The organism is Parachlamydia acanthamoebae (assembly GCF_000875975.1).
In the GTDB taxonomy this organism is placed as follows: Bacteria; Chlamydiota; Chlamydiia; order Chlamydiales; family Parachlamydiaceae; genus Parachlamydia; species Parachlamydia acanthamoebae.
In genome coordinates this window covers 230685-288355 of record NZ_BAWW01000066.1, presented here as the reverse complement: position 1 = coordinate 288355, position 57671 = coordinate 230685, and the positions used below count along the sequence as shown (strand labels likewise).

Below are 57671 nucleotides of genomic sequence, written 5' to 3'. Positions count from 1 at the left end.
CAAAAAGCTCTTCCATTACGAATCAACTCTCCAACGCAGGCATTATTGACTTTCTATCGTCAGGCAATGATTTTAAAACTTTAACGGTCAGAGGAAATTACAACGGTCAAAATGGATTACTCAGTCTTAACACCTTTTTGGAAGGAGATGGATCTCCTTCCGATTTAATCGTGATTGATGGGGGGACTGCAACCGGACATACCTATCTGTGCATCAAAAATACGACAGGAGAAGGTACCTTGACTATTGGGAACGGTATTCTAGTCATCGATGCCATTAATGGGGGAACAACAGGAGCACAATCCTTTTCTTTAGCAGATAGTGTTATGGCAGGTCCGTATGAGTATTCCTTGTATAGAGGGAGCGTGGATGGAGCTGAAACAGAAAATTGGTACCTTCGCTCTACTTCTAATCCTATTTCTCCTCAAACACCCGACTTTCGTCGCGAAGTGTCTTTATATACAGCCCTCCCAACCACTGCGATGTTATATGGGCGTACTTTAATGGATACACGACATCAACGCGTTGGGGAAGACCAGGTATGTGGCAATACGATTGAAGAAAAGGCTTCTTTCTTTAAACGCTCTTGGATGCGGGTCATTAACCGCAATGGAAGGCAGCGCAATGGAGGCATTTTCCACCATGGTCCCGATTTCAAATTTCATCTGTTGGCTTTTCAGGCGGGAGCAGATTTGTATCAAAATAGATGTTTAGATAATAGTCGCGATTATGTGGGCGTTTTAGGCGCGATTGGAAATGGAAGAAGCCATGTGAGACACATTGCTCACGTTCATGCTGGTCGGGATTGCTTTGATGCCTATAGTGCAGGAGCTTATTGGACCCATTTTGGAGCATCCAATTGGTACATTGACTCCGTTTTCTTGACTAATTGGTATCGCAATGTAAAGGCGCATTCTTCTCGCATGTCTTTGAAAACACACGGGGTTGAAATGGCTGGATCGGTAGAAGGGGGGTATCCGCTTGAATTAAAATATCTCACTTTAGAACCGCAGGCACAGTTAATTTATCAAACTTTGTCTCTCCATGATAAAAAAGAAATTACTACAAAAATTCATTTCCGAAGAACTCATTCAGTATTGGGAAGGCTTGGTTTGCGTTTAGCTAAATCCTGGACATTAGGTCGTGCGGATTCTGATCAATTCCGGCAATGCTCACTGTGGCTATGTGCAAATGCATGGCATGATTTTGATGGACAATCCAAAACATTTTTTTCGACTTCTCTAGGTCGTGTCGGCTTTTCATCAGAATTAGAAGGCAGCTGGATTCAGGGAACGCTTGGCATCACCGTGCAATTAACACGTATTCTTTCTTTGTATGGAACTTTGACAGGAGATACGTATTTGAACGGACGTGAGCATTCTTATAGCGGCATTGTTGGGTTGCGCATGGGTTTCTAATCCGACAATGTTAAAGATTTAGTCGGAAGCATTCTCAGGGAACATCTTCCTTTCAAAATCCTTGTAAGAGGTGATGATGCTATCTCCCATTTTAATGGGGGCTTTTTCATGCATGGCAAAAAGCTGGGCATATTTGCCGATTAGGTCGAGCACGAGTGCGGGATTTTTTGCATTTTCTGCGAGTTTTAACGTCGATTTTAAAGTCTCTATTAAAATTTGATAGTCTTCTTTAATCAGGCTTTTGTCCAAGACGCTATTGTAAACGTTGGTTCCTATTTCTTTCCTTTTTTGGATAAACTGATTGGCATTTTTACTTTCGGGAGCCATGTAATTGAGGATCTGGTCGTTGGAAACGTAGCTTACGACAAATTTAGCGATCCATTCATAGAGAAGTTGCTGATCCTCTTCACTTAAAGATCTTTCTTTAAGATAATCTGCCGTCATCACTGGTGCTAGAACCCTTAGAGCTTTTTCGTGAGATTGAGGTGGGACATTTTCTTTTTGCATGCTTTTAAAAAATTGTGATCCAAGAATTTGTGCGACATTCAAAGGAGTCGCTTGTTCTTTGCTATGCAGGACTTCGGCACAAAACTCTATTCTTCCTGAGGGTGAAAACCCGGCAAGCCGTTTAAAATTTTCTTCAAGAATTAGGGTGTATTTCGCTAAATTTTTTGTTTTAAGGGTTCTAGCAGTGTCAAAAACAGCCATGGCGGGTCCAAAAGCGCCATGTGGATCTCTTTGAATCATAAATGTCATTTCAAACTCCTTGATAAAATTACTCTAAATGTTTTGGTGACAGTTTTTCATTCCACTGTTCTAGATAGAGATAAATAACGGGTGTTAAAAAAAGGGTTACAAGCTGAGAAAAAACCATTCCTCCGATAATCACAATGCCCAATGGTCGACGAGCATCTGCCCCTCCACCGAAAGCTAAAGCAATAGGGACAGCGCCTGCAAGGTGGCCAACGTGGTCATCATAATGGGACGAAAACGCACGACGCAGGCATCAAAGATCGATTGTTCGGGTGCCACATCAAAAACTGAGAGGGGAGGATTAAAAAAATGGCATCCGAAACAAATCAAGGCAAGAAAGAGGCTAATTAAGCTCTGTTGTATCCAAAAAAATAATTGTCGTTTCATGGGCGTGATTACCAGGAGTCGTTCGCGGAAAAGTCAATATAAAGGATTGATTCGATAAGAGGCTATATCAAACTTTTTTGAAAGAAGAACTTTCTAAAAATTAAGAACTTATCTTAAAAAAGACATTTTTCTGTTTCTAATCTCACTAGTATTGCATGATAGTTTCGTTTGTATTGAGCACTTATTTGAGGATTCAAATGTTTTATCCAAAATTACTGACAACTTTAAAAGGTTATTCGACCGAGCAATTGACACGAGATCTCATCGCAGGAATCATCGTCGGAATCGTTGCTCTTCCGCTGGCCATTGCTTTTGGCATTGCAAGTGGAGTCACACCAGAGCAAGGAATTATCACGGCCATTATTGCAGGATTTTTAATCTCATCTTTAGGGGGGAGTCGAGTCCAAATTGGGGGGCCGACAGGTGCTTTTGTGATCATTATCTATGAGGTTGTGGAAAAATTTGGTTTTGAAGGGTTGGCCGTTGCGACTATCATTGCAGGTCTATTCATGATTGGCATGGGAGTTGTCAAATTAGGGACCTGGATACGGTTTATCCCTTTGCCCGTTGTAATTGGTTTTACAAGCGGTATTGCTGTGGTGATTTTTTCATCCCAGATGCGTGATTTTTTTGGTTTACAAATGAACCATATTCCGAGTGAATTTATTGACAAATGGATGGCGTATGCACACTCCAGTGGATCTTTCAATGTGTACGCGTGTTTAGTGGGTGTTTTAACATTAGCCATTTCGATCTTCACACCTCGTTTTTTTCCGAAGTTGCCAGGTGCTTTTTTAGCTTTAGTTATCGTGACAGGCTTAACCTATTTTTTGAATATCCCTGTCGAAAGTATCCAAGATCGGTTTGGGGATTTAAAGATTACCATACCGGCTCCCCAATTACCCAACTACGATTGGACGAACATTGCGGACATTATGCCTTCCGCGATCACTATTGCTGTTTTGGGCTCCATAGAAGCGTTGTTAAGTGCTGTCATTGCAGATGGAATGATAGGAGGAAAGCATCGCCCGAATACAGAATTAATTGCACAGGGCCTAGCTAATGTGATTACCCCATTTTTTAGAGGGATCCCAGCCACGGGCGCTATTGCACGGACAGCCACAAATATTCGTAATGGGGGACGTACACCCGTAGCAGGCATTATCCATGCTTTTACTCTCCTCGCCATTGTGTTGTTTGCCGGACCTCTCGTTGGGCTTATTCCCATGGCAGCTTTAGCAGGAATTTTAGTCTTAGTGGCTTATAACATGAGTGAATGGAGAGAGTTTAAGTCTCTGTTATCTGCTCCTAAGGCAGATCGACTTGTGCTTTTGACCACATTTTTGGGGACCGTCTTTTTTGATCTTGTCATTGCCATTCAAGCAGGTATTGTTTTATCCACCTTTTTATTTATGAAAAAAATGAGTGATGTTTCCGACATTAAGAAATTTCAACGCCAAATGGATGATCATTCTGACCCAGATACCTTCTATACTCTTGATGAAATGCGTCGCGTCCAAATTCCTGAGAATGTGCAAATATTCGAACTAAATGGAGCCTTTTTCTTTGGCGCTGCAGGCAAGTTCGAAGATATTTTTATGACAAGTCTTGACGACAAAAAATTTATCATTTTTAGAATGAACCAAATGTTATTACTGGATGCGACAGGCTTGCATACCATTGGACGCTTAGCCAATGCCGCACATAAAAATGGCAACCGTTTATTTATTTCGGAAGTGATGCCCAACTGTAAAAAGGAAATGCAGGTTTCGGGCATTTTAAATAAAATTGGAGAAGCCAATCTTTTTGATTCTCTTCCAGAAGCCATCCAGGCAACCAAACAATCAGTTTAAATTTAGTGGAGGCTGTTTTGCGACTCAAAGAAATAGAAATTACAGGATTTAAATCATTTGCCGATCGGACCACTTTAAAGTTCCATGAAGGGATCACTGCCATTGTAGGACCTAATGGTTGCGGTAAATCCAATACAGCCGATGCATTTCGTTGGGTATTAGGAGAGCAATCCGCCAAATCCCTGCGCGGTGGAAAAATGCATGACGTGATTTTTGCGGGGGCTTCCCAGCGGAAACCCTTAAATATGGCTGAGGTTACCCTTACGCTTACAGGTAACCAAGGTGAGCTTCCCATCGATTACAATGAAGTTTCAGTGACGCGTCGTCTTTTTCGCAATGGAGAATCTGTCTATCTCATCAACGGCAATCCTGTGCGCTTAAAAGATGTTCAAAATCTTTTTCTTGGATCAGGCGTTGGCAAAAACTCATTTTCTATGTTTGAACAAGGCAAGCTTGATCAGGTGATTAACTATAGTCCCCAAGAAAGACGCTTTATTTTCGATAGCGCGGCCGATATTGGGCCCTTTCTTCTGCGAAAAGCGGAAGCTTTGCGAAAATTGCAGCAATCAGATGGCAATATCACACGGATTAAAGACATCCATCTAGAAGTGGAAAAGCAGATCACCGTTTTGCAAGAACAAGCCGAAAAAGCGCGCGTTTACAAAGAGAATAAATCGAAGTTAGAAGCTTTTGAAAAGATTGTGCTAATTATGCGATGGGATACCTTAGAAGCGAAATCAGAATCCCATAAAAAGAAAGAGCAAGGGCATAAAGAGCAGTGGGATGCTCAAGTCAAAGACGCTTCTATTTTGCACGAAAAATTCAAAGAAGCTAAGGTGGACCTCGAGCAGGAAGAGAAAATTTTTCAAAGTAGAAAGGAAGAGGTTTATAAAACTCAAAGTGAAAAAGAGATCAAATCGCAAGAAATGCGTTCTAATGAAGAACGTTTAAGAGATCTACTTGAAAAAGAAAAGAAATGGAAGCGAGAACTCGAAGCCATTATTGAAAAAAGACAATTTCATCAGACCGAATCAGACGGGCTGCGTAAGCAGCAAGCGAAGCTAGATGCTGAACAAAAAAGTTGGGAGAAAAAAAGAGAAGCCCAGCAGCAGAAAGTGCAGTCAATGGACGAAATTCTGAAGAAGAAGCGGGAAGAATACCAGGAAAAGCAAAAAGATCTTCTCAATTTAATCCAGAAAGAAAATCAGTATGAGAGCGATTTAAAGCAGAATCGGTTGCGCTTAGAGACAAATATAGAGCGTACAGAGCAGTTGCAAGAGCGTAAAAGAAAACTTTCACAGACAATTGATCAATACGCTGAGCAAGCAGCTATTCGGAAAAAAGAAGTGGAGGAATATTCCAGTGGAATCGACCGGCAGCGAGAACTTTTCAATGCATTAGAAAAGCAGCTCCAGGATTTGGCTCAAGAGATTGAGCTAGGACAGCAGCACCTCAGCCAATTGCAAAGGGAGATCGCAGAAGGAAATGCCCGCCAAAAAGTTCTGCAAAGGATGAAAGAAGATCTGGAAGGATTTTCTGCCGGAAGTAAAAAGCTATTACAAGAATCTGCTAATGCCAAAAGTCCGCTGCATAAAAAATTAAAAGCTCTCTATGAGTGTGTTGAATCTAATTCCGAAACAGCCAAAGCTTTTGCCGCTGTAATGCGATCCTACGCACAAACACTCGTGGTTGAAAAGCGTGCAGATTTATCCGAGGTAATCGCGTTTATTCTCAAACATCAACTCAAAGACGTTTCACTTTTGTGCTTAGAAAGTCTTTCAACCTCTCTTTCTCACCACTTTTTTGCTGATTTGAAAATGTGTGATACCACCGAATCTGCGATGCAACTGCTGCTAGAAAAGCAAGGCATTGAGATTTTAACAGAAGAAGAAAGCTTCGTGGATCATCGGAAAGTGGTCTTTTTTGGTTTCCAGAAAGAAAACAACCCCTTTGCCCGGGAAGCCGAGCTTAAAACATTGGAAAAGAAGCTTAAAGAGCTTGATAAAGTCTTACGCCTTCAGGAAGAGCGGTTAACGGAGCTTGCCACCAAAAAATCAAAGCTGCAAGTGGAACGGATGGAACTGGACAAAGTCATTCGAAAAGATGAAATGAAGTTAATGGAAAGTAACTTCTCTCTGCAGCGATTATTAGGGGATTTAGAAAAAACAAAGAGTGAAAGAGCTCAAGTTGAAGCGGATTTACGTCATTTAAAGCTGGGGCATGAGGAACTAATCGTTTTGGTCGAAGATTTAGAAACAAAATTAAAAATAGCTAAAACACAGGTCCAAAACGTCAAAGGAGCCATTTCTACCCTTTCTGAGCAAGTGGAAAAAGAATCTCAGCAGCTCAAGCAAGAGCAAAGTGATTTTCAATACACAGAAGCGCAATTTCACCAAGTGCTTGACGAATCTAGAAAAGTTAGCCATGCCTTGCATGTATTAGAAGTGAAAAATAAGGAAGGGCATGAGCAACAAGCGCGTCTAGAAGAAGAGCTTGAGATGAGTCAAGAGCAACAAGCTCAGTTTAAACAGAAAGGATCAGAATACGGATCCTTATTAAAAACTGTAGAAGGTAATCTTGGAAAGGTCGTAGAGGCTTGTTCTGAGCTTGAGAAAAAGGTGGCAACTAAAAAAGCACGCATTGAACAAATGGAAAGCCAGATAGCCCAGTTTAATCAGCAGCTCAAAGAGCAAGAAAAGGTTTTTTATCAATTGGAGACCCAAGCTGCACAAACCCAAACGCAACGAGACAATATTCTGGCAGAATTGCAAGAACGATATGCCTTGACAATCGAAGAAGCACGTAAGCAAGTGCCCCAAACGGAAAAATCTTTGGAACAAGCCGAAAAAATTTTAAGGGCATTGCGGCATGAAATCGAATCTGCGGGTGATATCAATCTGACATCCATTGAAGAGTATTCCAAATACCAAACGCGTTATCAATTCTTGAATGAGCAAATTGATGATCTTGAGGTTTCCAAGAGTGAACTTTTGGGGATTATTGAGCAGCTAGATGCTGAAAGTCGCAAAATTTTTAAGGAAGTTTTCGAAAAAATCCGCGCCAACTTTCAGAAGAACTTTCAGATCCTTTTCGTTGGAGGAGAGGCCGATTTGCAATTCACCGATACAGAGGATATTTTGGAAGCCGGCATTGAAATCATTGCAAAACCTCCAGGAAAACAGATGCGTTCCATTAATTTGCTATCGGGTGGAGAAAAATGTTTAACCGCTGTCGCATTACTTTTTGCGATTTTTGAGGTGAAGTCAGCCCCTTTCTGCATTTTGGATGAGATTGATGCTCCGCTTGATGATTCTAATGTTGAGCGTTTCGTGAATGTTGTAAAAGAATTTGTGGATCGTTGCCAATTTATTATCATTACGCATAACAAGCGCACCATGGCGATTGCGGATCGTTTATTTGGTGTGTCAATGGAAGAAAAAGGGGTTTCTAAGCTTCTCTCAATTGAATTTAACCAGGCTGAGAATCCAGAGCCTGAGATCGTATCTGTATAGAGTGATAGGGGGGTTAAGCCCCCTAAATCTTAAGAATGATTAAGAAGTTTTTAAAAGGCTCTCTATTCTTGTTGCCAAAAAGGTCGGATCACTTAATTCCGCAAAGTGATCATCAGGAATCCCAATAAAGATTTTGTTTCTCTTTGCGCATTTTTCATCATCCAATAACTTCTTAGCCAATGATGCTTTTGCTGTTATAATCCCATCGTCAATAATCTTAGAGCTGTTTTTTATTTCTTCGTAGCTTGCCACTTTTGCAGTTTGCAGAATAATTTCGGGAGCTTGGAGCTTTTCAGAAACTTTGGAGGAATTCATATTCCATCCTAAGATTTTTACCAAAAAAGCGAGAGGTCTATAAGTCACATGAATTGCTGTTCGATACAAAGTGGAAAAAGATCTGCTCTTCACAAATACGTATTTGATATCTTTTTTTAACGGATGTTTTTTCAATGCATCACTTTGAGAACCACCACCAATGGAATGTCCATATCCGATAATTTCTTTGGCTCCTATCCCGATCTTTTGATCTTCTAAGAAATTAAGCATTGCGCGATAGGCTTTAGCCATGGCTTTTCTACTGGGCAGACCTGTGCTTGAACCCACTCCAGGATAGTTAAAAACGAGACCATTACCATGAAGAGATGTTAATATTTTTTTAAAAGTCGATTCTTCCATTAACTCTTCCTCACAAAATTGCCCATTGCCAAGAGATTCTAATACCCATCTGCCATTACTCAATGTAGATGTTTTTCCCACAATGGTTGCATCGATTTTATAGCCATCTACTTGGATCGCGATGCGCTTATATCTCCATTCACTATGTAGTGAAATATTCGATCTTACTTGGTCGGCATAATTTTCAGGATAGCCTATAATAACTGGAGTGGAGGAGGGTAATAAGAAGATTTTTCCTGCAAGGCTATGTAGGAGTTTATGAATGCCTATAGGAAAAATAATTATCGCAAATATTTTTTTTGCAATCCTTATGACTCTACTTTCAGAATTCCAGGTATAGGACACTTGTAGAGAGGGATTTTGGGAAAAATCCTGCTTTGTCGTTTCGACGTAGTCAGGTCGCTTATAAAACGCTTTTTTCCCCTTTAACAAATCTTTAAAAGATGCAGGAAGGGGAAATTCTTGTGAAGAGACTCTTGAAAAAGACATTGACTCCATGATTAAACTCCTTGAAAAAGGAATTGTTTTAGCATGATACGGGAAAATTTTCTATCTTATTTTTAAAACAGTTTCTTTTTAAATAAATTTTATGAAAATCGAATTATTAAGATAACTTCACATGATAGCCTTTGTTGAGAAATTTGATGGCCAAGCCTACGATCCCCTTTAGGCAATGAGGAGGATTTGCCCAAGAAATTTCGTCTGTCCTATCGTTGAAATTTCGAACTTTAATCAGAACACAAATATGTGCAGAGGCAGGGTATTCCCCTATTTGGGAAACAATAGAAGAATCTGGTGTAGAGGAAATTTGGATACTTTGCAGTGTTTTTAAAACATCAGGAATATCTGCAGTGCAAGTGGGGATAACCTCAGTCGGAAGTCTTAGTTGAAGGATTTTATCTATCTGCGCTTGCAATTCGTTTTGTAAAAATCGAATAAAGTGATTTAAATTTCCTTTCGAGGCGCTATAAGGTTCGGAAAGTTTTTGCAAAGATTGCCAATTTTGAATAATTTGGATGATTTTATCGACCAGAATAGGGTGGACTTCTGCGGGTGGCACAGATTGAGATAAGATCGACTGAAGTGACATATCCGCAAAAGGGTTAAAAATAAGGGCTTCCAAATCTATCTCCACATTTATTTTAGACATGCTTTGGCAACAATCACACGGTTGAGGATCTTCCCTTGTTTTAGAATAGATGTGGGCCCCTATGAAATCTTGAAGTTTATCAACCATGGGTTTTAATAGCCTTGTTTCAAAAGAGGGATCAATATCTTTCCAAACGGTGCCAAATACATTTTTTGAAGGTCGCTTTAAAGAGACTAATGGATACCAAAGATGGCTCTGCCATTTATCATTCAGCATGTCGTGGCTAATCGTTTCAGCAATTAATTTTCGAATTTTTAGACGTTGCTCAATTTCAAATAATAAGGGAAATTTTTGTGCAAATGCGGCCCAAATCATTTCCATTTGGGGTATTTGTCTATAGAGCAACGTGATGGCTTGATACTTTTTTAACCGTTTCCATATGCATGTAACAGTTTTAGAAATTGCTTCATGATCTAATTGGCTTTGATCAGATTCTTTAATGAGATGATAGGCTTTTTGTATTTCATGCTCTAAATTTAGAGGATGACCTGGATGTAAAAAACTCAAAGTATGCTCTAATAGCTCTGTTGGTAGATCGGTGAGATGTTGGAGCAAGTCTTCATCTTTCCAAGGAAATCTAGGTAAGGGGGGATCAAGGTTTGTTTCCATTGCTGAATCCTTTAAACGATAAATGCAAAAAAATTCTATACATCTCTTCCTAAAAAAACAAGACTCCTTTTTTAAAAATAATGAAAGTCAGAGAAATCAGCAGTTTTGCAAAAACTATTCAGAAGTGGTGCTCAAAAATCTTTGAGCGCCACGAATTATTAGGATTGGCTTGGACTTGGATATTGGCTTTGGTTGTGGTAGCTATGCGCACTTTGTGCATGAGCATATGCATGTTGAGAACTGTTGTATCGCTCTCGATTGTATGGAGCAAATTCATTATGATACTTAGGTTTTTTATAATCGAAGTAATAAGCTCTTCTTGGATCTTTCATTATTATAATTGTCTGGTAAAAGATTTTAGCAGGCGCCAGAAAGACTTTAATCGGAAAATTGGCGGCCTCTACCATCGATCTTTCGAAGTATTTGATGGAATTTTTAAAAGTATATTTTGGAGAAAATGGGGCTCTAGCTAAATTTATAGCCGCAACAGCAAGAAATTGAATCGATCTTAGTGGCGATGCTCCCGTTTCAACTGAGATATCAAGAATGGCTACAGAAAATGCAAGTAGGCGGCCTAGATGTTTGTGTGAATTAGAAAAGGCATTATATTTTTTGAAAAGATTTTTTCGAAATTCATTTGTGATTTTTGAAGCAGCATCAAAATTATCCATGAGGGTCTCCCTATTTAGGAAAGTTTAAATGTTTTGAAGCGAAATCGATGACAAATTTTTATATGAACAAGTTAAATCTTTGTCAAATAAAAAAATATTTCTTTAAAAAAGAGAATCATCTAAAATATTATTCACTTTAATCAAAGTTGTGAGGTCAACATGTTTACTCTTTTACTTAGGCGACTGCGTTCGCAATCCAATGGTCAAAAATTCCTCTCTTCCTCAACGTTTTTGAAACGTAAATCTTCTTTCGTTGCTTCTAAACGAAAATAAATTCCCCTTTTTTGTGTTTGTTTGAACCAGATGGCTTTCTGGGCATTTTTTTGATTTTTCGCATGCCACTTGCATGTGCATATTCATTTTTATTTTTTTAGTTTTACGGAATAGGTATGTTTTCCCATTTATTTCAATTTTTTTTGGATGTTGATGCCTTCTTTTGGGGGTATATTGGTTTTTTTATTATTTCTGCTTTTGGATGTTATTTGACGATCAAAACTGGGCTTTTCCAAATTCGTGCGTTCCCTTTGGTGGTGCAAACATTTGCACAAGAAATTCTCCAAAAAAATGATCAAGATAGAGGCTTAAAACCGATTAAAGCATTTTTTGCTTCGATTGGAGGAATGCTTGGAGTGGGCAACATTGTCAGCATTGTCACGGCGATTCAATTAGGCGGCCCTGGTGCATTATTTTGGGTTTGGTTAGCGGGATTCATTGGAACTTTAATCAAATATGCTGAGATTTATTTAGGACTTAAATATCGCGTTCAAAACACTTATGGCGGTTACGATGGAGGGCCGATGTACTTTCTTAAAAAAGCATTTGCTGTTCGATGGGTTCCCATGCTTATTTGTGTGCTTTTATGTATTTATGGAGCGGAGATTTATCAATTTAATGTGGTTGTAGATACGTTGACATATTCTTGGGGATTCAATCGCATGTTCATCGCCTTGGGTCTTCTTGGATTGGTTTTATACACAAGTATCGGGGGAGCTTCGCGTGCAGCTGAAGTGTGCTGCTGGGTCATGCCTTTTTTTATGATTGTTTACATGAGCTTATGTTTGTGGGTTATTTTTTCCCATTTTTCAGAGCTTCCCTCTATTTTTTCGATGGTCATGCATGCGGCTTTTGATGGGCATGCGGCAATCGGAGGTTTTGCGGGTAGCTCAATGTTAATGGCCATCCAAAATGGGATGGCAGGGGCTTGTTATGCATCAGATATTGGGATCGGATATGACTCGATCATCCAAAGTGAATCACATACCATTTATCCAGAGCGACAGGCAAGAATGGCATTTTTTGGAGTTGTTCTAAACAACTTGATTTGCACGCTGAGTATATTAGTAGTTTTGGTAACAGGTTTATGGTCACTCCCTCTAACGGGCGAAGGAGCTCCTTTGGTGCAATTGGCATTAGCTCAATATTTTCCGTGGATTTCAATGATTATGCCTGTTTTTATCTGTATTTTGGGTTATACCACTTTAGTGTCATTTTTAATCGTGGGCATTAAATGTGCACGTTATCTTCATCCAGAAAAAGGGGCACGGCTGTATTTAATCTACAGCGTTTGCGTATTCACATTTTTTGCATTCTTTGACCAAACAGTGGCCCTTTTAGTGATGCGCGCAGCCGGTGCATTCCTGTTAACCATTAACTTAGCGGGGATTTTTCGTTTAATCGGAGAAGTCGAATTTTCTTTCGAAGATCTCTTGTTAAAAGATCACTACGAGCATAGTTGAGAATATCGAAAGCAATCGATCGTGTGGTCATTAACAAGACCGGTTGCTTGCATGTGGGCATACATCACCGTAGGGCCCACAAATTTAAAGCCTCTTTTGCGCAAATCACGACTTAGAGCTTGGGATTCCGGTGTTTCAGCGGGGACATCGCGGATGGACGTTCTGCGATTTTGAAGAGGGGAGCCTCCAACGAATTGCCACACATAGGCATCGAATGAACCGAATTCTTTTTGGATATCCAAAAACAGCTTGGCATTAGTTACAGCTGATTGGATTTTGAGTTTATTTCGAATAATACCCTCATCCAGCATTAAAGCGGCGATTTTGTCTTCTCCAAAAGCAGCAACCTTTTTAGGATCAAAGTTTGCAAAAGCTTTACGATAGCCCTCACGTCTTTTGAGAATAGTTATCCAGCTCAGTCCAGCTTGAGCCCCTTCTAAGATGAGAAATTCAAAGTGTTTATAATCATCATGGACAGGAACACCCCATTCTGTGTCATGATAATTTTCATACAAGGCTTGGCCTTCTGTGACCCATTGGCACCGAATTTTGTTTTTTGCGCACATAATGTCATCCCATGATAAAGAGATGGCCATTTTGGCCACCTAGAAGAACAGATTACAGGAGTGGGCCATTTAAAGAAAAGTTCCGTAAAATCTGGTAGACATCCTTCCCTACTGCATTAAAATTTTTGCTGTGTGTCCATGCTCCCACAAGATAATTCTTATTATTTCCTGTAAATGCGGCTGTCCAACAAACGAGGTCATCGTCGCCTCGGATGATGAGAAAATTGCCCTTGAGACCGCTATATGTCTTAATCGGTCCTTCGGCAACCACATTAATGCCATCATTTTTTAGGGATGCTAGAACCTCTTCCCAAATATCTTGAATCTTTTCCCCAGACTCATTGGAGATTGGGATAGCAGAGACGCTGCCAAAAACTAGGCTGTCCAATCTGGAGAAAAAAGCACAGCTTTGGTTTTTTAAACCAAATATATTTGAGGTGTGAGGAACGTCACTTTTCTTTTCGGCAATTCTCCACGATTTTGGTAGCTGCAGAGAAAAGTCCATTAAAGCATTATTGTAAAGCTGTGTATTGAGGCAAATATTAACTTTTTCTTCATTCAACATGACGTTAGAAGGCTTAACAACTAACCAATCGGGATCCGCTATCATAGGAGCCTCTTTTAATTTTTCAAAACGCTCAATCCAAAGACGTCGATCTGCATCTGAAATATGCTCTGCAGGACAGGTGTACATGACTTCGTACAAATATTTTCTTCCCTGGAGATAGCAGACCATAGAAAAACGATCGTCAAGGCTATTGTGGACAGCAATGAGGATTTTATTTTTTGAACGTTGATTCGTATATTCTTCAGACCCTTCCGAAAATTTTGTTTTAACAGTTAGGTCTCGCATGTGAGATTGCTGAGAATAGAACTTGACTGTAATGAACTCGTCATGATTTTTTGCATTCTCTTCGGGCATTAACCAAATTTCTTCTTGTCCATAGGGAAGGATAGAATCGTTGAGGACCCATGTGCGATTATCAATAGGGAAAGTGACCCCTGGAGGAGGGCGACGGGTAAAAGCATGACTTTGTGAACAGATGAATAGGGAAGTGAGAAGGGCAAGAGAGAATAAACTTCTGAAATAAAACATCATTTCCTCATTGTTTAAGAGGTTTTTGAGATTTATGGGTTGTAGCGTATTACATATTTTTAAATCAACTTTTTAACTTGATAAGAAAGATCCAATTTGTTGACTGAAAAATTTTTTAAATAACGGAAAATATCTTCTCGAACGGTTTTGAAATTTTTGGAGTGAGTAAAAATTTCTACCCTGTACTGTTGGTCATCGACCATGTAAAAAGACTTACTGACGATATCATCTCCAATTGTTGAAACGATAAACTTCCCTTTTAGGCCATCAATAGACGTAATAGAACCTTCGGCCAACACATTTAAACCCTCTTTCTTTAAAACATGAAGGGTATATTTCCAGTTTTTTTCCATTTGTTCATATGAGATTTTTTGGGGAAGTTTTGTAATGGCAATATTGCCGTGGATCAGCAAATCTTTACGGCCAAAAACGGCATATGAGATTTGCTGCAATTCTCCGGGGAATCTTTCGGTCTCCTCAACTTGCTCAAAAAATATCCAGGATTTTGGCAAAGCAATGGACAAGTTCTGGACAGGGTGATGGAAGGTTTCCTGTTTGGGCAGATCTAAAGGCACGTTATTCCGGATGGCTACTATTTGATTAATGATGAGCCCCTCTGAAGAAATCGTGGAAGCTTCCTCGATGTGTTTAAAACGATCGATCCATTGATGGCGTTCTTCTTCGGAAATAGATTTGGCTGGAACGGAATAATGGATTTCGTAAATTTGCTTTTTCCCCTTAAAAATCAGGCAAATATCAAAGTTGTCATTATGAGGAAAATAAGCGGCAGAAAGAATTCTGTTCTTTTGTTTTTCTGCAGCATAAATTCGGCACTTTTCGGGGTGTTCAATTACAAGAGAGATCTCTTTAAAACGGGTATAAGGAGGGTAAAATTTAATGCGGATAAATTCCTTGCGTTCGAAAGATCCGTCTTCAGGCATTAACCAAATCGTTTCCTGCTCATGAGGCAGAATTGGATCGCATAAAACCCATTGTCGATCATCCACAGAAACGTTGGCACCAAGTTGGGGTGAGGGTTTGGCGAACAAGAGCATATTGACACAACACATCGCAAAAAGGATTGCGTAGAGCCATTTGTGAATGCTTGTTTTCATGCTCTCTCCTAAAATAATTTTGACTAAAGAGTTTTATCAAAGGTCCTTTTTTTAATCAAATTTTTTGACTCTATCTAATGGTGAATATTTTTTATTTGGTTATTTACGGAAATAAATTCAAAAGTTGGCCTGGGAATTCTACTTACCTTCGGAGGCATGTTTAGGGGGATCGTAAGAAATTTTTATGTTTGCTACAGCAGGTTTGAGGGAAGAATATATGCAAATTTGTCCATTTAGGCCGTAAAAATCAGATGCGTTTTCTCATGCATATGTTTTATTTCATTCCATTCCAGAATGAATCATATTTCCTTAGTATGGGAAAATGTTTTTTCCCCTTCATTGATGACTCTGTAATTCTTTTTGTAGTCTATGATTACGAACCGGGTGATTCTTGTTCTAAAAAATGCACTCATTTTGTAAATCAATGATAGTGAGTGGTACAGCATTACTTGTCCATACTATATTATAGAGGTATTGTTAAAATATTGTACAATCATGAGTTCCAGAAAGGAGTTGACGGGAAGAAAGCTAACGCATAAATTAACTGAAAAATTTAAATGGATGGAAACCGTATGGAAATTACTAGAAACTTTCAACAATTTATACCTATTGAACCACAAGAAAAAAAACAATTGATCGTCCCTGAAGAGAAGGTAGAAGATTTCTATGATTTAGACATTAAAATTAGTGAACAAAAGCTTCAACCGCATCAGCAGACATTAAGTACGTATACTTGCGGAACCTGCGCTGCAAGCGTCTGTCCTTGCCACATTACAGATGCTACAGGAAGTGCTTGTAATTGCTAAATCTTAAATTTAAATAAACTACATGAAATTATATTTGTAATGTTGGAAATCCTTCAGATAAAAGAAATAGATCAGCGTTTAATTAGATCTATAGAAAACATGACAGATCCTGATCGGGTGAAAGGGGTTATGCTCGATCAAAAATCTCAAAATCCCGATCCATACTGGCCGTTTGAAAGAATTTGGAATCCTCTTTCCTTGGCTGAAGGATATCCTGGGTTGTTAATTCTTTTCGCCGAGCTCAATGGCCATAACCTCATAAATGCCGATGATGTCGTTCATCAATATGTTTTAAGGATTAAAGAAACAATTGAATCTCAAGGTTTAAATCCAGATTTATCTCTTTATAACGGTATTGCTGGAATTTGTTTTTCTTTACATCTTGCGTCATGTAAGAGAATGCGTTATCAAAAAATGCTAAAGACTTTAGATGAATACTTATTAAGAAGGATTGAGAAACAATATTTAGAACCGATTCGTATATGTCTCTCTAATGAGACTCCTGTTATGGTTAAACTTTATGACCCCATACAGGGAATTACTGGTATTGGGCGCTATATTTTGGAAAATACCTCCCAGGAAGCAATGGATTGCACTATTAAGATTATTAAGGTGCTGATTGATCTAGTCCGGCCCATCAAAGTTGAGGGGAAAAAAGTTCCTGGTTGGTATGTATCAGGGCAAGATCCTCTTAATTATCGTGTTCAGGATGGATTGTCGAAGGGAAATTTCAATTTAGGTTTAGCCCATGGCGTGACTGGTATTTTAGCGTATTTATCTATTGCTTCTATAAGGGGAATTGAAGTAGAGGGGCAAAAGGATGCGATCAACATCATTGCTAATTGGTTACAAGCAAAGAGTTTTGTATTTAATGAATCTATGATTTGGCCATTTTATGTTTCTTTTGAAGAAGAAGTAAATGAATATGATGAACCTAGTGTACCTTCTAGAGATGCTTGGTGCTATGGAACGCCTGGGGTTGCCCGATCACTTTATTTAGCAGGGAAAGCCCTTGGAGATCAGGGGCTAAAATTATTAGCTAAAAAAGCATTCCAGGGGATTTTTCGACGTTCTTTCGAACAATGGGAGATTCCATCACCAATACTATGCCATGGTATCGCAGGTCTATTAGCAATAACTCAAGAAATGGCAAATGAAGAGGATGGTGAGGATTTATTTGAAGAAATTGAAAAATTAAAGTTTCTCTTATATTCTGCTTATCAACAAGAGGCTGCTTTTGGCTTCAAAGATATTGAGCCTTGTCGTCGAGGAGGCCAAATCGAATTAGATAAGATAGGATATTTAGAGGGAAGCGTAGGAGCGATTTTAAGTTTGCTACCATTATCACAAGAACACTCAACATGGAAACTTCCACTTTTAATTCATGAATGAACCCCTATTTATCCCCGCTTCATTTTTTTTATTGAGAGTTCCATTCTGGTCAATAGATGAATTAGAATCCATGCATCTAGAAGACAATTGGATAAATGCTGTTCTAAGCAAATTTGATAATGATGAATTGTTTAGAGAGGCTATTAGCATTGCATCTCACTCTTTATATCAAGCTCTACAAAAACGACCATTAAAAAATCCTACACAAGTGTGTAGAAGTTTACAAAATTATATAAATCGTATGGCTAGCAGAGCAACTCCATTTGGATTGTTCTCCTTTGTCACAGCAGGTTATTGGGATGAAGAAACAAGAGGATCTTTAGACCTAACAAAGGTTTATAGAAGAGCCAGGCCAGATATGGAATGGATTTATGCTCTTGTCAAAAAGTTTTATCGGGAAAATTCGGATTTCTCAGCTCTTTTAGTACAAAGCAATAGTTTAGTAGACTTGAAGGGTGATCGTCTTTTTTTAAAATATTTTCGTTTCATTAAAGATAAAAAAATACAAACACCAAAAACAATTTCTTTATATGCTAATCGTTTAGTAATTACCATTTTCGAAATGGCTAAGAGCCGCTTGTCCATTGATCAGTTATGGGAAAAATTACTTGAAGTGCTACCCAATCTAAATAAAGAAAAGACGTTTGAAGTCATCAAGAAATTATTGTCGCACCAAATCCTTTTGCCTGGAATTTTGCCTTCTTTGCTAAGCGATTCTCCTTTCAAGGAATTGATGAAATTTCTTCCAAATGCTGTATGGATGAATGAATTGGAAACTAAACTTTCTGATTATCAATCAACATCACTGGGAAGTGGAGAATTATCATTGCAGAACTTAAGAAAAAGTATGGATGCGGTGGTTCCTATCCAATCTCCATTACATGTAGATGCAAGCTATAAGGGAACGCCTATTTATTTATCGAATGAGATATTGCTAAAATTGCAACAAGCAGTGACATTCCTTTGGAAAATTTCCGCAAGCCGTTCTTCTCAATTTACTTCGTTAGAGGCCTATCGAAAGAAATTTATTGAAAAGTTCGGTCTACACAGAATCGTACCACTTAAGGAATTGCTAAGTGAAGAAAAAGGATTAGGATCTTTTCTTACTTATCCACAAATTGATGAAAAGTCAGTTTTTGATAAATTTTCTCAACAATGGGAAAAATGCCTCAATAAAAAATGGCAAGAATCCATGCTGAATCATCAAAAGGAGATTGTGCTAACTGAAGAGTGGCTAAATTCTCTATTCGAGTTGGTAGAAGAAGAATTACCAGATCCTTGTAAAGCCCTATCATCTTTCGATCTTTTTTTCAAAATTCAAGCTCAATCCATAGAAGAGATAAATCGAGGAAATTATCAACTCTACCTTTCAGATTGTACATGGAGTGGAGGTAGCACTTTTGGCCGTTTTTGGGATCTTTTCAACCCGGAAATTCAACATGAGTTATCCAAATTGGCAAAAGCTGAAAAACATTTAGAGAAAAGTGCTAAAGTTGTTGAAGTGTCATACTGGCCTTCACACGTCAGAAATGCAAATGTATCTGTCCATCCATGCTTAAGAGAATATTCTCTCGAAATAGATAACAAAGACAATTCCATTTTAGGCTTGGAAGATCTCTATATTGGAACAACACATGAACGATTTTATATCACTTTAAAAGATGGGAAAGAAGAAATTCTTGCTAGATCAGGAAATGTCTTAAGCTATATTCAAGCCCCTGAATCTATAAGATTAATAAGAGAAATTACTTTATCCCGTCATCTATTGTTATACCCATTTTATTGGGCTGGTTTGGAAGAAAAGGCTGTTTTTTTACCGCGGGTACGGATGGGATTATGCATTCTATCGCCTGCGAAATGGAATTTAGACGCTTCTTCCTTTTTGAAAGATTCCTTAGATATCATAAAAGTCAAATTCTTAGCCTGGGCCGAACAGTGGAAGTTACCCGATCGATTTTTGATGACCGAGGGCGATCAACACCTTTTGTTAACATCAAAGCATCCTGCTCATCTGAATGAGATCGCTACTAGACTAAAAAGGGGGGAATCATTGCAATTAATGGAGGAAATTACATCTGAATGGCTCAAAAGTGAATCAGGAAGCCATTCGGGTGAATTTGTTGTTCCATTTATTAAGAATTCTATCTATCCCTATCCGGAGAATACGAGAACTCCGCAGGCTTTTGAGACAGTGAAAAGTAGATGGATGCTTCCTGGAAGTCAATGGATGTATATTAAAGTTTATTTATCAGAAGAGCAAGAAAACAATTTTTTATTAAACAAATTTATCCCTTTCATTGAACATTTAAATGAATTCATTTCAATAAATGATTGGTTTTTTGTTCGTTACCAAGATCCTGAGAGACATTTACGTTTTCGACTTCGTATTGAAGACATTCACTATTATGGTTTGATTTTATCTTGGCTTCATCCAATCGGTATACAATGGATGGAACAGGGATTGATAAAAAAAATTATGTTGGATAGCTACGAAAGAGAAGTAGAAAGGTATGGTGGTGAGGATGTGATGGACGCTGTGGAATCTTTATTTTGCGTTGATTCTCTTGCTGTGACCGGCCTTTTAAAATATTTTGAGAAAAAAGAAGATACTTTAGAAACAGTGTGTCACATACTAAGCATTGTAAGTTTTCTTAATGGTTTTGGACTTGATTTGCAAACAAAAATAGACGTTCTTGGTAATGCTAGACAGGATCAGAAACTTCTCAAAGGATTCAGAGAATATAAAAATCAATTGTTAAAATTGATTCCTGCTTTAGAAGATCCTAATCAGCCAGAAGAAGGTATTTGTAGCGTGGTTAACAAATTTGCAATGATTCGGATTCCCGCTCAAAATCAGTTTCTTTCTAAGGCGCAACATATTGAGAATTCTCGTTTATTGGAAATTTATAGTCATATGATTCATATGCATTGTAATAGATTAGGATGCGATAATTCACAGGAGACTCGATTACGTCTTTTTTGTGAGCATGCGCTAAAATGCTGTCTTAAAACTTCACATATTAGCTAAAGGTTTTAAACATCAGCTGTTTTTCATAGAGTTTTAAGGACATATATATTTCATGATGAAGACAACTTTAATCGTTGGAGGTTTAGATGAAAATTAATAGTAGGAATGGAGTGGATTTTTTTGATCTTAATGATGATTCAAAACTCAAAAATACCGAAAATTCTAAGAGTCAAAAAAAATATAGAAAAGATGAAGAAGATCTTTATGATCTTGATCTACGTATCAAGGAAACGGTAAATGATTTACATTTAGTAGAGACAGGAGGCACTTGGAATTGCACTGGGACTGGTAGATGTAGTAGGGGCTGCCAGACAAACCGTGGTCAAACTTGCGTAAGATGTGGGCCTACTGAATATACAACATGCGGTTCATGCCGTTGTCCATAGGTTGGAAACTTACATGAGCTAAAATTAGGCGTAGGAACGTTGTATTAGGTTTTCATACACATAATAACTCTATTTTCTTGGTAAAGTCTTAGATTTTACAAAATGGGCACTAGTCTAAAATTGTCCCTCAGCAATAAAAGAGAATTTTTTTCTTGCTGGAGAAGAGAAATGTAATCTTGATCTAAAGCTGGGCAAGTTTTAGATCGGAATTCTTTGACGAAAGCAGGTAAAGCATTGCAAAAACAAGGTTCTCGTCCAGGTAACTTTTTCCTAAGTGAACGACAAGGCGACTACTTTAAACATTTAGGGACAAAATTGTTTAGACGAAATTTTAACACACCAAATAGTGCTATCAGCCATGAGGTCACAGAGAAGTTTTGGAAGAATCCTTGATGATTCCAGAAGATATAAGGGCAAGATTTTTAACAAAAGGCAACTTAGAGCCATGATGTTAGAAGAAGATAAATTTAGAATTGTTATCGCTCGCTTGCCTGATCGTGAAAAATGTGTGTGGAAAATTTATTATAACCAGCGAATGGGCTGAAATTTCACAGGAAAATGAAGGGGACGTTATTCAATTTTATTCACGTCTATCTCAGGACTATTGAGAGTTTCCTTTGGATGAGACGTTAGCAGTTTACTTAAAGCTAAAGAAAGATTTTTATGCGAATAAATTGATGAAAACTGAAACTTCCATCTTAAAATAAACTATAGGCTTAGAAAGGGAGTGAGATGGCCATTGGCATTGAATTCGGCTCCTGAGTAGGCGGTTATTTTCTGTAACCGCCCGAGACTGTTTTCCTTAACTATTGATATTCAGAATCGTTGATCATAATAGTAAAATCTAAATCGTCGTACGATAAACTATCGATTGATATCAGGTATGGCATTTCCTCTATATCAACAAAAACGCCTTCTGGAGTACTCGAGAATTGGCTTGGAGAAATATAAATTCTTTTCGCTTCTTCTTTAGTGCCTGCTTTGTTGAATTTGTCTACGCATAAAAAGAATAAATTTTTCCTATTCTTATTGTTGTCGTCGCAAAGTCCATTCATTATCATGCCCATACCTGTTGAAGCTATGGCAGTGGCAGTAGTATAGCAAAATGGGGCCGCAATGGGCGCTGCGAGGCCGATAACACCAACAAGAGGGGCACAAGCAATAAAAACACAGCCCACAACAATATATGAGTTAATGTAAATTTGTTCATCATTTTTATGCTTTTTCTCGATCAAGCCCTTATGCTTTTTTTTAAATAAAAATTTATAATTTCTTGGGTCGATCGGAAGCTTTAATTCAGCTACTTTATTTCTAAATAGATGATACAAATCGTCTGATGAAATGCGCGTTCCTGTTTGCTCTTCTGCAAAGGACTTAAATGATTGTATAAAATCCTTAAGATCTTCAACACTTGTTTTGTTGGAAAAAGATTCTAATTCTTTTATAAGTTTTTTTAATTTTCTTGTGGGATCTAATTTTTTTATAAATCCTTTCGAAAGTTGTTCACCTTCATATGAATATAAAGGCATTGTTGATATTGTCATAAAAGCTAACAAAGCGATATACGAACAAGTGTAATAAAAACTAATACGAGGAGGGTTACGGGAATAAAACATTTTAATTTAGCCTTTTTGTCAAAATTAAATCCAAGTGAATATAAAAATAAAAAAATACATCCATTTATTACCCAACCATACATGATAGGGGCAAGCACAAATTTAAATATTGTGAACATCATTTCAAAGCTCATATGAACCACTTTTTTATATGTTTAAAATAATTTTTTATTTTTGCCGCTCTCTTCATTTCTTTCTTTACCATGCTAGACTCCTTTGAGTTATATTTTTTTTGAGAACCTAATGACGGCAATTTAGCAACCACGCTTAGAAGCCATAATTTAATAAAATCATCTTACTAGCAATCAAGATTGTTCAAGTAAACATAGTATGTAAATTAAAATATTTACGCTCTGTTTTTGTCGCCAAAAAGCTTATGTGCTTGTCCGTGAGAAAAACCAGATTTTAATGATTGTTTTTTTGCTTCATCGTTAGTACCAATTCTTCAGTTTCGAGTGGCAGTTCCCCGAACGGTATTCCAGGCTTAGCGTAAAAGAGCGTATTTACACAAAACATTGCAAATCTGAGAATATTTTTGACTAGGTATTTTTATCAAAGTCCATTTTTTAAATCAAATTTTTTTAATACGAAAATCACTCTCTTTTCCCTAAACAGAAGAATTTAAGTGGAAGTAAACCGTCAGGTCATCTACAATTTTGGTTTACGAAAAAAGCAAACATTTCTAATTGATGACATTTGAGTAGACGTATGATTATTGGAGTGCCAAAAGAAGTAAAAAATCACGAATATCGCGTAGGATTGACTCCTGCTAACGTAAAAAGATTAAAGTTAAAGAACTCCAAGATTCTGAATTCGCTCTCATGCATGAAGGACAAACGCTTTTTTGCTATCTACACTTGGCTCCAGACCCCGTACAAACACGTCATCTTATCGAAAGAAAAGTGACTGCAATTGCTTACGAAACCATCACAGATTCGCATGGTCGTCTTCCTTTATTAGTTCCAAGTGAAATTGCAGGTAGAATTGCGATTCAAGTGGGCGCTGTCGCATTGCAGCTGAATAATGGTGGAAAAAGATTCTAATTCTTTTATAAGTTTTTTTAATTTTCTTGTGGGATCTAATTTTTTTATAAATCCTTTCGAAAGTTGTTCACCTTCATATGAATATAAAGGCGTTATTGATATTGTTGTAAAAGCTAGCAAAGCGATATACGAACAAGCGTTACAAAAAGTATTACGAGAAAAGTAATTGGTATAAAACATTTTAATTTAACCTTCCAGTCAAAATTGAATCCAAGCGAATATAAAAACGAAAAAATACACACATTTATTGCCCAACCAAATACGAGAGGCGCAAGCACAAATTTAATTAATGTTAATTTCATTTCAGAGCTCATATGAATCACTTTTTTATATGTTTAAAATAATTTTTTATTTTTGCCACTCTCTTCATTTCTTTCTTTACCATGCTAGACTCCTTTGAGTTGTATTTTTTTTGAGAACCTAATGACGGCAATTTAGCAACCACACTTAGAAGCTATAATTTAATAAAATCATCTTACTAGCAATCAAGATTGTTCAAGTAAACATAGTATATAAATTAAAATATTTACGCTCTGTTTTTGTCGCCAAAAAGCTTATGTGCTAGTCCGTGAGAAAAACCAGATTTTAATGATTGTTTTTTTGCTTCATCGTTAGTACCAATTCTTCAGTTTCGAGTGGCAGTTCCCCGAACGGTATTCCAGGCTTAGCGTGAAAGAGCGTATTTACACAAAACATTGCAAATCTGAGAATATTTTTGACTAGTTAGTTTTATCAAATTTCATTTTTTAAATCAAATTTTTTTAATGCGAAAATCACTCTCTTTTCCCTAAACAGAAGAATTTAAGTGGAAGTAAACCGTCAGGTCACCTACAATTTTGGTTTACGAAAAAAGCAAACATTTCTAATTGATGACATTTGAGTAGACGTATGATTATTGGAGTGCCAAAAGAAGTAAAAAATCACGAATATCGCGTAGGATTGACTCCTGCTAACGTAAAAAGATTAAAAGATTGTGGACACACAATTTTAGTCCAAGAGGGTGCAGGAGAGCAAGTCGGTTTTAGTAATAGTGATTACGAGGCTGCAGGAGCACAAATTGTTCCAACAGCTGCTAAAGTATTTCAAAGCGAACTTGTGATTAAAGTTAAAGAACCCCAAGATTCTGAATTCGCTCTCATGCATGAAGGACAAACTCTTTTTTGCTATCTACACTTGGCTCCAGACCCCGTACAAACACGTCAACTTATCGAAAGAAAAGTGATTGCAATTGCTTACGAAACCATCACAGATTCGCATGGTCGTCTTCCTTTATTAGTTCCCATGAGTGAAATTGCAGGTAGAATTGCGATTCAAGTGGGCGCTGTCGCATTGCAGCTGAATAATGGTGGGAAAGGAGTCCTTTTAGGTGGTGTTCCTGGTGTCGCTCCTGCACATGTAGTCGTGCTAGGTGGTGGCGTTGTGGGAACTGAAGCGGCCCGCATGGCGATGGGATTGGGTGCTCAAGTGACAATTATCGATAGAGATTTGAATCGCTTAAGACAGCTTGATGCCCTTTTTGGTCCGCGCTTAGTGACGCTGTATTCTACGCCAACAGCGATTGCTGAAAGTTTGGCTAAAGCAGATTTAGCGATTGGAGCCGTTCTGATTCCAGGCAAAAAAGCGCCTCGTCTCGTTTCGAAAGAAATGGTAGCGAATATGTCTGCAGGTTCTGTGATCGTGGATGTTGCGATTGACCAGGGCGGGTGTTTTGAAACAGCAGTTCCGACGACGCATGCAAATCCGACATATGTCATTGATGGAGTGGTGCACTACTGTGTGACAAATATGCCAGGAGCCTGTGCTGCGACATCGACGCGTGCATTGACAAATGCGACAATGGAATACACGCTTGAATTGGCGAATAAAGGAATCAAAACAGCTTTGTTAGAAAATGCTTATTTAAGACAGGGTGTAAATCTATATCAAGGCAATGTGACTTATCAACCGGTTGCGCAAGATCTCGGGTATGAATATTGTCCTCTTGAAGCCTGTTTAAATTAATGGAAATGGCATGCGTTATATTATTGGCATCGATTTAGGCACAACGAATAGCTGTGTCTCTTATATTGATACACATCATCCCAAACTGGCTGTGGAGACTTTGCGTGTCCCTCAGTTAAGCGCCGCTGGATTTGTAGAAGCACATGCCATCCTACCTTCATTTTGTTATCTCAGCTTGCCACACGAATGGCCAGCTGGGAGTTTTGATCTTCCTTGGAAAAAAGAAAATTCTTTTGCTGTTGGCCGATTCGCCCAAGTTCAAGGTGAAAAAACACCCAACCGTAGTGTTCAATCTGCTAAAAGCTGGCTTTGCCACTCTGCCGCAAGTCGACGAGATAAAATCCTTCCTTTTGAAACTTCCGATGGTATTGAAAAAATCAGTCCTGTTACAGCTTCTTCTCGCTATCTTCAACACATTCGAGAAGCGTGGAATTTTCTGATTGGAAAAGGAAATCCTGAAGATGAATTTGAAGCCCAAGAGATCATTTTAACGGTTCCTGCATCTTTTGACGAGGTGGCCCGTTCGTTAACAGTGGAAGCTGCTAAGCAAGCAGGTTTTGTTTCAATGACTCTTTTGGAAGAACCTCAGGCGGCATTTTATTGTTGGATTTCGGCCCATGAAAAAAAATGGTTGGAGATTTTCAAAGAAGGTGATTGCATCCTTGTTTGCGACGTAGGTGGGGGAACAACCGACTTTAGCTTGATTGAAGTGATCTCGCGTGATGGCCAGCTCGCTTTTCAGCGGATGGCTGTTGGTGATCATCTGCTATTGGGTGGGGACAACATGGATGTCACCTTAGCTTATTATTTGGAGAACAAGCTTGGATCTGAACTCACTCCATTGCAACGTTTACAGCTGAACTACCAAGCACGCCATGCCAAGGAACAGCTACTCGATGCAGCAGCAGATGAAGAAGCTAGTTATCAATGTGTGTTGCAAGGGACAGGATCCAAAGTGATTCAAGGAAGCCATCACATCCAAGTGACGAAGAAAGAAGTGCAAAAACTTTTTCTCGAGGGATTTTTTCATCTATATCCTTGGGGAGAAGCAACCCAGCTTAAACGAGGGACGTCGTTTCGAACCATGGGGCTCCCTTATGAGTCTGAGCCATCTATCACCAAGCATCTTGCCCTCTTTCTACAGAAAGCTTCACACATTTGCAAAGAAATGCGTCCTCCTAATTTTGTTTTAGTCAATGGGGGCACAATGAAGCCAGCCCTTTTCCAGCAGGCATTGATGGATTCTCTGGCTACTTGGTTTCCCGATCAAACTGCGCAGCTTCTTACTTCTCCTTCTTTAGATTTAGCCGTTTCGCGTGGGGCAGCCTATTATGGTAAAGTTCGTCGAGGTCTAGGGGTTAAAATTTCTGGAGGCGCACCACGTGGATATTATTTAGGCATTGAAACCAAAACGGCCGATCAAGCTTCTGCGTTCAAGGCTCTCTGTTTACTGCCAAGAGGATCGGAAGAAGGGGCCACTTTTGAGCCAAAAGAAATCTTTGGTTTGCTGCCGAATAAACCCGTTTCCTTTCAATTGTATAGCAGTGAAGTTCGACTTGGAGACCAGCAAGGAGAGCTTATCGATATAGATCCTAAAGAGCTTCATCCTCTTCCTCCCATCCATACAATTCTCCGTTTTGGCAAGGGTAGTGATGAGCAAAAAATCCCCGTGCATTTATACATTGCTCTAACGGCGATTGGAACATTAGAGCTTTCCCTAAAATCGCAAAAAACGGCACATGAGTGGGCTTTAGAATTTCAAGTACGTTCGGCAGCTGGGCAAGAGGATAGTTTACTTGGAATACAAGCTGCTCGATCGGATGAAGTTTTCGACCAAGCGTTTCTTAAAAAAGGGAGCGATTTGCTTGTTGAGCTGTTTACGGCTCCTAACCAGGCTCCAAAAGAGATCATGGAGAAACTGGAAAACGCGATTGAAAAGCCTCGAGGAGAGTGGTCTCCGAGTGTTTTAAGAAATTTGTGGGCAACTTTAATTGCACAAGCCCCTCAACGCAAACGGACGGAAGAATTAGAAAAGCGCTGGTGGAACTTGGCGGGTTATTTTCTACGGCCAGGTTTTGGCTTTCCGTTAGATGATTTTCGGATCAAAGATTTATGGAAAATTGTCCTAGAAGATTTTAAACGCAATAAGGATGATGACGTTCAAATTCAGATGTGGATTTGTTATCGACGCATCGCAGGTGGATTAAATAAAGGGCAGCAGGTGCAATTAGCGAATGAGCTTTTAGCGTCTTTTTGGAATAAACGCTCGAATACTTTTGAAATCAAAGGAAGAAAATTTCTCTATCAGTACGCCGAAAAAATTCGAGCAATTGCCTCTTTTGAATTACTTGATCTCTCCTTAAAAATTAAGTTGGGAGAAGCCTTATTGAAACGGATTGTTGCCGGAGAAGGAGAGGCTTACGACTACTGGGCTTTAGGGAGAATAGGAGCTCGACACTTATTTTATGGTTCAAGTGCTAATGTGGTGCCGCGTGATGTTTGCACCAGCTGGCTCAAGACGTTACTTGGGTTGAACCAAAAAGATTTACGACCTTATATCTTTGCTATTTTGCAACTGGCGCGTAAGACAAACCATCCTGAATTGAATCTTGTCAATGAAATGGTTCAACAAGTAGAGAGTATTTTAGATCACGAATTGCATGCGGCTGAATTAAAAAAGCTTTTGCAAAATGAAGGGCAAGCTAGCCAAGAAGACCGTGATAGAATCTTTGGTGAACAGCTTCCTCACGGTCTTACAATGAATCTTTCTTAGGAGGGAGCGGGAACGTAAAAATAGAGTTCCAAGAGAGCTAAGATTCCTAAGAATAGAAAAAGCGTGAAGGTCACGGGAGGAACGGGGATCTGTAAAGATAGGGCAATCAGGACAAGAAATTGTAGGAAAGTTGAAATTTTCCCGCTCCAAATGGATCTAACGCGATGTTGGCTAAGCCGATTTGTTACAATCAGGTAACATGTATAGGTGATAACGGCCAAATCTCGGCAAAAGAATGCGACGAGTTCCCAAGTTGTCACTGGGGCATTTTCCTGCACAAGCACGCTAATAATAAAGATCACAAAAAGTTTATCCATCAAAGGATCTAGCAGTGTTCCAATACGGCTAGAAAGATCATAGCGGCGCGCATAATATCCATCCAAAGCATCACTCAACATGGCTAAAATCAAGGCAGCAATGCGATAAAAGGTATTTTCCTGCAAAAACACCAGAGCTAACGGAAGTCGGGTTAGCGAGATAAGATTTGGAAGGGTGAACATAAACAATCCAGCATTAAATTCTTGGGCTTTACTGAATTTTGGATCTCTTTGATTTTCAGCTAGAAAAATCCAAAAACTCAGATGAGTATAGCTACATGTTAGTTTAATGTCTCAGCATTTTAATTTCACGATTTCTTCGCAATTACCTTAATCTTTATTTCTATTTTGAAAGACGTAAACTGATTAATATGACAATCAGTGTGACCCCCACGTCAGCAAAAATGGCTAATGCCAGATTACTCATGCCAAAAAGAGCTAATCCAATAAAAATGAGTTTAATTAAAATAGCTAGTGTTGTGTTAAACTGGATGGTCCGAATGGTTCTACGTCCCAGTTTAACGAGATAGGGGATAATATCTAAACGCTCATTTAAAATCACGATGGATGCGGCTTCGAGAGCGGTATCGCTACCGAGTGAGCCAATGGAAATCCCCACGTTTGCCAGAGCCAAAGCAGGTGCGTCATTTACCCCATCTCCCACCATGGCAACGGTGTCGTATTTATGAACCAAATCGCGTATTGCTGAGGCTTTGCCTTCAGGCAATAAACCTGCCTTGACTTCTGAAATACCAACTTCCTCTGCAATCACCTTGGCTGGAGAGGGATGGTCACCTGTCAACATCACGGGCATAATATTCAATTGCTTAAGTCCTTCAATAAGTGCCTTGCTTTCAGGTCTTAGTTGATCTGTCAAGCCTATAACACCTTCCACACCTTGATGTGTTGCAATCACGATCGAGGTTTTACCCTGCTTTTGCAAGTTTTCCACTTCATCCACGACTTCTTGAGGAACGGCATGCTCTTCTAATATAAAGGGCAATTTTCCAATGCAGTGATGTTTATCATCGCAAATCAAGCAGTCCGCTTTTGCACCTTTACCCACCACGCTTTGAAAATTTTCCACTTCATGTGGCGTTAATTTGCCATCTTTGGCTGCATTGACAATGCTTTGTGCTAATGGATGCTCAGAAAAGATTTCTATGCCAGCGGCGCATTCTAATAGGTGTTCTTTAGTGTGGTTGCCAAATGGAATAATATCGCTAACCATTGGCTGCCCGTAGGTGAGGGTGCGTGTTTTATCCAGGGCAATGGCTTTGATTCGTCCGATAGCTTCGAGGAATCTTCCCCCTTTGATCAGGGCTCCTTGTGCAGAAGCATTGCCAATGGCCGAATAAATTGAAACGGGTGTGGAGATGACCAAGGCGCAGGGGCAAGCAATGACGATGAGGGCCAGTCCACGTAAGAGCCAAACATCGAAAGGTTCATTGTAAAATGCGGTGGGGATAAAGACTAAAAAGAAAGCCATTAAAATGACAGCTGGGGTGTAATACTGAGAAAATGTTTCGATAAATTTTTGAGTATTGGCTTTAACTTTTGTGGCTTGAAAGGTGAGCTCTTTGATTTTGGCAAAAGTTGTGTCTTCGGTTGTCTTTGTAACTTCAACCTCTAAGAAACCTTGTTTGTTTAATGTGCCGGCAAACACTTGATCGCCAGGAAATTTGTCTTGAGGAATTGGCTCTCCCGTGATGGACGATTCATCTACATAGGAACTGCCGGCCACAATTTTGCCATCCAGAGGAATCATATCAGAAGGTTTTATAAGAACCGTTTCCCCTACTTTAACTTGCTCGATGGGGACTTGTTGATTGCCTTGCTTGAGGATAGCAAATTTAGGCATTTTTTCGATTAATGCACCTAAAGCCGACTGGCTTTTTTCGATCCCCATATCCTCTAATTTTTCTGCCAACGTATAAAGGACAATCACAACCGCTGCTTCCTCGTACTTACCCAAATAAAAGGCCCCCGCGACCGCAATGAGCATGAGTGTGTTGATATTTTTAAAATCGAAGGTGATAAGAGCTTTAAACCCATGCCAAAGCGTTTGATAGCCAATGCCCAGGATGACTGCTAGCAAAAAAGGAATTTTAATTTCGGCGGGTAAATGGATATTTGCTAAAGCTAGGAATTCAAGAATTCCGACTAGGCCGCACGTGATCAGCAGCCAAACAAATTTTTTATCTTGAAACATGAGTGCAGTCCTCGTTTTTGCAATCGTCGTTGTTCATTCACTCATAAATAAACGAGTTAGTCTCTAAATGATAGGAGTTTCTCGTCTTTTTTTAATCCAAAGGATCAGGAGAAAGAGAACAAGAAGGGCTGCGAGAATACCGATAAAAATAAAATTATAAGTTTTAAAGGTGTGGATGAGCAAGGCATAGTTTTCGCCGAAAGTGTAGCCTAGATAAAACAGAACAGAACTTGAAATTAAGCAAGCAAAGCCGTCCCGAAGCAAGAATTTGAGGTAATGCATTTTGCCAAGTCCAGCAGTCATGAAGAGGGCATTGCGAGCCCCTCCAGGAATGAAACGGCCAACAATGAATGTAAAAATGCCAAACTTTTCATAGTAATGATGCAGTCTGGCGATGCGCTGTGGAGTGAGAATCCGGTTGAACCAACGGATGTCGTAGAGCTTCGGACCTAACAGTCTGCCAATCCAGTAGGCGATGGAGGCAGAGAGCCAGCATCCCATGTACACCCAGATAAATAAACGTTTCGTGTGCTCAGGAATGCATGTGCTGGCTAGTGTGCCTGCAGTTAAAAGACAGAGGTCTTCACTGATCGGTACATTAAAGCCAGCCAGAATTAAGAGCAAAAAGATGATCCAGTGAGCAGAATCTGCATGAGCACAGGCATACTGAACGACTTCTTCCATCTGATTGCTCCCAGCACCTTATTCGCTTACACAGTTTCGTTTTGCATGAGATTCGCACAATTTTTTGCATCCCATCCTTTTTTAAGAATCGCCATTTTTTTGTTGGAAATTCCACCAAGGAATTCAATGGCATTCAAAAGACGGGCGCGTGTCAGATCTTTTCCTAAAATGCCGACAGAGTCAAAGAGAGGAGGCCCTTGATTTTTCCCCATGATACTTGCGAATAGCAGAGGCATAACCACTTTTTTGTGGTTAACGCCAAACACTTCTGCAGCTTTGCGGGAGGCCTGGTTGGCACCTGTATTGCCCCAATCTTCCAGTTCATCCATACTCCAAATCATCGATTGCAGGATAAAGCATGCTTGTTCGGGCGTATGGCCTTTGACTGCAAATAATTCCGGCGTATAGCGCAGGTGATTAATGAAAAAGAAATCGCATAACTCCATGAATTCCCCGAAGGTTTTGATTCGAGAATGGCACAAAGGCATGAGTTTACGCATAAATTCATCACTAAAATTCCACTCTTTAAGCCGATCTAAAAGCTTATCTTCTGGAATATTTTTGATGAGGTATTGCTGGTTGATCCAATCGAGTTTTTGAATGTCAAAGACCGCCCCAGAAACCCCGATTCGCTTGTAATCGAATTCATTGACCACATCTTCGAACGAGTAAATTTCCCGATCTCCCGGCATACTATAGCCCATGAGTGAGAGGAAGTTTACAAATGCTTCGGGGAGATATCCACTATCTCGATAAAAGAAAATAGAGGTCGGATTTTTGCGTTTAGAAAGCTTTTTGCCATCTCGGCCCAATAAGAGGGGCATATGCATGAAAACAGGAGCTTTCCAACCAAACAGTTCATAGAGCAAAACGTGTTTAGGTGTAGAGCTCATCCATTCATCGCCGCGGATCACATGGGTGATTTCCATTAAATGGTCATCCACCACGTTAGCCAAATGGTAGGTAGGGAAGCCATCGGACTTCATCAACACCTGATCATCTACATCCGCCCAAGGAAATACCACGCGTCCTTTAATAGCATCTTCATAGACACATTCTCCCTTTAGGGGAACTTTTAAACGCACTACATAAGGGAGGCCAGCTGCTTCTTTTTCTGTAATTTCTTCCGAACTTAAATTTCGGCAACGTCGATCGTATCCTTGTCTCCCGCCCGATTTAGCGAGAAGTTCACGCATCTCGGAGAGTTCTTCAGCTGTGCAAAAGCATTTGTAGGCACCATCTCTTGCGAGGAGATGCTCACATTCTTCTTTATACATAGGAAGTCGTTCAGATTGTCTGTAGGGGCCGTAGTTGCCACCAATATCTGGGCCTTCATCCCATTCAATTTGGCTCCACTTCAACGCCTTGTAGATGTTTTGTTCATACTCTGGGCGGCTGCGACTTTGGTCGGTGTCTTCGATTCGTAAAATGAACTTCCCTTTATGATGACGAGCAAAAATCATGTTAAAGAGAGCCATATAAGCTGTCCCGACGTGAGGATCGCCTGTCGGGGAGGGCGCGATGCGGACGCGTACTGACATAATAAATTTTTCCTTAATAGTTCAACTTATTAACCTGGGCTTCGAAGAAAAAAGCTGAAACCACAGGTTATTAAGAATAAGTATTATAATAACGTCTACTTAGAATTCAAGGAAAACATGGGCGGCCATCATGGTTTATTTGTCATGATTAAAATTAAATCTTTCATGATGTTGTACGTCTCAGTGAGCTGCAAGTCGTTTTGTCCAAATGAGCTTTCTTCTTCTTCTTCGTTCGGGATCGAGTCCTTTTCTTTTTCTTTTTTCTTTAGATCTTTCAAAAAAGCTTGAAAATTCTTGTTGTGCTCAATGCGGTAGGCCGAATTTGTCTTAAGAGTTTCTAAGTATTTATTATAGATGTTTAATTTTGGTTGAAGGTCAAACTTGTAGAGCATCCGAATTTTAGCACGCTGAGCAAAAGGGATGTCTGCTAAATCGTCATCAAAATTTTCTTTGATTTGATCGCTCTCAAGAGGGAATTTAGCAAATTTTTCCCCGATTTCAGATTCGGATAAAGCACCAGGTACAACGATGTCGGCATAAACACCATTTAGTTGCGGCGTTTTTCCTGAAACAGTGTAATAACGGCCCCGTGTAACTTTGTATTCTCCCTGAGGATTCACAGAATCTACTGCGTTTGAATTTAGGGTAAAGGTTTGAAAAGACCCTTTACCATAGCTGTGGTCATCTCCTACGACAATGGCTCGTCCATAATCTTGTAAAGTTTGGGCGACAATTTCAGAGGCTGAAGCACTGGCGCGATTGGTCAAGACAATCAGAGGGCCATCCCAAGTTGTTTTTGTCTCTAAGTTTCGCAAATGCTGAACTTTTCCTGCGCTATCCTTAATCGTGACGACCACGCCTTTGGTGATAAATAGGCCCGTTACATTCACGGCTTGGGAAAGCATACCCCCGGAATTATAGCGGAGATCTAGAATAATTCCTTGAAGCTTATGATCTTTCTTCATTTTTTTGATTTCATTTTCAAGATCGGTGGCAGAGGCACTATCAGGGTCTTGATAGAAAGAGTAAAGTCTGAGATATCCAATCACGCCATTTCCAAAAGGATCGTGCGAAGCTTCATAGCGTGTTTCTTTCAAAACCACTTCGCCACGTAAAATGGGGATATCCAATTTTTGTTCCATAGGGTGGCCGTTATCATTGCTTTCTCGAATCACGGTCAAGATGACGGGCGTCCCTTCATGTCCGCGAATAAGTTCTACGGCATTTGTGATATCCATTCCAACGACAGGTTCTCCATCGACCGCGATGATCCGGTCTTTAGCTTTTAGTTCTTTTCCAAGGGAGGCCGGCCCCCCTTCAATGATTTTAACCACCGTAAAGCCATTTAAGTCATCTCTTAACTGTGCGCCGATCCCTAAAAGCCGCTGCTGCACATTGATCATAAATTCGGTAGCTTCGTCGGGTGTAAAGTACGCCGTGTGTGAATCCAATGCGGAGGCACTTGCTTTTAAAAAGGTGGTTAAAACGCGCTTTTTAAGTTCTTCAGGATTGGAATTTAGAATTTCTTCTTCGTATTTTTCCTGTCGTTTTTTGATTCTCTGCAAAGACTTTTCTTTTAACTCGTTTGTTAGCTTGGCTGCGCTCTCAATTTGAAGGGCTTTAATGCGAGATAAACGGGTCAGAAGTTCGTCTTCATTTTTTACCCATTTCATATCTTTAAATTCTTCAGGGTTGACGTGTGTTGGAAGATTTTGAGTGTCAACCTTTTGATCTAAAAGCCGGCGGCGATGAATGGCATCGGTCATTGTTTTTTGAATTTGTTCAAATACACTAAAATTGCGATTTTGATAATCTACCAAGATTTGCTCGGCTTGGGCGTCTGAAGGGTGCGTCCATGCTGAAATATCAGATTCAATAAAATAGGTTTTTGTGGGGTCCAATTCTTCCATGTAGTTAGCTAAAACTCGTTTGATTAAAACTGGAGTAAGTTGATGATGAGAAGCATGAGACTTCATGATTTCTTCTAGTTTTGCATGGGCAATTTCAGGCGTTATTTCGGGGAGTTTTGCCTGAATAGAAATTGTGCAAAAAAGAAGAAGCACATAGGTAAATCGGAATACTTGTGAAATTCTCATGTAGACTCTCATTTGATTATTCATGATTAAGGAATGTTCGCTTTCCTCGGGAGAGGAATCATCGGTTTCTATGTCAGTTATTTTAGATAGTAAGTGTTAGGACATTTTCTTCCCAATGAAACATTCGATAGCTTGAATTGATTTTTTTGGCAATTCTCCCTTGCCCAATTCGGTTAAGAATAAATGATTATAATGGACTGATCTTATTTATTGTTAATAAATAAAGTGGCATTTGTTTTTTTTGTTAATGTTTTAAATTAAGGTGGATGATGTTAAATGTACAAAATATTAATCAGGTTTGCTGGGCAACCGAAAATGCGTTAAATGTTCTTGAATGTGTGCCGGTTGTGGGAATTCTTTCCTCAACAATTCGAATTCAAGCGGGATGCTTGCAGGAGCTTGCTGCTGTTATCACTTTAGTGGTGGGGGGAATCGGTCTTCTTGGTTCTATGTACTTTTATAAAAATGAAGAATCTAAGAAGAGGTATACCTTTGTTATTCATGTAGGAACGGAATATTTATTGCATGGCGCTTTAAATATTTTACGAGGTTATGCAGTTTTAGTCCTTTCTGGATGTTCTTTTGGAATGGGTAATGTGTTTATGTTGATTCCAAACCTGGTGAAGGAAGAGAAATTCAATCCTGTCTTTGTTTATGGCTCATTTACAGATTCTTCGTCTTCCTTTAATCCAGAGCTTTTTAATCCGATTGTCTAAAGATGTTTTCTCTCTGGAAATAGCTAAAAAAATTTGGTTATTTCCTTTTTTTCACTTTTTTCATAATTAATCAATTCTTAACAAATCCTTAAATAAACAAAAACATATTCCGGGCTTAATTGTATTTTTTACAAAACCATAGGGATATAACATGAATGTAGATCGTTTTAGTAGTGCATGTAATAGTTTAGAGACAGGTTTTAACATTTTGGAGTGCGTTCCTATTGTTGGAGGATTCACTTCTGCAGTTCGTACTAAGCTTGGGGCAATGCAAGCTGTTGCCGGGCTTGTTTGCATGGCTGTTGCGGGCATTGGTATTTTTGCTTCCAATTGTTTGCGCGATCAAGAAGCGAAAAGAAAATTTGAGGCTGTAGGAAGATTCGGTGCTGAGCATACTCTGCATGGGGCTTTAAATATGATCAGAGGTGCGACCGTTGTGTTCATTTCCGCATGTACTTCTGGAATAGGTAACGTGGTGATGCTTGCTCCAAACATGGCCAAAGATGAGATGTTTACTCCATTCTTTAAATATGGAGAATTCACAGAAAAAAGACGGACTGTCGATTATCTTTAATACATATAATAGATCGTTTATCCCGGCGAATGCTTTTTTAATAATGTGAATTGTTATAAGCTCGATGCCTTGAAAACAGAGCACTAGTTTTTTTATTAATGATAATTCTCAGTTATTGGGACAAGGAGAGATATGCTAAGTATTAGAAATATTAACCACGGATGTACGCAAGTCGAGAAATTTTTGAATGTGGCCGAATGTGTGCCAATTGTTGGGATGTTATCGTCTGCCTTGCGTGTGAAAGCCGCTTATGGACAAGTCGTATTTGGTCTGGGTTGTGCTGCTGTGGGTGGAGTTGGCCTTTTAATTTCGGCGTTGGCAGATGATGAAAAAGGACAAAAAACATTTAAAAAGGTGACTATGTTTGGCGCTGAACACATGATTCACGGTGCTTTAAACGCCTTAAGAGGGTTTGGTGTGTTATTGTTGGGAACCTGTACATTTGGGCTGGGAAACGTTCTGATGATTGTTCCCAACATGTGGAAGGAAGACCATTTTGCTCCATTTTTTCAATATGGCAAATATACAGAAGAGCAATCAAAAGCGAACCTTCCTTATTAATTCGATCTATTTATGAGAAGAGGCTAATTGTCTCTTCTCTTTCTTTTGTCAATTTCTTTATTTAACAATTTCTTAATAAACTCTTAAAAGAATAGAAATATTTTATTGTTACAATTATTATTTCATTTCTTCTGCGATTCTTTTAATGCATGCACTGAAATCATTCGCTTTAGTGCCTGGTAGAAAGATTTATTAAGGAATTGAATGCCTAACTTTTATGCCGTGAATTTTAATGTTTTCTTTATCTGGTTGTGATTTGAAATCGAATTTAAATTGTATGTGATCGATGATGGATTTCAATAAAAAATGATGGATTATTAATTTTTGTTAATTTCTGCTAGATTTTTTTTGCTATATTTTTTAATCTATTTACCGCTTTGATTTTTATTTTTACAAAAATAAAAGATCGAACCTTTCAGAGGGTAGAGTGGCTTTTTTGATATTAAGAAATTTGTAAAAAAAAGCTTGAATTAAACTCCTTTTTATGTAAAATGGATGGTTCGCATTAAGACGGACATCGCTAGATCTTAAAGATATGATGCGGCATCGTCCCAAGTTTTAAAAATCGAATCCCGATGGGTTTTTATGCGTCATTGTGGGTTCTAAAAGTGATAAATTGTCTTTTATAACAAAAATATTATTGTGGGTAGGAGGTATAAAATGCCTAAAAATAAAGAAAGTCAAAAAAATCAAAATGGAAAAAAAGTCGTTTCAATTACAGAAGCAGCTAAATTAAATAAAGTCACAAGACAAGCAATCTATGTTGCAATTAAATTGAATAAGCTTAAAGCACAAAAAGAGACAACTCGGTGGACTATTAATCTTGACGATTTAGAAGCTTATCGCAAACAAAAATACTCCAGAACAAAATCGATGTTCAATGGTGAATTATTGTTTGATAACGGCAGAGGCTTTTTCTCCGTTAACCAAGTTGCGAAAATGTTGAATGTACCAGCTCAAAAAATTTACTATGCTACACGTATTGGAATTTTAAAAGCGCATCGTAAGGGAGCTGCTTGGGTCATTCATTCTGATGATGTTGATCTATATAAAGAAAGCTATTTGACTAAGAAAAATAGCCGTCGCAAAGCGAGCTAATTTCTGTCGCTGATTAAATTTGTAATGATAATAGCAATAGAAATGGTGGAAATTCCTACCTCTCGTCTCTTGTAATAAACATCATTTTGATGGCCCTCTCTGCACCATAGCAAAAAAGGTGGAATACTAACATTTTTTTTGCTATGGTTGCTTATTTTTAAATAGTTTCCTAGAAGCGTAGGGAGCTATTGTCACAAATGAGGAAGAAGGAAAAGATGGAATTTGGGAAATTATTTGCCGTCAATATTGAATTCAAAGACCTTAATTTTCCGAATGAAAAAGATCAATACCTCTCTCTAGAAGTTGTTTTAATTGCCCGCAATCACCAAGTTTTACAGCCTCTCTTATATGAACTCAAGCATAAAGCTTTAATGGAATTGACGCGTGAAGGAGTCACTCAGCATGCAATCCATGAAATTTTTCCAGATGCCTGTTCTTTATTAGGTGAGGTGGCTTCTCTAAATCGGCAGACAAAACAAGTTTGGTTAAGCAATCACCTTGTGGTATCTTATCAGCACTTAATCTTGGTCACGCAAGATCAATCCATTTTAGATCATTCTGCAAAAGAAGAAGAGTTTACCCTTGCTTTACAAGCTCTTTTTAGTGCTCTACGCGTGCAGGCAAAAAGAACAAGCGTTATGAAAGCCAGTTCTTCTGAGGTGCACAAAATGAAAAGTATTCAAAAATCAACCTATTATTCTGACAAAGAATCCCTTCCTAAAAACGTGGCCAATGTGCCGTGTCCCAAAAATAACGAGACCTCTTCCCTAAATTTGCGCTCAAATAAACGCCTATATGAGCTACAGTTGGGCGAATAGCCGCGGGGCGACTGAGCTGGTTCTTGCGCGCTTCATTGCGTGGCAACGAACGCCTTTGATAAGTCAATTTTTTCATCCATTAGCGGCAACATACGATCTTTTTTGGAGATTTCATCCCGCTTTGCTCTACGGTCTTGCCATGTTAATGGGGATACAAGCCGCTCTTTTTAGCCTCCCTGTCCTTTTTTTGCCTTTTTGCGTGATCTGGTTTCCTGTGGTGACAACTCCACTTGGACTCTTCCCTCGGCTAAAAAAACGGCTGCTTATTGCTCTTGCTGTGATTGCAGCAGCTTATTTATATGCGCATTCACTTTATTTATATCCGCAAGTATCCGCTGAGGGTACTCAGGGAATTGCCTGTATTGACATTTCTTCCATTAAATCCGCTAAAAGTTTTCAAGGCCAAAGTTGGAAATACACGGGAACGATTCAGAGCTTTGTTCCTTTAGACGGACAAGATTCCGTTGCGTGTCATGTGCCTTATACGCTGTTTCATTCTGAACATTTCGACGCGACTTGCTCTTATTTTGTAGAGGGGATTTTAAAGGAATGGCGGCCAGGTTATTACATCTTAAAATTGAAAAAAGGAAAAGTTTGGGCGCCAGTGTCTCAGACTTGGAGCATGGCAGAGCTGCGGCTGCAGTGGAAACAGCAGCTTTCCGATTACATTTTAAAACATATTCCCGAAAAAAGAAGTGCCCGTTTTCTAGCTGGTATTGTGACAGGTGAGTTTGATGATGGTCAGTTAAGCTTTGAGTTTTCCCGTTTTGGATTACAGCACATCATGGCAATTTCAGGATTTCATTTTGCGATTATTGCATCGATATTGGGATTTTTTCTGAGGCAGGGATTTTCAAAGAATGTGCAAACGCTCATTTTATTGCTATTATTGACAGGCTATTTTGTATTTTTAGGTCCAGCATGTTCAATTATGCGGGCGTGGATCACGATTTCAATTAGCCTTTTCGGTTATTTGTTAAATAAAAGAGCCTTTGGGCTTAATTCGCTTGGAGTCGCTTTAATTGTCATGCTCGTGATTAATCCACTCAGCTACCGCAGCCTGGCCTTTCAGTTTAGCATTCTTACTACAGCATCCATTCTTTTGTTTATGCCTGTCATGACAACCTTATTGGAAAAAATCTGGCCCAAGCGCCCCTTGAAAGAGGCTGTCCTTATGCGTCTCACCGATCAGCATGGTTATGTGATTTTAAGCATGTTTCGAGACGCTTTAGCTCTTTGCCTGTCCGTGAATTTAATCGCGCTCCCTTTAACACTCTTTTATTTTCACAAATTTCCTTTATTAAGCATTCTTTACAATCTTTTTTTCCCTTTTTTGGTCAGCATTGCCATGTTTTTGTTAGTTATTAGCATGGGGATTGGTTTGATCTGGCCTTATGCGGCGAAGGGGTTTTATGTGGTAACAAGTGAGTATACGGCTTTGATGTTGGATTTCACTTTTAATATGCCTACATCCATGGATTATTTTTTGCGCGTGCGGTATTTTTCTGGAGAAGCACTGATTGTTTATCTAGTCGTGCTTCTCACAGTAGGGATTTTTCTGAGCCCTAAAGCCCAATCCTCAAGCCCTTATTTTACCTGAATATCTCTCTGAATAGGGAGAAAAATGGTAAAGGTGGTGCCTTTGTCCAATTCGGATTCAGCCGAAATTTTCCCAAAGTGTTTTTCAATAATCGTGTGTACAATCGATAGTCCCAAGCCTGATCCCCCCATTTTTTGGGAGTGTGCTTTATCTACCGTGTAAAAACGTTCGAAAATATGTTCAAGATCTTGTTGAGGAATACCGATCCCTTTATCAGAAATTGTCAGCTTGGCCATATTGTCCTCTTTTGCAAGTGTAATCGTGATCTTAGCAGGTCCTTTCGAATATTTAGCCGCATTCTCTAACAGATTGATAATGGCCATTTCAATTAAATCGGCATCGACTGTCGCGGTGACATCTTCAGTTTTAATGAGCGTGATCTTGGCTTGAGGCGACATATCTTTAATCGTGCCTGCACAGCTTTCAATTAATTGAAAAAGATCACATTGCACCAGATGAGAAGAGGGAATATGTTCAATATCGGAGATCGTTAGGAGGTCCTTGATGAGCGTTGCCATTCTTTGACAATTGCGGACAATTTTCCCTAGCACCTCTTTTCTAACATTCGAGGGGAGTTCGGGATTGTCATTTAAGGCCTCTGCAAACCCATGAATAATGGTGATCGGAGTTTTGAGCTCGTGTGAAGCGTTAGCAATAAAATCTTTGCGCATTTCCAAGATTTTATAGTGAGAGGACTTATCTTGAAGCACCAAAATAGCACCGGTATTATCCGTTTTTGGGGCTGCAATGACATCTAGATAGAATTTTTCTTGGGGAGTTTTAATCTGAATATTATCTGTTAAAGGATGATTGTCTTGCTGGCAAGCCGCAAGCAAAGCATAGCATTTCGATTGTTTAGTGATGCTAAAGGGGTTTCCTACCAGCTGATTAGCTGGTAATTTTAACCATTCACAAGCTCGATTATTTGCATAGGTGACGATCATATTCGTATCGACAGCGATGACGCCTTCAATGAGGGACTCCAGAATGGTTTCTTTTTCTTTCCGCTCAGAAGTTAGATTGTGAATGTGATTTTTAATTTTTGAAGACAATGCATTCAGCGTGGAGGCTAATTGACCAAATTCATCTGTCCGACTGGCCCAGCGCAACCTGATTTCGGGAACAGATGTTTCTTCTCCATTCTGAAAAGGTTTGACAACTCGTAAAATTTCCTCAATAGGCTTTGTTAAATAATTAATGATAAACCAGGTCATTAAACTAAACAGGAGAAGAACAGCGGTTGAAAGACCTAAGAAATTTAACTCGAAATCGTGTGTGAGTTCTGCGACATAGTAGTACGGGAATGCTGTGCGAACCACATAAGTTTTGCCATGAAAGTCAAAGGCTTTCGCGATATACACAAATTTTTGAGAAAGGAGATTGGAATATTCTTCATTGTATCCATAACCATTTTTGAACGCATCAAGTACTTCGGGATGAGAGACTACGTAATCTTGGCTAAAGCGTAGTCCAAGCAATCGTTTTGTGTGTGAGTCATAAAGCACCTTATGGTCATTAGAGATTACACTCACACGGAAAAAAATTGCGGACTTTTGATACTTCAATCTTCTCACTAAAGCATCGTTATCGGGGGCCGATTTGATCCGCGCAATCAGTTCCGTTGCACGTTCTTCCATCGCATTGATGACGATTCTCTTGACCGTTGAAGAAACAAAAGGATAAAGCAATGCAATAAAGACTAAGAACGCAATAATGTAGGCAATTAAAATTTTTTGTCGAAAACTAAACATAAATTATAAAATTTGTATCTCTTTTGAGCGGTTAGTCAGATTCTCATACCCATCTTCTGTGATGAGCACACTATCTTCGATACGGACACCCCCAACATTAGGCAGATAAATTCCAGGTTCGATCGTGATGACCATGCCGGGTTCTAAAGTGACTTCTGCAAAAGGAGGCTTATTGCGGAGGATAGGAAATTCATGCACAGCGAGTCCAATGCCGTGCCCTAAGCTATGTGTGAAATTTTCTCCATAGCCGGCTTGTGTAATCAGGCTTCTGGCTACAAAGTCGAGTTCTCCAACTTTGGTCCCAGGGCGGCAGAGGTCTAAAGCTGCTATTTGGGCCTCTAGAACACAGTGGTAGATGGTAACAAGCTGTGGGGCGGGTTGCCCAAAAAAGAGGGTACGCGTCATGTCGGAATGGTAATGGGCATACGTCACACCAATATCAATTAAAACGGGTTGGCCCTTCTTAAGTTGATGCGCCCCAGCTCGATAATGAGGCATGGAACTGTTCATGCCAAACGCGATGATGGGCTCAAAAGCGACGCCTTTCGCTCCATGCTTTTTCCAGAATAATTCAAGCTCAATGGCAATTTCTTCCTCAGTGATCCCTTCTTTTAATAATCGGCAAACATAATCAAATCCTTGCGAGCCTAAAATCGCTGCACGCCGTAGTAAGTCCATTTCTTCGGGGGTTTTAATCATGCGCAAAGATCGTAGAGGGGAATCAATTGGAACGAGGGAGAGAGAATGGGTAATTTTTTTCTCTAAATCTTTAAAACTTAAAAAACGCATATAACTTGTTTGATCGCTTGAAAAGCCGAGTGTTTTGATCGAGGGGAGGTCGCTCAATAAAGTACCTAAGACTTCGTCTTTTGCCAGCAAAACAGGAAAAGGGCTGAGCTTTAAGCATTGCTCATAGTAGCGCCCATCGACAATGAGATAGCTGTTTTCCGGGTGAAGAAGGAGTGTTCCGGTTGAAATGGGAAATCCAAGTAAATACAAAAGATTGATTTCGTCTTCAATCAGCAAGGCATCACATGGAAGCTGAGAGAACAATTTTTTTAAGAGATCTTTAGGGGGTGTTGGCATAATCAAGCTCCGTAAAATCATTTCCTAACTAGCATTTTTGAAATTGTCTCGCAATTTCTTCACGAGACAGATGGATGGCAATCGGTTTTCCAAAAGGGCAATATAAAGGAGATTGGCACTCCCAAAGTTGACGTACAAGATTTTGAGCTTCTAGCAAAGAGAGGATGTGTTCTTTTCGAATAGCAGCCTTGCTCGCAATCTGTGCGAGACACTTATCTTTTTCTTTTTTTAAGGCAGAAGATTGGTTCATTTCTGCCAAAGTCTTGATAAGCTCATCGACAAAATAGGTGATGTCACTATTTCCAAAAAGCGAAGGGATGCCATCGATTGTGAAAGTGGTTGATCCAAATTCTTTGATTTGGATGCCCATCGCATTAAACTCCATCAAGTGTTCTTTCAAAAGAGCAGCTTCCAAAGGTGTAGTTTCTATCGTGTAAGGAATTAAAAGAGTTTGGATAGAGAAAGTGGGAGAGGCAGACTGAAGCTGCTCAAATAAAATACGAAAATGTGCTGCGCGTTGGTCAATAAGGCCAATTCCAATCTCTTCCTGTTTTGTCATGGGAAATGCATTTGTGTAATGCGTCAAAATAAATCCCTTGATGGTGGTAAGGACAAGGGGGACATTTTTTTGAGGAGGCAAGGGGAGCTGTTCGGGCAGCTGGAATTCTTCTTGTGTTTTAGGTGGATCAAAAGATCTTTGCGGATAGGGTGTCGGATTTGCCAATTCCTCCAAGAGAGAGTGATCAAAAAAATGGCCACCGAAACTTCCAAAAGAAGTGGAAGGTTGAAAGTCTGACTTTTCGTCGAAAGCAGGCGTAAAAATAGGGGGTTCTGCAAAATGAATGGGGGTGCTCTCAACTTCATGGGGATATAAGGCTTTTTGAACTGCAGAGATAATTAACTCTTTGATCATGGCTTCTTGCCTTAGGCGTACCTCTTTTTTTTGCGGATGAACATTGACGTCGACTAGAGTTCCCGGAAGAGATAAATGCAAAATGAATAAGGGATGTCGATTCGTGGCGAGTGCAGTCCCATAGCCCTCCCGCACTGCAAAAGAAATCGCAGGACTTGTGACGGTACGTTGATTGATAAAAAGAAACTGACAAGCGCGGTTTGGACGACTCGCGGAAGGAAACCCGATGTAACCCGTTATTTTGCATCCCTCTTTTTCCCCTTCGATAAAGCAAATCTCCTGGGCTAGGTCATGGCCTAACACAGAACCAATGCGATCGGATAATTTTTCAGCAAATGAGGCTGGTTGTTTTGAGGTAGGTGTTTTTAACAATGTTTCATGGTTGCTGATCAACTCAAACTGGATATCGGGATGCGCCAGGGCTTGCATGGTCAAAATTTTAAGGATTTCATTGGCATCGTAAGTGGGAGATTTTTGAAATTTTCTACGCACAGGGACATTAAAAAAAAGAGATTTGATTTCCACGGTAGTTCCAGGTGAACGGGCGGCTGGACAGCAGCGTAAAATTTTCCCTCCCTCAACTAAAATGAGAGTGCCTTTGGAATCGTTGCTTCCAGATTCAGGAGTAGCGGGGCAGGTCAGCAACATGAATTTGGAGATCGCTGCAATAGAAGGAATCGCCTCTCCTCGAAAGCCCATGGTTGCCAAAGCCTCCATATCTTCCACTTCTCGCAATTTCGAAGTGGCATGTCTTTCCAAAGATAAAAGTGCATCATCTTGTGTCATCCCACATCCATTATCGGAGATTCGAATGAGTTGCCTACCTCCTTCCTGAATTTCAACGCAAATTTCGGTGGAGCCTGCATCGATGGCGTTTTCAACAATTTCTTTCACAACAGATGCGGGATTTTCAATCACCTCGCCAGCTGCAATTTTGTTAATAGTGTGTTCATCTAAGATCCGAATTTTGGAGAGCATACTCTTTTCTTTTTGGGTTATAATGATAACTTTTATAGTTGAAAGTTTAACGTATTTCTGTGTTTATCGCTACAAACTTAGTGATTTAAATCATTGTATGTTTGCGTTTAATTCACCAAAAAAAACTCTTGTAGCTAAAGATAAGAGTCGACATACTTCTTAATAGTACAGATTTGCATTGAATAAGTTAAATAGCCTAAGAATGATAAAAACGAAAGGGCTATAAAAAATCAAAGCAGATCGACTTAGATTAATCAACCAAAAGAATCATATGGCAAAAGCGAAAAACCGGATGGTGAAAGCTCTTAAACGAGTCAATAAAAAGAGCTTGAATCAACCCATGATCCGTCGGGTTTCCTCATTTACGTATTTAAATGTTACCCAATTTTTAGGTGCCTTGAATGATAATATTTACAAACTTTTAATTGTTTATTTTTTCATTCAGCTTGAAGGTATTGAGAACAGTCATAAAATTTTAGCAATGTCCGGAGCCATTTTCGTGCTTCCGTTTCTTTTGTTTTCGGCCTCTTCAGGAACTCTTGCCGATCGTTTCAGCAAACGTAATATCATTGTTTTAACGAAAGTTTTCGAATTAGTGATCATGGGATTGGGGATTCTTGCCTTCCTCTATGAAAGTAAATTGGGGTCTTGTTGCATCTTATTTTTGCTGGCCACACAAAGTGCGATTTTTGGTCCCTCTAAATATGGAATTTTACCAGAGCTAGTCGAAACGGATAAGATTTCGAAGGCAAATGGATTGATGACATCTTTTACATTTTTGGCCATTATTTTAGGCACATTTTCTGCCTCATTTTTGTTAGATGTTACGGGGCGTGACTTCATCGCAGCTTCAATCTTTTGTACCTTAATTGCTTTTGCTGGCATGCTGACTAGCTTTTGTATTGAATATACACCTCCGGCCGGATCTTCCAAGCGCTTTAATATTCGCTTTTTACACGAGATTTATGAAACTCTTAAATTTGCCCGAAATGAACCTTCTCTTTTAGCCGCTATTTTGGGCTCCGCATTCTTCCTGTTCTTAGGCGCATTCGTGCAATTAAATATGATTCCTTTTGCAGTACAATCGCTTCATTTAACGGATATTCAGGGTGGATACCTCTTTTTATTGACAGCTATGGGAATTGGAACCGGTTCTTTATTAGCTGGTAAAATTTCTGGAAAAATTGTGGAACTGGGATTAGTTCCTTTAGCGGGAATTGGTATTGTTTTCAGTTGTTATTTGATGGATCTTTTTTCAGATCGCCTAGCCGCAATTATCCCATTAGTGATGATACTTGGTATGTTCGGTGGGATGTACCAAATTCCTTTAGATTCCTATATACAGGTGGCAAGTCCGAATAAATATCGAGGGCAAATCATAGCAGCAACAAACTTTTTAAGCTTTTTCGGGGTGCTATGTGCCTCCTGCCTTCTCTACATTTTGGCAGAAGTTTTTGGGTTAGGAGCAGACAAAGGCTTTACGATCATTGGAAATATTTCTCTCATCGTGACTATTGCGGTGACATTCCAATTCTTTGATTACCTCAGCAGATTTGTTGCGATGATTTTATCGCGTTTGCACTTTAAAATTCGTTTTAACGGAGTAGAAAATATCCCCAAAACTCCTGCAATTTATGTATGCACACACACGGCATGGAATGATACATTAATCCTATTAGGAGCGCAAAGACGCCGCATTCGTTTTTTTATTGAGCAAGAACAAGACCATACAAAATGGTTCAAGCGTTTTTACCATCTCTTGCGTGTTGTCCAAATTCCATCAATCCAGCCTCTCGAAAACAATGCAGATTGCTTAACGGATATTAAAAAATCTCTCGACCGCGGAAGTTCTGTTTGTATCTTTGTTGAAAATGAAAACGTTTGTGAAGAATTGTATAAATTAGAGCAAGCCTACTCGATTCAGAAGATTTTAAAAGATACTCCTTATCAAATTATTCCGGTGGCGATTGAAAAGGGTGAGAAAGAGACAGCTTCCCCATTTTTTACTCGTTTACTTGAAAAATTTCGTGTGCCGGCCTCCATTTCGTTTGGAGCGCTCGTCTGTAAAAGATTTCATGAGAATGAGATGTGTTCTCTTAATCACTGACGCTCTTTCCAGCCTTCTTCTCCAATAAGTGGGACGAAGCGGACATACTCGAGATTTTCTTTTGAAAAGGTGAGATCCGGTAGGGCACGGATGCGGATGAGCTCTTGATCAAAAGAACTTCCGACAGGAATAACCAGGCGTCCCCCCATTTTGAGTTGACGACACAATGAAGGGGGAATGATAGGGCTGCCTGCTGTCGTAATGATGGCATCAAAGGGCGCTTTATCTGGTAATCCAAGAGAGCCATCCCCAATTTCTACATGAACATTTGAATAGTGCAAACGTTGCAGCCGCTCTTGTGCTTTTTGGGCTAGATGAGGAAGCCTTTCGATTGTGTAAACATTTTGACAGATGCTACCCAATACCGCCGCTGCATATCCTGACCCTGTTCCAATTTCCAACACAATGGAGTTTTCATCCACTTGAGCCGCTTGGATCATCAAAGCTACGATATATGGTTGGCTAATGGTCTGCCCCTCTTCGATCGCTAAAGGGCCATCTTCATAAGCATAATGGACAAATTTTGAGGGAACAAATTCATGGCGTGGAACTTCTCTCATGGCTCTTAAAATGCGAGGATCATAAATGCCGCGAGGAATGAGTTGTTGTTCCACCATTAAATGGCGTTGTTTTGTATAAATGTCTTCCATATTTTTTTATTACAAAAAACATTTCATTTTAATCAATTGATTTGATCCATTAAAGTTTTTACCCGATGATCCCAAGTATGCGCTTGCTTGACCTTTAGTTTGCCACTTTGTGCCACAGTTCTGCGCTGTTCTTCATTTTCAAGATAGTAAGAGATTTGTTCAGGTAATTGATCCAATTTTGTTGGCTGATAGAGAAGTAGATCCTCGTTATTCCTGAATATTTTATTCAGGTAAGCATTTTCAGCTGTGACAACCAGAGCATCACAAGCAAGGCCGCCAAAAATTCGTTCTTGCGCCCCTCTTTTAATGTGGGGACTACTATTTAAAACAATGCGACTTGCTTTCATCAAATCATAAGAAGAAGCATAGTCAATTGGGGGATGAAAAACGGTTCGCGTTTTTTTCCCCAAAGCTTTTTTCCAATAGCTTTGATCTTCCTCTGAACAAAATAGATGTACAGGTAAATCTTTAAGAGCTTTGACAAGATCGATGCGTCCCTTTCCTTTGATACACAACTCAATTTCGCGGAAAATGGTGAAGTAAGGAATGGCGCGCAAATCGAAATGGGTTATTTGCTTGATTTGCTGGTTGAGTTCAGCATGAAATGCTTCGATGAATGAGGTGGAGGCATCTGCAAAGGTTTGCTCGACAGCAAATTGCATGGCTTTTACGACATAAGTGGGAAATTTTTTCTTCCAGTCTTGCATACGAATTTTATAGTCAATGAAAGAAGCTAGCATCACAACTTCAAAGCTTTTCTCTCGCTCGGTGTCTTCAAAAATTTCTCTCTCAACAGCATGAGGCAGAAATAGATGATTGGGAAAACGAAGCGAGTCTAGGAGTTCTCCATAAAATTCATCGACACATGCAATGGCCATATGGGGGCTTTGAAGAAGCTCATAGTAGTGATAGGGGACATCCACAAGATATGAAAGATGAGGTTTTTGAATGATATCACATAAAAAAATTCCTTCCGCATCTTGTGGCGCTCCATTAAAACAGATGGTCAGATCTGGTGGATCACTCAAAAGCGTTGCTTCGATTTCCAGCCCTTTTAATAAGCGGCAGCTTAGGCCTGTTCGGCATAGCGCCTCAAAAAGTTTTTGTGAAAAATGATGCAAAACTTGGTATTGGCTGCTTTCGGGCATTAAAACGTCGATCTTTTCAATCATGCAATTCCTATTCAGATGAAAAGTAAGTATTTAAATCGCGAAGAAGCTGTCTGGCGCGATGATCCCAGGTATGCCCATTTTGGACAATATTTTGTCCTTGCTGCACGCGATCTTGTCTTTCGTTTTCGTTGTTAAGGAAGTGATAAATGCTAGCATTTAGCGCATCCCATTGGCCATGTCGGTAATAAAGTAAACTTTTATCCCGAGGAAACTCTTCCAGAAGATAGGGGTTTTCTTGGCAAACAACCAGAGCTCCCGATTGAGTGCCAGCCAAAATGCGCTCATGCAGACCGTCTTTGATCCAGGCGCAGCTACTTAGCACAATTTTTGATTGCTGCATGATTTGAATGGCCTCTTGATAAGGAACAGGATCATGGCAGCGAACATTAGGCATATCTTTAAAGTAGTCGCTCCAACTTTTGGATTCATCGGGGGCTCCAAAAACATCGACCTGGGCATCTCGAATGTTGCGCACTAGCTCCACGCGGTCTTTTCCCCGAATGTAGCGTTCTAGCATGTCTAAAACTTCGACAAAGTTAATTTCATGCGAGGGGATGGGATTGCCTTGTTTAGCTTGTTTATCCACGGCTTGCACAAATGCATGAATATAAGAGATCCCATCTTGATTCAGTGAAACGTCTATCGCTTCATTCAGCGCGTTGATCAAAGGTTTGGAAAAACGTTGCTCCCAATTTTCTCGAATTTTTTCATAGTCGATGCAAGAGGAGAACATGACAACTTCGTACTTTTTTTCCAAATGTAGATCTTTAAGGTCTTGATCAACTCCATGGGGAAGGAAAAAAGACTGAGCACTTTCGAGCTCAGTAAAAAATTGGCTGCCCAGTCGGTCAACACAGGTGATAATCGTTAAGGGGCTATTGGCTAAAGAAAAAAAAAGTGTGGGAGCATCCACAAGATAGGCCACGTGAGGGATGTTAATCAGATCACAAAAAAAACGGCCCTCTTCATCTGGTAAGAGTCCATTAAAAGAAAGGGTGCAATTGGGTGGATCTTGAAATATTTGGTCTAGAAAAGGTCTGGGATTATCCCTCTCGGCTTTCAGAATACGACAGTTAACGCCTTGGCGAGTAAGCGCCGCTGCGAAGTCCGTCGTGAATTGATTCAAAACGCCATATTGGCTACGAGCGGGGATGAAAATATCGATTCGGTTGATCATATGAAACCTAATGTATTGTAAATAATGACGAAAGATAAGATCACTTAATTGGAATCCACTTTTTACGTGTTCCTAGTAACTTGCTTTTTCTTTTTTTGATTTCAATTTCAATTTCTTTGTGCTTTTCGATTTCGTTTCTTGTTTTTTGTTCAATTCCAGCCATCGATCGCAACCGATCGGCGACTTGCTTCCTTTGCTCTTGCATTTTTTCCCAGAGAGGGGTTCCGACATTTTTCGGATTGTTCAAAAAAGCGTCGATTTCATAAGGAGACATGCCTGATTTTGAATAAACTTCCTCGAGTTTTTTTTCCAAATCTCGGCGCATAAAGTTCATTCTATCAAGCATTTGAGTTATTTCTTTATCTTCGGATGGCTTTTTTTCTTGAAGTGGAGCGGGTGTGTGATGCGATGCGGGATGGATTTTTTTCTTTGGGCTCTTTTTTTTACCAGCAAAATCAAAAATATTAGGTGGTGGGTCTTCTACCATTTTAGCTCTCAATTACAAAGAAAAAGGCTCAATTTTTAAAAATGAGAATACCATACGCTTCTAATAACATTTTATCACGCCATTAAAAAAAGCTCAAGAAGGGGAAAAAAGACGCGCTAAAGCTAAGAGTGCATGTTGGTTAATCAATATTAAAAAAAAATATATCTGCAATATATCACCTTCTTATCGCCCTGTTTTTTTATTTTCCTTTTAGATTATCCTTTAAGGCTGATAGTGAAGTGTGCCGAGAGAGGGGTTGCAAGAGCAATAATAACGTATTTGCTTAAGCTCGAATTGTTAATTATATGCATTTACATGCAAAGAATTGAAATAAATCAAATGAAAAGCTATACTTTTTCGTGCAGGAACAATCATAATTTTAATTCGAATAAACTCTTACTTAAGAACTCTAATTGAAAGCGTCTTATGTTGGGACAAAGTGCTCCACTGATTCTAAAAAAATTTAATAGCGCAAACTCAACTGATGATTGAATGCAGGGTTTATTCTAGCAATTGTTGTAGAGTAATCCTGGCTAATTAGTTTTTTTATTTAAATGTTAGACAAACGAGGGATGACGGCAATGGGCTATTTGGAAGAATTTCACACTCAAATTCAAAATAGAGATTTTAATAAATTTTTTCAACTTTGGGAAGAGTATTGCACGTGCGATGTTGTCGATGTTGAAGAGCTTCTTCAATTACTTAGCATGATCAAAAAATCAGATCTGGCTAAGCCATTTGGGGAGTATGTGGAAAGCGCACTTCCGACATGGGAAAAAATCGAAAATCCCAAAGACTCTTACGAGGTTTTGAAACTTCTGATTGACTTAGAAACGACAAACACTCCTCTTTTAGCCGAAATTACCCACGACATTCTCAAAAAACATCACGGAAATGATCCTTTATTTGAAGAAAGGATGCGTTTAATTGGATTGCGCAAAAAAGATAAATTCCAAGGAGCCATCGCAAACTATGATTTATTAGCCCACATGAAGAAAGGGAAAGTCGTTTTCCACAATGCCGGATGGGGCACAGGGGAAATCATGGATGTTTCTTTGGTCAGAGAGCAGGTCATTCTCGAATTCGAATGGGTGTCTGGCCGAAAAGATCTCTCCTTTGCGAATGCATTTAAAACCCTCATTCCACTTCCTGATGATCACTTCTTAGCACGCCGTTTTGCAAATCCAGACGAATTAGAAAAAGAAGCAAAAGACGATCCAGTAGCAGTTGTTCAACTTCTTCTCAAAGATTTAGGGCCCAAAACTGCAGCCGAAGTTAAAGATGAATTGTGCGAATTAGTGATTCCTGAAAAAGATTGGAATAAGTGGTGGCAAGGGGCTCGTGCAAAAGTGAAAAAAGACACGATGATTGAATCTCCAGAAGGGATAAAAGAACCCTTCAGGCTTCGCAAAACAGCATTGAAGCACGAAGACAGATGGCAAAATGCGATCGATAACCAAACGGACACAAATGACCTTCTGCAAACCTCTTATCAGTTTGTGCGTGATTTCCCAAATATTTTAAAAGATCAAGAAGTCAAGAAAACTCTGCAAGCAAAAATCACAGGATTGCTGACAAAATCAGATCTTCTCCCCGAGCAAGAAGTTCAAGCGCATCTGTTTCTTGATTCCTTCTTAGGTCTTTCGGAACATGGTAGAATGGCTCAAGCTTTGATTGTGCAATCCGATCAGCCTTTTGAACTGATTCAAAAAGTCGACATTACCCCATTTAAAAAACGGGCGTTGATGGTTGTGAGACACTCACGCGCAGATTGGTCACACATTTTCCTTGAAATGTTTGCGAAAACAGATCAATCCACTTTACGTGAATATTTGATTAAAGAAATCTGTGCAGATGAAGAAGCGAAAACTCTACTCCTCAATATGTTGGAAGATTTGCTCCACTACCCTGAAAAAAATCCGGAATTGTTTGTTTGGTATTTCCAAAAAGTGGTTAAAAAAGCAGATGGGATTCCTTACAATGACAAAGAAGGTCAAGGTCGTTTCTTAGATGGCTTCCTCGTCCTCATGCATAAACTAGAGGGAGACCCTCAACAACGCGAGCTGATTCGCAAGATGTACAATCTCATTAGCGAAAAACGCTATGCAGTCATCCGAGCCCTCATTGAAGGGATGAGCAAAGAATTTGTAAAAGAGTTTCTGTTGCTGGCCTCCAAATGTCAGACCTTTACTGAGCATGATCTAAAAATCTTAGCTTCTCTTGCGACTGTCGTTCATCCAACTCTAGGCGCAGCTAGACAAAGTAAGGATACAAAAAACGATCAGAATACGATTTGGACGACGGAAGAAGGATACCTACAAACACAGGAAAGAATTCGGCAGATTGGAACAACGGAAGTTGTGGAAAATGCGCGTGAAATTGAAGCTGCGCGTTCCTTGGGAGACTTGCGTGAAAATTCTGAATATAAGTTTGCCTTAGAGAAGCGTTCTCGCCTTCAAGGGGAGCTAAAGCGTTTGTCCGAGCAACTTAATCGTGCACGCATCATCACGAAAGACGATATCTATCTCAATCAAGTTAGCGTTGGAAGCATTGTGGAATTGGAGGATCCTGAGAAAAATGTGGTGACATATACGATCTTAGGACCTTGGGATGCAGATGCAGATACAAATATTCTATCATTTCAATCTAAATTTGCCGAGGCGATGTTAGGACGAAAAGTTGGAGAAGAATTTGAGTTTAGAAATCAGAATTTCACCATCCGGACGATTAAAAACATCTTCCAAGATTAATAAAATTTGACTCTTTCTTAGCAGATGATTTGAATAGAGTCTAATATGCGCTATAAAATCCCAACGGGAGACTTATAAAGTTTCTTTGTTGGGATTGTTATATTGAGGCCCTCTCGGATTTAACTGTCATCTACTTAAAGGAGTCTGAAATGGAAATTGTGCTTGCAAGTTCGAATTTACATAAAATTCGAGAGTTCCGCGAAATGTTTAAGTCTTTGCCTAGAATTGATGTTCTCTCGCTTCTTAATTTTCCACAATATAAGTCTCCAGTCGAAGAAGGCAAAACCTTTCAAGAAAATGCGCAGCTGAAAGCGGTTGATGCAGCTAAAGTATTAGGTAAGTGGGTGCTGGCAGATGATTCAGGATTGGTTGTTCCCGCTTTAGATGGGGCGCCGGGCATTTATTCACGACGTTATGCGGGCGAGGATGCTACAGATGCAGAAAACCGACAAAAGCTTTTGCAAAATATGCAGCATTTAAGCGAAATTCAGCGTTCTGCCTATTTTCAGTGCTCTTTAGTGCTTGCATTGCCAACGGGGGAAGTAAAAAAAAGTGTGACAGGCATTTGTGAAGGCTTTTTGCTGAAAGAAGAAAAAGGGCGGTATGGTTTTGGCTATGATTCTCTGTTTGTCAAACATGATTATGACAAAACGTTTGCTGAGCTAGATGATTCTACAAAAAACCGTATTTCTCATCGTTACAAAGCTTTTGAAAAGCTGCTGGGAGTTTTGCAGAGTTTATAATGCATTACTTTATTGATGGCTATAATCTCATGTTTCGCGTCTTGCGAGTCGGTGATAATCTCGCTCTACAGCGTGAAAAAATCATTGAAGATCTCCACTCCAAAATTGCCGCTTTAAATTTAAATGTGACCCTTGTTTTTGATGCGCAATATCAACTGGGGGAGACTTCCCGCACACATTATAAGCAGCTCGAAATCATCTTTTCTTCTACGGGAGAAACGGCGGATGAATTCATCATCAGTGAATTGAAAATACGCAAGTCACCGTTTCAATGTACCGTTGTAACCTCAGATAAAAAGTTAGCCTGGCTGTCTAGATTGCAAGCCGCTAAAACAGAAACAGTTGAAGAGTTTATCGGATGGTTAAATAAGCGCTATGCCAATCGAGGGCGACGGCGGATTCTCCCTCGTCTTCAGCTTGAAAAAAAACAAATAACTCCACCAAAAAAAGTCCCCACAGAACCTCTACCAGCTGTTCAAGCAGAAGATTGTTTTTCCTACTATCTCAATGCCTTTCAAAAAAATTTAGAAAAGCTCATTGCAGAAAATCCCCCTAAACGAAAAAAAGCATCGCTAAAAAAAGATAAACAAATTCAAGAAGAACAGGTCCGCTTGGAATCTGATTATTCTCGCTGGGAAAGGCTGTTTAATGAAAGGTTGAAAGAAGATCAAAAAGAGTGATGGAGTGTAACGGATTCGAACCGATGACCTCAACAATGCCATTGTTGCGCTCTACCAACTGAGCTAACACCCCAGGACCTGCTAATCATAGAGAAGGCCCCTTTTTTTTTCAATAACCGCGTTTTAAAAGCGCTGGGATTTTTTCTATGGCGTCTCCATAAAGAGAAAATCTTCTGTTTTCCCTGATAAAAACTAATCATGTGGCAATTTTTTTTGATTAAATCCATATTTTCACAAAACCTGTATATCAACTAAGAACTTGAATTATTAACCTTAGAAGATTACGATGTTTTTTCTTTTTTAATTAAAATATGTAGGAACACTTATGTCACTTGCAGGAAAATGCATTGTGATCATTGGAAGAAGCTCGGGGATTGGCCTTGCCATAGCGCAACTTGCTGTAAATAAAGGTTTTGAGGTTGTTATTGCTAGCCGCTCGCAACAAAAATTAGATAAGGCAAAAGAAATAATCGGTTCAAGCGTCATTGTCAAACAACTCGACGTGTCTGATGAACATAACGTGAAAAATTTCTTTTCTGAGATAGGCCATTTCGATTATTTAGCAACTCCAGGCTCTTCTAGTTCTACTGGATCTTGTTTGGAACTCGATACATCGATTGCACGAGCAAGTTTTGATAGCAAATTTTGGGGGCAATATTATTCCATAAAATATGGCACGCCTCATATAAGCAAAAATGGTGCTATTGTGCTTTTTTCAGGGGTTTTACACTTGAATTAGCTCCTATTCGTGTGAATGTTATTTCGCCGGGGTGTATCGATACTCCACGTCTAGCCCATGTATATGAAAAAGATAATGAAGCTATGCTTCAAAATTTTAGTGAAACGTTTACCTGCTAAACGTCTTGGGGAGCCCATAGAAATCGCGAAATGTGTTCTTTATTTATTTGAAAATGACTATGTGACTGGCACCATCCAGTATGTTGATGGTGGGTATCGAATCGCTATTTGAAAAGAAGGAAAAAATGTTTAATTCAATCATCAATCGACTATTTTTGATCAGCTGTCTAGCCATTGTGAGAACTGCTATTGCAGTCGAGCTTCCGGAGGGAATTTCCTATAGCCATATTTTTTTATCGGATCAAACATCCGTACATGTTCTTGAAGTGAATCCTCATTTTTTTGATATCATTCCCGTTAAAAACAAGGGCGATGTTGAAGCTGTTAGCTCGATGGCCAAACGGCATAAGGCTATTGCAGCAGTGAATGGGGGCTTTTTCAAAATGAAAGGTGAGTTTGCGGATCTCCCAATGGGAATTTTAAAAATCGATAATCATTGGTATGGAACTCCGCACAAACCTAGAGGGGCTATTGGATGGTCTCATGCTGATGAGAAGGTACTTTTTGATCAAATCTTAACGCAAATTTATGGTTATAGTGGAAATGCCGTAATTCCAATTGATGGAATTAATCGCATTCTAAAAGATCAGCAGGTTATTTTGTGTACGCCTCACATCGGAAAACAATTTGATTACCCAAACCTTGGACTACAGTTGTTGATCAAAGATCAAAAAGTGAGCAAAATTGAAAAAAAGCGAGCCTCTATTCCTGCAGATGGGGTCTCTCTAATGATTGGAGTTCTTAAAACGCTTTCTTTTCCCCCAATAGCGGAAGGTGACGATTTTAAATGGGATATTCATGTTACCCCTCAATCTCATCCTCCTTACACGAAAAGTGAAGAATGGAGTGATATCGTTCATATTGTAGGAGGAACTCCAATTTTGGTGAGGGGAGGACGCCTTGTTACAGATTTTAGTGCTGAGCAAACCGGTTCTCATTTTTTAAACGTACGTTTAGCTCGAACTGCTGTAGGTATTTTAGAAAATGGAAATTGGCTATTTGTCGTTGTGGATGGGTTTTATAAAAATATATGGAACACAAAAGGAATCACAATTCCAGACTTAGCGGAGCTTATGCAAAAACTTGGGTGTGTAGAGGCGCTTAACCTATGTGGGGGCAAGTGTTCGACAATGGTTTTGAAAAATGTGGTTGTCAATGATCCTCCTGATGGCACTCGAAAAGGAAGAAAAGTATCGGATGCGTTGGTCATTATTCCAAAAAATCGGTAAGCCCTGATGTAATAAAGAAGGCATAGAAATCTATGTCTTCTTTTGAAACCCTTTTCATTATATCTTCGATGATCTTTAGCATTTATTTTATGCTTAAAAAAGGTGTGAAGTAAGATTTTATGTGCCATTAATTTTTTCGTTCTCTATGATCACTCCGTATTAGCTTCAAAGAAACATTTTTTATCAATATAAGATAAGGAGCGAAGTATGTTTCCACCTGCCTTAGGAATATCCAGTGGTCATTGGTTTGTCAGACAAGAAGTTCATGAAGACAAACACAAAGAAGA

45 protein-coding genes, 1 tRNA gene and 1 pseudogene (2 of these 47 cut by a window edge) are annotated in these 57671 nt (G+C 39.4%); 25 read left to right on the top strand and 22 right to left on the bottom strand.

Annotation, left to right across the window (positions count from 1 at the left end; all coding sequences use genetic code 11):
- A protein-coding gene (locus tag AOM43_RS10935; protein ID WP_059360283.1) for an autotransporter family protein crosses the window boundary here: on the top strand, positions 1 to 1418 show its 3' portion. 1132 nt of this gene lie to the left of the window's left edge; 1418 of the gene's 2550 nt are visible here — the last part of the coding sequence; its start codon lies off the left edge, out of view; it ends in the stop codon at positions 1416 to 1418.
- An 18-nt stretch (positions 1419 to 1436) separates the two neighbouring features.
- Here the strand turns inward: AOM43_RS10935 and AOM43_RS10930 are convergent, their stop codons facing one another.
- Together AOM43_RS10930 and AOM43_RS14200 are read right to left on the bottom strand one after the other, a co-directional pair.
- Positions 1437 to 2174: a hypothetical protein gene (locus AOM43_RS10930; RefSeq protein WP_059360282.1), complete on the bottom strand. Its 738-nt coding sequence runs from the start codon at positions 2172 to 2174 to the stop codon at positions 1437 to 1439.
- Positions 2175 to 2193: 19 nt separating this feature from the next.
- Positions 2194 to 2316, bottom strand: coding sequence for a hypothetical protein (locus AOM43_RS14200; RefSeq protein ID WP_226987501.1), 123 nt, complete (start codon positions 2314 to 2316; stop codon positions 2194 to 2196).
- A gap of 439 nt (positions 2317 to 2755) precedes the next feature.
- Between AOM43_RS14200 and AOM43_RS10920 the strand changes: the two genes are divergently transcribed.
- Entirely contained in the window at positions 2756 to 4411 is a 1656-nt protein-coding gene (locus tag AOM43_RS10920; RefSeq protein WP_006341149.1) for a SulP family inorganic anion transporter, read from the top strand.
- Positions 4412 to 4428: 17 nt separating this feature from the next.
- Entirely contained in the window at positions 4429 to 7923 is a 3495-nt protein-coding gene (smc, locus tag AOM43_RS10915; protein ID WP_226987500.1) for a chromosome segregation protein SMC, read from the top strand.
- A 39-nt stretch (positions 7924 to 7962) separates the two neighbouring features.
- Here smc and AOM43_RS10910 read toward each other — a convergent pair whose 3' ends face one another.
- The 3 genes from AOM43_RS10910 to AOM43_RS10900 form a co-directional block, all read right to left on the bottom strand.
- Entirely contained in the window at positions 7963 to 9096 is a 1134-nt protein-coding gene (locus AOM43_RS10910; RefSeq protein ID WP_226987499.1) for a CPn0927/CPn0928 family alpha/beta hydrolase fold protein, read from the bottom strand.
- A 106-nt stretch (positions 9097 to 9202) separates the two neighbouring features.
- Positions 9203 to 10357 (bottom strand): hypothetical protein, encoded by a 1155-nt coding sequence (locus AOM43_RS10905; protein ID WP_006341152.1) that lies wholly within the window; start codon positions 10355 to 10357, stop codon positions 9203 to 9205.
- A 158-nt stretch (positions 10358 to 10515) separates the two neighbouring features.
- On the bottom strand, positions 10516 to 11028 hold the full coding sequence (locus AOM43_RS10900) for a hypothetical protein (protein WP_059360278.1): 513 nt from the start codon (positions 11026 to 11028) through the stop codon (positions 10516 to 10518).
- A 389-nt stretch (positions 11029 to 11417) separates the two neighbouring features.
- Between AOM43_RS10900 and AOM43_RS10895 the strand changes: the two genes are divergently transcribed.
- On the top strand, positions 11418 to 12764 hold the full coding sequence (locus AOM43_RS10895; RefSeq protein WP_006341155.1) for an amino acid carrier protein: 1347 nt from the start codon (positions 11418 to 11420) through the stop codon (positions 12762 to 12764).
- Here the strand turns inward: AOM43_RS10895 and AOM43_RS10890 are convergent.
- From AOM43_RS10890 to AOM43_RS10880, 3 genes are read right to left on the bottom strand one after another with little or no spacing between them, the layout of a single operon-like run.
- Positions 12749 to 13360: a DNA-3-methyladenine glycosylase I gene (locus AOM43_RS10890; protein ID WP_152618866.1), complete on the bottom strand. Its 612-nt coding sequence runs from the start codon at positions 13358 to 13360 to the stop codon at positions 12749 to 12751. The genes AOM43_RS10895 and AOM43_RS10890 overlap by 16 nt on opposite strands.
- Positions 13361 to 13382: 22 nt before the next feature.
- Entirely contained in the window at positions 13383 to 14426 is a 1044-nt protein-coding gene (locus AOM43_RS10885) for a hypothetical protein (RefSeq protein WP_006341157.1), read from the bottom strand.
- A 59-nt stretch (positions 14427 to 14485) separates the two neighbouring features.
- Positions 14486 to 15541, bottom strand: a complete 1056-nt coding sequence (locus tag AOM43_RS10880; protein WP_059360276.1) for a hypothetical protein — start codon at positions 15539 to 15541, stop codon at positions 14486 to 14488.
- 572 nt (positions 15542 to 16113) lie between these two features.
- Here AOM43_RS10880 and AOM43_RS10875 point away from each other — a divergent pair.
- From AOM43_RS10875 to AOM43_RS10860, 4 genes are all read left to right on the top strand, one after another.
- Positions 16114 to 16347: an FDLD family class I lanthipeptide gene (locus tag AOM43_RS10875; protein WP_226987498.1), complete on the top strand. Its 234-nt coding sequence runs from the start codon at positions 16114 to 16116 to the stop codon at positions 16345 to 16347.
- A 39-nt stretch (positions 16348 to 16386) separates the two neighbouring features.
- On the top strand, positions 16387 to 17739 hold the full coding sequence (locus AOM43_RS10870) for a lanthionine synthetase C family protein (RefSeq protein ID WP_059360272.1): 1353 nt from the start codon (positions 16387 to 16389) through the stop codon (positions 17737 to 17739).
- A 70-nt stretch (positions 17740 to 17809) separates the two neighbouring features.
- Complete coding sequence (locus AOM43_RS10865) at positions 17810 to 20767, top strand: lantibiotic dehydratase (RefSeq protein WP_226987497.1); 2958 nt, start codon at positions 17810 to 17812, stop codon at positions 20765 to 20767.
- 86 nt (positions 20768 to 20853) lie between these two features.
- The gene (locus AOM43_RS10860) at positions 20854 to 21153 is read left to right on the top strand and encodes a hypothetical protein (RefSeq protein ID WP_013924282.1); all 300 of its coding nucleotides are present in this window, start codon (positions 20854 to 20856) and stop codon (positions 21151 to 21153) included.
- Between the two features lie 806 nt (positions 21154 to 21959).
- On the opposite strand, the gene AOM43_RS10855 is transcribed toward AOM43_RS10860, so the two are convergent.
- Complete coding sequence (locus AOM43_RS10855; RefSeq protein WP_059360268.1) at positions 21960 to 22769, bottom strand: hypothetical protein; 810 nt, start codon at positions 22767 to 22769, stop codon at positions 21960 to 21962.
- A 708-nt stretch (positions 22770 to 23477) separates the two neighbouring features.
- On the opposite strand from AOM43_RS10855, the pseudogene AOM43_RS14140 reads away from it, so the two are divergent.
- The 3 genes and pseudogenes from AOM43_RS14140 to AOM43_RS10835 form a co-directional block, all read left to right on the top strand.
- A pseudogene (locus AOM43_RS14140) lies at positions 23478 to 23800 on the top strand (alanine dehydrogenase); the annotation flags it as partial.
- A 900-nt stretch (positions 23801 to 24700) separates the two neighbouring features.
- Positions 24701 to 25813 carry an alanine dehydrogenase gene (gene ald, locus AOM43_RS10840; protein ID WP_013924290.1) on the top strand — a complete coding sequence of 371 codons (1113 nt, stop codon included), beginning with the start codon at positions 24701 to 24703 and terminating at the stop codon, positions 25811 to 25813.
- A gap of 10 nt (positions 25814 to 25823) precedes the next feature.
- A complete protein-coding gene (locus AOM43_RS10835) occupies positions 25824 to 28586 on the top strand; it encodes an Hsp70 family protein (protein ID WP_059360266.1) in 2763 nt (920 codons plus the stop codon).
- Here the strand turns inward: AOM43_RS10835 and AOM43_RS10830 are convergent.
- The 5 genes from AOM43_RS10830 to tsp form a co-directional block, all read right to left on the bottom strand.
- Positions 28583 to 29086, bottom strand: a complete 504-nt coding sequence (locus tag AOM43_RS10830; RefSeq protein ID WP_013924292.1) for a CDP-alcohol phosphatidyltransferase family protein — start codon at positions 29084 to 29086, stop codon at positions 28583 to 28585. The two genes, AOM43_RS10835 and AOM43_RS10830, sit on opposite strands and share 4 nt — an antisense overlap.
- A gap of 160 nt (positions 29087 to 29246) precedes the next feature.
- Entirely contained in the window at positions 29247 to 31115 is a 1869-nt protein-coding gene (locus tag AOM43_RS10825; RefSeq protein ID WP_039378310.1) for a heavy metal translocating P-type ATPase, read from the bottom strand.
- Between the two features lie 63 nt (positions 31116 to 31178).
- The gene (locus tag AOM43_RS10820) at positions 31179 to 31799 is read right to left on the bottom strand and encodes a DedA family protein (protein WP_006340209.1); all 621 of its coding nucleotides are present in this window, start codon (positions 31797 to 31799) and stop codon (positions 31179 to 31181) included.
- 26 nt (positions 31800 to 31825) lie between these two features.
- On the bottom strand, positions 31826 to 33340 hold the full coding sequence (gene gltX / locus AOM43_RS10815; RefSeq protein WP_036745874.1) for a glutamate--tRNA ligase: 1515 nt from the start codon (positions 33338 to 33340) through the stop codon (positions 31826 to 31828).
- A gap of 128 nt (positions 33341 to 33468) precedes the next feature.
- Positions 33469 to 35436: a tail-specific protease Tsp gene (gene tsp, locus AOM43_RS10810; RefSeq protein ID WP_059360264.1), complete on the bottom strand. Its 1968-nt coding sequence runs from the start codon at positions 35434 to 35436 to the stop codon at positions 33469 to 33471.
- Positions 35437 to 35705: 269 nt separating this feature from the next.
- Between tsp and AOM43_RS10805 the strand changes: the two genes are divergently transcribed.
- From AOM43_RS10805 to AOM43_RS10780, 6 genes are all read left to right on the top strand, one after another.
- Positions 35706 to 36152: a hypothetical protein gene (locus AOM43_RS10805; protein ID WP_006340213.1), complete on the top strand. Its 447-nt coding sequence runs from the start codon at positions 35706 to 35708 to the stop codon at positions 36150 to 36152.
- 151 nt (positions 36153 to 36303) lie between these two features.
- The gene (locus AOM43_RS10800; protein ID WP_006340214.1) at positions 36304 to 36726 is read left to right on the top strand and encodes a hypothetical protein; all 423 of its coding nucleotides are present in this window, start codon (positions 36304 to 36306) and stop codon (positions 36724 to 36726) included.
- 132 nt (positions 36727 to 36858) lie between these two features.
- Entirely contained in the window at positions 36859 to 37287 is a 429-nt protein-coding gene (locus AOM43_RS10795) for a hypothetical protein (protein WP_013924298.1), read from the top strand.
- 660 nt (positions 37288 to 37947) lie between these two features.
- Positions 37948 to 38385 (top strand): helix-turn-helix domain-containing protein, encoded by a 438-nt coding sequence (locus AOM43_RS10790; RefSeq protein WP_013924299.1) that lies wholly within the window; start codon positions 37948 to 37950, stop codon positions 38383 to 38385.
- Positions 38386 to 38600: 215 nt separating this feature from the next.
- Complete coding sequence (locus AOM43_RS10785) at positions 38601 to 39203, top strand: hypothetical protein (protein WP_006340217.1); 603 nt, start codon at positions 38601 to 38603, stop codon at positions 39201 to 39203.
- Positions 39181 to 40803 (top strand): ComEC/Rec2 family competence protein, encoded by a 1623-nt coding sequence (locus AOM43_RS10780; RefSeq protein ID WP_059360262.1) that lies wholly within the window; start codon positions 39181 to 39183, stop codon positions 40801 to 40803. Before AOM43_RS10785 ends, AOM43_RS10780 begins: the two co-directional genes overlap by 23 nt.
- On the opposite strand, the gene AOM43_RS10775 is transcribed toward AOM43_RS10780, so the two are convergent.
- The 3 genes from AOM43_RS10775 to mutL are packed head-to-tail and all read right to left on the bottom strand — an operon-like array spanning position 40791 to position 45531.
- Positions 40791 to 42554 carry an ATP-binding protein gene (locus AOM43_RS10775; protein ID WP_006340219.1) on the bottom strand — a complete coding sequence of 588 codons (1764 nt, stop codon included), beginning with the start codon at positions 42552 to 42554 and terminating at the stop codon, positions 40791 to 40793. The genes AOM43_RS10780 and AOM43_RS10775 overlap by 13 nt on opposite strands.
- A gap of 3 nt (positions 42555 to 42557) precedes the next feature.
- On the bottom strand, positions 42558 to 43640 hold the full coding sequence (locus AOM43_RS10770; protein WP_006340220.1) for a M24 family metallopeptidase: 1083 nt from the start codon (positions 43638 to 43640) through the stop codon (positions 42558 to 42560).
- A gap of 28 nt (positions 43641 to 43668) precedes the next feature.
- Positions 43669 to 45531, bottom strand: a complete 1863-nt coding sequence (gene mutL / locus AOM43_RS10765) for a DNA mismatch repair endonuclease MutL (protein WP_059360260.1) — start codon at positions 45529 to 45531, stop codon at positions 43669 to 43671.
- A 271-nt stretch (positions 45532 to 45802) separates the two neighbouring features.
- On the opposite strand from mutL, the gene AOM43_RS10760 reads away from it, so the two are divergent.
- Positions 45803 to 47638 (top strand): MFS transporter, encoded by a 1836-nt coding sequence (locus tag AOM43_RS10760; RefSeq protein ID WP_006340223.1) that lies wholly within the window; start codon positions 45803 to 45805, stop codon positions 47636 to 47638.
- On the opposite strand, the gene AOM43_RS10755 is transcribed toward AOM43_RS10760, so the two are convergent.
- The 4 genes from AOM43_RS10755 to AOM43_RS10740 are packed head-to-tail and all read right to left on the bottom strand — an operon-like array spanning position 47632 to position 51124.
- The gene (locus AOM43_RS10755; protein ID WP_006340224.1) at positions 47632 to 48288 is read right to left on the bottom strand and encodes a protein-L-isoaspartate(D-aspartate) O-methyltransferase; all 657 of its coding nucleotides are present in this window, start codon (positions 48286 to 48288) and stop codon (positions 47632 to 47634) included. The two genes, AOM43_RS10760 and AOM43_RS10755, sit on opposite strands and share 7 nt — an antisense overlap.
- Before the next feature lie 32 nt (positions 48289 to 48320).
- Positions 48321 to 49460 carry a glycosyltransferase family protein gene (locus AOM43_RS10750; protein WP_059360257.1) on the bottom strand — a complete coding sequence of 380 codons (1140 nt, stop codon included), beginning with the start codon at positions 49458 to 49460 and terminating at the stop codon, positions 48321 to 48323.
- Between the two features lie 7 nt (positions 49461 to 49467).
- Positions 49468 to 50637: a glycosyltransferase family protein gene (locus AOM43_RS10745; protein ID WP_006340226.1), complete on the bottom strand. Its 1170-nt coding sequence runs from the start codon at positions 50635 to 50637 to the stop codon at positions 49468 to 49470.
- Between the two features lie 40 nt (positions 50638 to 50677).
- Positions 50678 to 51124 carry a hypothetical protein gene (locus AOM43_RS10740; RefSeq protein ID WP_039378337.1) on the bottom strand — a complete coding sequence of 149 codons (447 nt, stop codon included), beginning with the start codon at positions 51122 to 51124 and terminating at the stop codon, positions 50678 to 50680.
- Positions 51125 to 51705: 581 nt separating this feature from the next.
- Between AOM43_RS10740 and AOM43_RS10735 the strand changes: the two genes are divergently transcribed.
- From AOM43_RS10735 to AOM43_RS10725, 3 genes are all read left to right on the top strand, one after another.
- On the top strand, positions 51706 to 53874 hold the full coding sequence (locus tag AOM43_RS10735) for a GreA/GreB family elongation factor (protein WP_036745875.1): 2169 nt from the start codon (positions 51706 to 51708) through the stop codon (positions 53872 to 53874).
- Positions 53875 to 54023: 149 nt separating this feature from the next.
- Entirely contained in the window at positions 54024 to 54617 is a 594-nt protein-coding gene (gene rdgB / locus AOM43_RS10730; RefSeq protein ID WP_013924309.1) for an RdgB/HAM1 family non-canonical purine NTP pyrophosphatase, read from the top strand.
- Positions 54617 to 55297, top strand: a complete 681-nt coding sequence (locus AOM43_RS10725) for an NYN domain-containing protein (protein WP_059360255.1) — start codon at positions 54617 to 54619, stop codon at positions 55295 to 55297. The genes rdgB and AOM43_RS10725 overlap by 1 nt, the downstream gene beginning before the upstream one ends.
- Here the strand turns inward: AOM43_RS10725 and AOM43_RS10720 are convergent.
- A tRNA-Ala gene (locus AOM43_RS10720) sits at positions 55298 to 55370 on the bottom strand.
- 252 nt (positions 55371 to 55622) lie between these two features.
- Between AOM43_RS10720 and AOM43_RS13565 the strand changes: the two genes are divergently transcribed.
- The 4 genes from AOM43_RS13565 to AOM43_RS10705 all read left to right on the top strand — a co-directional run.
- Positions 55623 to 56036, top strand: a complete 414-nt coding sequence (locus tag AOM43_RS13565; protein ID WP_006340231.1) for an SDR family NAD(P)-dependent oxidoreductase — start codon at positions 55623 to 55625, stop codon at positions 56034 to 56036.
- A gap of 75 nt (positions 56037 to 56111) precedes the next feature.
- A complete protein-coding gene (locus AOM43_RS13560; protein ID WP_226987496.1) occupies positions 56112 to 56267 on the top strand; it encodes an SDR family oxidoreductase in 156 nt (51 codons plus the stop codon).
- A gap of 13 nt (positions 56268 to 56280) precedes the next feature.
- On the top strand, positions 56281 to 57384 hold the full coding sequence (locus AOM43_RS10710; protein WP_226987495.1) for a phosphodiester glycosidase family protein: 1104 nt from the start codon (positions 56281 to 56283) through the stop codon (positions 57382 to 57384).
- Between the two features lie 207 nt (positions 57385 to 57591).
- Positions 57592 to 57671, top strand: the 5' end (the start) of a protein-coding gene (locus AOM43_RS10705) for a hypothetical protein (RefSeq protein WP_059360252.1). It continues 1237 nt past the right edge of the window; 80 of the gene's 1317 nt are visible here — the first part of the coding sequence; it begins with the start codon at positions 57592 to 57594; the stop codon falls past the right edge of the window.

Coding starts and splice junctions, on each gene's coding strand:
- AOM43_RS10930 (WP_059360282.1), bottom strand. CDS start 2,174: ATGACATTTATGATTCAAAGAGATCCACATGGCGCTTTTGGACCCGCC.
- AOM43_RS10920 (WP_006341149.1), top strand. CDS start 2,756: ATGTTTTATCCAAAATTACTGACAACTTTAAAAGGTTATTCGACCGAG.
- AOM43_RS10910 (WP_226987499.1), bottom strand. CDS start 9,096: ATGGAGTCAATGTCTTTTTCAAGAGTCTCTTCACAAGAATTTCCCCTT.
- AOM43_RS10905 (WP_006341152.1), bottom strand. CDS start 10,357: ATGGAAACAAACCTTGATCCCCCCTTACCTAGATTTCCTTGGAAAGAT.
- AOM43_RS10900 (WP_059360278.1), bottom strand. CDS start 11,028: ATGGATAATTTTGATGCTGCTTCAAAAATCACAAATGAATTTCGAAAA.
- AOM43_RS10895 (WP_006341155.1), top strand. CDS start 11,418: ATGTTTTCCCATTTATTTCAATTTTTTTTGGATGTTGATGCCTTCTTT.
- AOM43_RS10890 (WP_152618866.1), bottom strand. CDS start 13,360: ATGGCCATCTCTTTATCATGGGATGACATTATGTGCGCAAAAAACAAA.
- AOM43_RS10885 (WP_006341157.1), bottom strand. CDS start 14,426: ATGTTTTATTTCAGAAGTTTATTCTCTCTTGCCCTTCTCACTTCCCTA.
- AOM43_RS10880 (WP_059360276.1), bottom strand. CDS start 15,541: ATGAAAACAAGCATTCACAAATGGCTCTACGCAATCCTTTTTGCGATG.
- AOM43_RS10875 (WP_226987498.1), top strand. CDS start 16,114: ATGGAAATTACTAGAAACTTTCAACAATTTATACCTATTGAACCACAA.
- AOM43_RS10870 (WP_059360272.1), top strand. CDS start 16,387: ATGTTGGAAATCCTTCAGATAAAAGAAATAGATCAGCGTTTAATTAGA.
- AOM43_RS10865 (WP_226987497.1), top strand. CDS start 17,810: ATGCATCTAGAAGACAATTGGATAAATGCTGTTCTAAGCAAATTTGAT.
- AOM43_RS10860 (WP_013924282.1), top strand. CDS start 20,854: ATGAAAATTAATAGTAGGAATGGAGTGGATTTTTTTGATCTTAATGAT.
- AOM43_RS10855 (WP_059360268.1), bottom strand. CDS start 22,769: ATGTTTTATTCCCGTAACCCTCCTCGTATTAGTTTTTATTACACTTGT.
- ald (WP_013924290.1), top strand. CDS start 24,701: ATGATTATTGGAGTGCCAAAAGAAGTAAAAAATCACGAATATCGCGTA.
- AOM43_RS10835 (WP_059360266.1), top strand. CDS start 25,824: ATGCGTTATATTATTGGCATCGATTTAGGCACAACGAATAGCTGTGTC.
- AOM43_RS10830 (WP_013924292.1), bottom strand. CDS start 29,086: ATGTTCACCCTTCCAAATCTTATCTCGCTAACCCGACTTCCGTTAGCT.
- AOM43_RS10825 (WP_039378310.1), bottom strand. CDS start 31,115: ATGTTTCAAGATAAAAAATTTGTTTGGCTGCTGATCACGTGCGGCCTA.
- AOM43_RS10820 (WP_006340209.1), bottom strand. CDS start 31,799: ATGGAAGAAGTCGTTCAGTATGCCTGTGCTCATGCAGATTCTGCTCAC.
- gltX (WP_036745874.1), bottom strand. CDS start 33,340: ATGTCAGTACGCGTCCGCATCGCGCCCTCCCCGACAGGCGATCCTCAC.
- tsp (WP_059360264.1), bottom strand. CDS start 35,436: ATGAGAATTTCACAAGTATTCCGATTTACCTATGTGCTTCTTCTTTTT.
- AOM43_RS10805 (WP_006340213.1), top strand. CDS start 35,706: ATGTTAAATGTACAAAATATTAATCAGGTTTGCTGGGCAACCGAAAAT.
- AOM43_RS10800 (WP_006340214.1), top strand. CDS start 36,304: ATGAATGTAGATCGTTTTAGTAGTGCATGTAATAGTTTAGAGACAGGT.
- AOM43_RS10795 (WP_013924298.1), top strand. CDS start 36,859: ATGCTAAGTATTAGAAATATTAACCACGGATGTACGCAAGTCGAGAAA.
- AOM43_RS10790 (WP_013924299.1), top strand. CDS start 37,948: ATGCCTAAAAATAAAGAAAGTCAAAAAAATCAAAATGGAAAAAAAGTC.
- AOM43_RS10785 (WP_006340217.1), top strand. CDS start 38,601: ATGGAATTTGGGAAATTATTTGCCGTCAATATTGAATTCAAAGACCTT.
- AOM43_RS10780 (WP_059360262.1), top strand. CDS start 39,181: ATGAGCTACAGTTGGGCGAATAGCCGCGGGGCGACTGAGCTGGTTCTT.
- AOM43_RS10775 (WP_006340219.1), bottom strand. CDS start 42,554: ATGTTTAGTTTTCGACAAAAAATTTTAATTGCCTACATTATTGCGTTC.
- AOM43_RS10770 (WP_006340220.1), bottom strand. CDS start 43,640: ATGCCAACACCCCCTAAAGATCTCTTAAAAAAATTGTTCTCTCAGCTT.
- mutL (WP_059360260.1), bottom strand. CDS start 45,531: ATGCTCTCCAAAATTCGGATCTTAGATGAACACACTATTAACAAAATT.
- AOM43_RS10760 (WP_006340223.1), top strand. CDS start 45,803: ATGGCAAAAGCGAAAAACCGGATGGTGAAAGCTCTTAAACGAGTCAAT.
- AOM43_RS10755 (WP_006340224.1), bottom strand. CDS start 48,288: ATGGAAGACATTTATACAAAACAACGCCATTTAATGGTGGAACAACAA.
- AOM43_RS10750 (WP_059360257.1), bottom strand. CDS start 49,460: ATGATTGAAAAGATCGACGTTTTAATGCCCGAAAGCAGCCAATACCAA.
- AOM43_RS10745 (WP_006340226.1), bottom strand. CDS start 50,637: ATGATCAACCGAATCGATATTTTCATCCCCGCTCGTAGCCAATATGGC.
- AOM43_RS10740 (WP_039378337.1), bottom strand. CDS start 51,124: ATGGTAGAAGACCCACCACCTAATATTTTTGATTTTGCTGGTAAAAAA.
- AOM43_RS10735 (WP_036745875.1), top strand. CDS start 51,706: ATGGGCTATTTGGAAGAATTTCACACTCAAATTCAAAATAGAGATTTT.
- rdgB (WP_013924309.1), top strand. CDS start 54,024: ATGGAAATTGTGCTTGCAAGTTCGAATTTACATAAAATTCGAGAGTTC.
- AOM43_RS10725 (WP_059360255.1), top strand. CDS start 54,617: ATGCATTACTTTATTGATGGCTATAATCTCATGTTTCGCGTCTTGCGA.
- AOM43_RS13565 (WP_006340231.1), top strand. CDS start 55,623: ATGTCACTTGCAGGAAAATGCATTGTGATCATTGGAAGAAGCTCGGGG.
- AOM43_RS13560 (WP_226987496.1), top strand. CDS start 56,112: ATGAAGCTATGCTTCAAAATTTTAGTGAAACGTTTACCTGCTAAACGT.
- AOM43_RS10710 (WP_226987495.1), top strand. CDS start 56,281: ATGTTTAATTCAATCATCAATCGACTATTTTTGATCAGCTGTCTAGCC.